At 59.4% G+C, this 57,671-nt stretch carries 51 protein-coding genes and 1 pseudogene (1 of these 52 running past the window's edge); 34 read left to right on the forward strand and 18 right to left on the reverse strand.

Translation table 11 applies throughout. The features are described 5' to 3' along the window. Positions 1-429 (reverse strand): annotated as a pseudogene (locus GA566_RS27530) (hypothetical protein); the annotation flags it as partial. Positions 430-1,464: 1,035 nt separating this feature from the next. On the opposite strand from GA566_RS27530, the gene GA566_RS27535 reads away from it, so the two are divergent. From GA566_RS27535 to GA566_RS27545, 3 genes are all read left to right on the forward strand, one after another. Further along, on the forward strand, positions 1,465-2,841 hold the full coding sequence (locus GA566_RS27535) for an MFS transporter (protein WP_063778466.1): 1,377 nt from the start codon (positions 1,465-1,467) through the stop codon (positions 2,839-2,841). Then, the gene (locus GA566_RS27540; protein ID WP_196765235.1) at positions 2,834-4,459 is read left to right on the forward strand and encodes a GMC family oxidoreductase; all 1,626 of its coding nucleotides are present in this window, start codon (positions 2,834-2,836) and stop codon (positions 4,457-4,459) included. Before GA566_RS27535 ends, GA566_RS27540 begins: the two co-directional genes overlap by 8 nt. Before the next feature lie 327 nt (positions 4,460-4,786). After that, complete coding sequence (locus GA566_RS27545) at positions 4,787-5,125, forward strand: DUF4286 family protein (RefSeq protein ID WP_052495067.1); 339 nt, start codon at positions 4,787-4,789, stop codon at positions 5,123-5,125. Positions 5,126-5,355: 230 nt separating this feature from the next. Here GA566_RS27545 and GA566_RS27550 read toward each other — a convergent pair whose 3' ends face one another. Continuing rightward, a complete protein-coding gene (locus GA566_RS27550; protein ID WP_043355323.1) occupies positions 5,356-6,354 on the reverse strand; it encodes an AraC family transcriptional regulator in 999 nt (332 codons plus the stop codon). 16 nt (positions 6,355-6,370) lie between these two features. Here GA566_RS27550 and GA566_RS27555 point away from each other — a divergent pair, with 16 nt between their 5' ends. The 3 genes from GA566_RS27555 (at position 6,371) to GA566_RS27565 (ending at position 8,650) form a co-directional block, all read left to right on the forward strand. Beyond that, the gene (locus GA566_RS27555) at positions 6,371-7,435 is read left to right on the forward strand and encodes a sterol desaturase family protein (protein ID WP_306418434.1); all 1,065 of its coding nucleotides are present in this window, start codon (positions 6,371-6,373) and stop codon (positions 7,433-7,435) included. Positions 7,436-7,445: 10 nt separating this feature from the next. Next, positions 7,446-7,853: a DUF4345 domain-containing protein gene (locus tag GA566_RS27560; RefSeq protein ID WP_043355321.1), complete on the forward strand. Its 408-nt coding sequence runs from the start codon at positions 7,446-7,448 to the stop codon at positions 7,851-7,853. 461 nt (positions 7,854-8,314) lie between these two features. Continuing rightward, positions 8,315-8,650 carry a helix-turn-helix domain-containing protein gene (locus GA566_RS27565; protein ID WP_043355318.1) on the forward strand — a complete coding sequence of 112 codons (336 nt, stop codon included), beginning with the start codon at positions 8,315-8,317 and terminating at the stop codon, positions 8,648-8,650. Positions 8,651-8,738: 88 nt separating this feature from the next. Here the strand turns inward: GA566_RS27565 and GA566_RS27570 are convergent, their stop codons facing one another. Continuing rightward, on the reverse strand, positions 8,739-9,965 hold the full coding sequence (locus tag GA566_RS27570; RefSeq protein ID WP_043355303.1) for a tyrosine-type recombinase/integrase: 1,227 nt from the start codon (positions 9,963-9,965) through the stop codon (positions 8,739-8,741). Positions 9,966-10,491: 526 nt separating this feature from the next. Between GA566_RS27570 and GA566_RS27575 the strand changes: the two genes are divergently transcribed. Both GA566_RS27575 and GA566_RS33745 read left to right on the forward strand, forming a co-directional pair. Continuing rightward, positions 10,492-11,523, forward strand: a complete 1,032-nt coding sequence (locus tag GA566_RS27575) for a DNA-binding protein (RefSeq protein ID WP_043358190.1) — start codon at positions 10,492-10,494, stop codon at positions 11,521-11,523. 120 nt (positions 11,524-11,643) lie between these two features. After that, the gene (locus tag GA566_RS33745; protein ID WP_370459387.1) at positions 11,644-11,784 is read left to right on the forward strand and encodes an H-NS family nucleoid-associated regulatory protein; all 141 of its coding nucleotides are present in this window, start codon (positions 11,644-11,646) and stop codon (positions 11,782-11,784) included. Between the two features lie 25 nt (positions 11,785-11,809). Here the strand turns inward: GA566_RS33745 and GA566_RS27585 are convergent, their stop codons facing one another. Further along, positions 11,810-12,073 (reverse strand): helix-turn-helix domain-containing protein, encoded by a 264-nt coding sequence (locus tag GA566_RS27585; protein ID WP_043355301.1) that lies wholly within the window; start codon positions 12,071-12,073, stop codon positions 11,810-11,812. Between the two features lie 330 nt (positions 12,074-12,403). Between GA566_RS27585 and GA566_RS27590 the strand changes: the two genes are divergently transcribed. The 4 genes from GA566_RS27590 to GA566_RS27605 are packed head-to-tail and all read left to right on the forward strand — an operon-like array spanning position 12,404 to position 14,707. Next, positions 12,404-12,934 (forward strand): HAD domain-containing protein, encoded by a 531-nt coding sequence (locus GA566_RS27590; protein ID WP_043355300.1) that lies wholly within the window; start codon positions 12,404-12,406, stop codon positions 12,932-12,934. Beyond that, positions 12,931-13,263 carry a hypothetical protein gene (locus GA566_RS27595; protein WP_043355298.1) on the forward strand — a complete coding sequence of 111 codons (333 nt, stop codon included), beginning with the start codon at positions 12,931-12,933 and terminating at the stop codon, positions 13,261-13,263. Before GA566_RS27590 ends, GA566_RS27595 begins: the two co-directional genes overlap by 4 nt. A 29-nt stretch (positions 13,264-13,292) precedes the next feature. Next, a complete protein-coding gene (locus GA566_RS27600) occupies positions 13,293-13,928 on the forward strand; it encodes a hypothetical protein (RefSeq protein ID WP_043355296.1) in 636 nt (211 codons plus the stop codon). Positions 13,929-13,975: 47 nt separating this feature from the next. Then, a complete protein-coding gene (locus tag GA566_RS27605) occupies positions 13,976-14,707 on the forward strand; it encodes a hypothetical protein (RefSeq protein WP_066735637.1) in 732 nt (243 codons plus the stop codon). Positions 14,708-14,965: 258 nt separating this feature from the next. On the opposite strand, the gene GA566_RS27610 is transcribed toward GA566_RS27605, so the two are convergent. The 3 genes from GA566_RS27610 to GA566_RS27620 all read right to left on the reverse strand — a co-directional run bounded on the left by GA566_RS27610 (position 14,966) and on the right by GA566_RS27620 (position 16,851). Beyond that, positions 14,966-15,604 carry an NAD(P)-dependent oxidoreductase gene (locus tag GA566_RS27610; protein WP_043355292.1) on the reverse strand — a complete coding sequence of 213 codons (639 nt, stop codon included), beginning with the start codon at positions 15,602-15,604 and terminating at the stop codon, positions 14,966-14,968. A 98-nt stretch (positions 15,605-15,702) separates the two neighbouring features. Then, positions 15,703-16,434, reverse strand: a complete 732-nt coding sequence (locus tag GA566_RS27615; RefSeq protein WP_043355291.1) for an SDR family NAD(P)-dependent oxidoreductase — start codon at positions 16,432-16,434, stop codon at positions 15,703-15,705. Positions 16,435-16,446: 12 nt separating this feature from the next. Continuing rightward, positions 16,447-16,851 carry a DoxX family protein gene (locus tag GA566_RS27620; RefSeq protein ID WP_043355290.1) on the reverse strand — a complete coding sequence of 135 codons (405 nt, stop codon included), beginning with the start codon at positions 16,849-16,851 and terminating at the stop codon, positions 16,447-16,449. Positions 16,852-16,944: 93 nt separating this feature from the next. Between GA566_RS27620 and GA566_RS27625 the strand changes: the two genes are divergently transcribed. After that, a complete protein-coding gene (locus GA566_RS27625; protein WP_043355288.1) occupies positions 16,945-17,325 on the forward strand; it encodes a helix-turn-helix domain-containing protein in 381 nt (126 codons plus the stop codon). Between the two features lie 261 nt (positions 17,326-17,586). Here GA566_RS27625 and GA566_RS27630 read toward each other — a convergent pair whose 3' ends face one another. Next, entirely contained in the window at positions 17,587-18,426 is an 840-nt protein-coding gene (locus tag GA566_RS27630; protein WP_052495066.1) for a D-alanyl-D-alanine carboxypeptidase family protein, read from the reverse strand. 63 nt (positions 18,427-18,489) lie between these two features. Beyond that, complete coding sequence (locus tag GA566_RS27635) at positions 18,490-19,104, reverse strand: aspartate/glutamate racemase family protein (RefSeq protein WP_081092605.1); 615 nt, start codon at positions 19,102-19,104, stop codon at positions 18,490-18,492. Between the two features lie 422 nt (positions 19,105-19,526). On the opposite strand from GA566_RS27635, the gene GA566_RS27640 reads away from it, so the two are divergent. The 8 genes from GA566_RS27640 to GA566_RS27675 all read left to right on the forward strand — a co-directional run bounded on the left by GA566_RS27640 (position 19,527) and on the right by GA566_RS27675 (position 34,563). Beyond that, positions 19,527-20,462 (forward strand): LysR substrate-binding domain-containing protein, encoded by a 936-nt coding sequence (locus tag GA566_RS27640; RefSeq protein WP_052495059.1) that lies wholly within the window; start codon positions 19,527-19,529, stop codon positions 20,460-20,462. Between the two features lie 116 nt (positions 20,463-20,578). Then, the gene (locus GA566_RS27645) at positions 20,579-24,577 is read left to right on the forward strand and encodes a hypothetical protein (protein ID WP_043355224.1); all 3,999 of its coding nucleotides are present in this window, start codon (positions 20,579-20,581) and stop codon (positions 24,575-24,577) included. 2,075 nt (positions 24,578-26,652) lie between these two features. Further along, positions 26,653-27,870, forward strand: coding sequence for a tyrosine-type recombinase/integrase (locus GA566_RS27650; protein ID WP_008648470.1), 1,218 nt, complete (start codon positions 26,653-26,655; stop codon positions 27,868-27,870). After that, entirely contained in the window at positions 27,810-29,405 is a 1,596-nt protein-coding gene (locus tag GA566_RS27655; RefSeq protein ID WP_237380096.1) for a site-specific integrase, read from the forward strand. The genes GA566_RS27650 and GA566_RS27655 overlap by 61 nt, the downstream gene beginning before the upstream one ends. 26 nt (positions 29,406-29,431) lie before the next feature. After that, positions 29,432-31,726 (forward strand): hypothetical protein, encoded by a 2,295-nt coding sequence (locus GA566_RS27660; protein WP_237380094.1) that lies wholly within the window; start codon positions 29,432-29,434, stop codon positions 31,724-31,726. Continuing rightward, positions 31,719-32,198 (forward strand): hypothetical protein, encoded by a 480-nt coding sequence (locus tag GA566_RS27665; protein WP_008648465.1) that lies wholly within the window; start codon positions 31,719-31,721, stop codon positions 32,196-32,198. Before GA566_RS27660 ends, GA566_RS27665 begins: the two co-directional genes overlap by 8 nt. A gap of 112 nt (positions 32,199-32,310) precedes the next feature. Continuing rightward, positions 32,311-32,808: a hypothetical protein gene (locus GA566_RS27670; protein ID WP_008648464.1), complete on the forward strand. Its 498-nt coding sequence runs from the start codon at positions 32,311-32,313 to the stop codon at positions 32,806-32,808. 327 nt (positions 32,809-33,135) lie between these two features. Further along, positions 33,136-34,563 carry an ISNCY family transposase gene (locus GA566_RS27675; RefSeq protein ID WP_237380874.1) on the forward strand — a complete coding sequence of 476 codons (1,428 nt, stop codon included), beginning with the start codon at positions 33,136-33,138 and terminating at the stop codon, positions 34,561-34,563. 397 nt (positions 34,564-34,960) lie between these two features. Here GA566_RS27675 and GA566_RS27680 read toward each other — a convergent pair whose 3' ends face one another. Next, positions 34,961-35,923, reverse strand: a complete 963-nt coding sequence (locus GA566_RS27680; protein ID WP_160474784.1) for a hypothetical protein — start codon at positions 35,921-35,923, stop codon at positions 34,961-34,963. Between the two features lie 533 nt (positions 35,924-36,456). On the opposite strand from GA566_RS27680, the gene GA566_RS27685 reads away from it, so the two are divergent. Beyond that, positions 36,457-37,344 carry a DUF4238 domain-containing protein gene (locus GA566_RS27685; protein WP_160474785.1) on the forward strand — a complete coding sequence of 296 codons (888 nt, stop codon included), beginning with the start codon at positions 36,457-36,459 and terminating at the stop codon, positions 37,342-37,344. Between the two features lie 303 nt (positions 37,345-37,647). Next, on the forward strand, positions 37,648-38,013 hold the full coding sequence (locus tag GA566_RS27690) for a VOC family protein (protein WP_160474786.1): 366 nt from the start codon (positions 37,648-37,650) through the stop codon (positions 38,011-38,013). Positions 38,014-38,635: 622 nt separating this feature from the next. Here GA566_RS27690 and GA566_RS27695 read toward each other — a convergent pair. Beyond that, positions 38,636-39,088: a MerR family transcriptional regulator gene (locus GA566_RS27695; RefSeq protein ID WP_160474787.1), complete on the reverse strand. Its 453-nt coding sequence runs from the start codon at positions 39,086-39,088 to the stop codon at positions 38,636-38,638. Positions 39,089-39,337: 249 nt separating this feature from the next. Here GA566_RS27695 and GA566_RS27700 point away from each other — a divergent pair, with 249 nt between their 5' ends. Then, entirely contained in the window at positions 39,338-40,579 is a 1,242-nt protein-coding gene (locus tag GA566_RS27700; RefSeq protein ID WP_160474788.1) for an NADH:flavin oxidoreductase/NADH oxidase family protein, read from the forward strand. Further along, positions 40,576-41,562, forward strand: coding sequence for an acetoacetate decarboxylase (ADC) (locus GA566_RS27705; RefSeq protein WP_160474789.1), 987 nt, complete (start codon positions 40,576-40,578; stop codon positions 41,560-41,562). The genes GA566_RS27700 and GA566_RS27705 overlap by 4 nt, the downstream gene beginning before the upstream one ends. A 147-nt stretch (positions 41,563-41,709) precedes the next feature. Here GA566_RS27705 and GA566_RS27710 read toward each other — a convergent pair whose 3' ends face one another. From GA566_RS27710 to GA566_RS27720, 3 genes are all read right to left on the reverse strand, one after another. After that, a complete protein-coding gene (locus GA566_RS27710) occupies positions 41,710-42,900 on the reverse strand; it encodes a M24 family metallopeptidase (protein ID WP_160474790.1) in 1,191 nt (396 codons plus the stop codon). Positions 42,901-42,908: 8 nt separating this feature from the next. Continuing rightward, positions 42,909-43,877, reverse strand: coding sequence for a tripartite tricarboxylate transporter substrate binding protein (locus GA566_RS27715; protein ID WP_160474791.1), 969 nt, complete (start codon positions 43,875-43,877; stop codon positions 42,909-42,911). A gap of 243 nt (positions 43,878-44,120) precedes the next feature. After that, the gene (locus GA566_RS27720; RefSeq protein WP_160474792.1) at positions 44,121-44,732 is read right to left on the reverse strand and encodes a TetR/AcrR family transcriptional regulator; all 612 of its coding nucleotides are present in this window, start codon (positions 44,730-44,732) and stop codon (positions 44,121-44,123) included. A gap of 466 nt (positions 44,733-45,198) precedes the next feature. Between GA566_RS27720 and GA566_RS33040 the strand changes: the two genes are divergently transcribed. Both GA566_RS33040 and GA566_RS27730 read left to right on the forward strand, forming a co-directional pair. Beyond that, a complete protein-coding gene (locus GA566_RS33040; RefSeq protein ID WP_202126970.1) occupies positions 45,199-45,354 on the forward strand; it encodes a hypothetical protein in 156 nt (51 codons plus the stop codon). Positions 45,355-45,541: 187 nt separating this feature from the next. Then, positions 45,542-45,817 (forward strand): hypothetical protein, encoded by a 276-nt coding sequence (locus GA566_RS27730; RefSeq protein WP_160474793.1) that lies wholly within the window; start codon positions 45,542-45,544, stop codon positions 45,815-45,817. Between the two features lie 350 nt (positions 45,818-46,167). Here the strand turns inward: GA566_RS27730 and GA566_RS27735 are convergent, their stop codons facing one another. Beyond that, positions 46,168-47,364 (reverse strand): beta-propeller fold lactonase family protein, encoded by a 1,197-nt coding sequence (locus tag GA566_RS27735; RefSeq protein ID WP_160474794.1) that lies wholly within the window; start codon positions 47,362-47,364, stop codon positions 46,168-46,170. A 785-nt stretch (positions 47,365-48,149) separates the two neighbouring features. Between GA566_RS27735 and GA566_RS27740 the strand changes: the two genes are divergently transcribed. Next, positions 48,150-50,999: an autotransporter outer membrane beta-barrel domain-containing protein gene (locus GA566_RS27740; RefSeq protein WP_202126971.1), complete on the forward strand. Its 2,850-nt coding sequence runs from the start codon at positions 48,150-48,152 to the stop codon at positions 50,997-50,999. Positions 51,000-51,114: 115 nt separating this feature from the next. On the opposite strand, the gene GA566_RS27745 is transcribed toward GA566_RS27740, so the two are convergent. Both GA566_RS27745 and GA566_RS27750 read right to left on the reverse strand, forming a co-directional pair. Further along, positions 51,115-51,417: an HNH endonuclease gene (locus GA566_RS27745; protein ID WP_160474795.1), complete on the reverse strand. Its 303-nt coding sequence runs from the start codon at positions 51,415-51,417 to the stop codon at positions 51,115-51,117. A 389-nt stretch (positions 51,418-51,806) separates the two neighbouring features. After that, entirely contained in the window at positions 51,807-52,715 is a 909-nt protein-coding gene (locus GA566_RS27750; RefSeq protein WP_160474796.1) for a LysR family transcriptional regulator, read from the reverse strand. 93 nt (positions 52,716-52,808) lie between these two features. Between GA566_RS27750 and GA566_RS27755 the strand changes: the two genes are divergently transcribed. Genes GA566_RS27755 through GA566_RS27765 form a run of 3 tightly spaced genes read left to right on the forward strand, consistent with a single transcriptional unit; the run spans position 52,809 to position 54,650 of the window. Then, positions 52,809-53,264, forward strand: coding sequence for a DoxX family protein (locus GA566_RS27755; RefSeq protein ID WP_160474797.1), 456 nt, complete (start codon positions 52,809-52,811; stop codon positions 53,262-53,264). 28 nt (positions 53,265-53,292) lie between these two features. After that, entirely contained in the window at positions 53,293-53,721 is a 429-nt protein-coding gene (locus GA566_RS27760) for a nuclear transport factor 2 family protein (RefSeq protein WP_160474798.1), read from the forward strand. After that, a complete protein-coding gene (locus GA566_RS27765; protein ID WP_160474799.1) occupies positions 53,721-54,650 on the forward strand; it encodes an NADP-dependent oxidoreductase in 930 nt (309 codons plus the stop codon). Before GA566_RS27760 ends, GA566_RS27765 begins: the two co-directional genes overlap by 1 nt. Positions 54,651-54,657: 7 nt before the next feature. Here GA566_RS27765 and GA566_RS27770 read toward each other — a convergent pair whose 3' ends face one another. After that, positions 54,658-55,551 carry an AraC family transcriptional regulator gene (locus tag GA566_RS27770; RefSeq protein WP_202126985.1) on the reverse strand — a complete coding sequence of 298 codons (894 nt, stop codon included), beginning with the start codon at positions 55,549-55,551 and terminating at the stop codon, positions 54,658-54,660. A 283-nt stretch (positions 55,552-55,834) separates the two neighbouring features. Between GA566_RS27770 and GA566_RS27775 the strand changes: the two genes are divergently transcribed. The 3 genes in view from GA566_RS27775 to GA566_RS27785 are tightly spaced (at most 41 nt apart) and all read left to right on the forward strand, a layout consistent with a single transcriptional unit that may run on beyond the window. Continuing rightward, positions 55,835-56,575 carry an SDR family oxidoreductase gene (locus GA566_RS27775; protein ID WP_160474801.1) on the forward strand — a complete coding sequence of 247 codons (741 nt, stop codon included), beginning with the start codon at positions 55,835-55,837 and terminating at the stop codon, positions 56,573-56,575. 41 nt (positions 56,576-56,616) lie between these two features. Further along, positions 56,617-57,378 carry an SDR family NAD(P)-dependent oxidoreductase gene (locus tag GA566_RS27780; protein ID WP_160474802.1) on the forward strand — a complete coding sequence of 254 codons (762 nt, stop codon included), beginning with the start codon at positions 56,617-56,619 and terminating at the stop codon, positions 57,376-57,378. 40 nt (positions 57,379-57,418) lie between these two features. Then, a protein-coding gene (locus GA566_RS27785) for an SDR family oxidoreductase (protein ID WP_160474803.1) crosses the window boundary here: on the forward strand, positions 57,419-57,671 show its beginning. The gene runs 596 nt beyond the window's last position; 253 of the gene's 849 nt are visible here — the first part of the coding sequence; it begins with the start codon at positions 57,419-57,421; the stop codon falls past the right edge of the window.

The following is a 57,671-nucleotide window of genomic DNA, read 5'->3' on the forward strand; positions in this document are numbered from 1 at the left end:
AAGGGCCTCGATTTTGCGGATCGAGAATTCACCTGTCAGCATGCGCCGATGCTCTGCATGCTTGGGTGCATCCATGGTGATGAAGGTCCGGTTACTACCCCGGGCAACTTTCATTGCAGCACTGACAGTGGGATAGCCGGGATTCGTAATGTCAGAACTAAAGCGAGGGTCAGACAGGACCGAGCGGACGTCGTCATAGCGCGTAATCAGCCAGGCGATCTTTCCGTCCCAGAGCCTAGCTTGCCCCAAGCCGCTTCCTTGCTGCATCTGGAAGTACACCGGCGGCGGCGACAAAGGATCGACCCGTTCGGGCGGAAAGTCGGGGATGCCGCTGTCCCCGCCAGCGTGCATCGGACACGTGGACTGCGCAGGTGAGGCCGCGTGAAACGGGCAGCCAGTCGACTGCGTGGGGGTTTGGGGGGCGGTCATGAATATGTCTCCGATGGGAAATTGTGAGTACATATTAGGTAGCCTACCTACTATATGCAAAAGGGGTTTACCCTAATCGGTGCAGAGGATTGACCTCGCGTCACAAATCTCGAGCGGGACCAGGGGTGGGAGAGGAGGGCGTGGCTAGACTGGGGGAGCCCAGTTGGCCTGAAGGCGGGCGACCGCCGATTTCAGTGGTCAAGATATGCCGCCGGTGACCCACTGGGTATGCGCGAGGACTGTTTGCCTTCTGGTTGTTATAGCTCGTCCCAGGGTAGATATGCGGTCCGGCCGGGCTGGCTGACGACAGAGGTCGGTACCGAGTGAGGCGCGGCCGGAGGCCCGCTTGGGACCTGCTGGAGGCCACCTTTGACGCCGGGACCTTCCGTAAGGTCGGGATCGCAGGGCTTCGGTTCTTACCTATGCATAGGCGTGAAAAAACACCCGCATGGACGTGGGGTTAGAAGTGCGCGATCGCCACCACTCGCTGACCAAGGGGGCAGCCTCACGACGCGTTGTTAAAGAGGCGCGGGGGGACAGTGAAGCCGGTGCAAGAAGGCAAGCGAGAAAGCCGAAGCGACCTCGCTTTGGCAGCCTACAAATCAAATAAATAGGCTCCAGCTCTCCCCTAACTCGGCACTGAGGTACTCGAACATCGACATGAATCGAAAGCGCTCCCATTGATTGAACGCCTCGCGTACCGCTGCCATCAGTGACATAGCTACCTCCGGGGTGATCGACTTTAGTTAGGGGGGCCACCGCAAGAAAAAAGCAGGTCTTTCAACACTCGTTCGCATCGGCGCATAGCCCATTCCACGATGCAATCGATTACATAGAGCGTAGGTCGCCACGATGGTCTGTCAAGATAAAGCGTAAAAGTGTCATTTGCGGCTCAAAATCAGCCACCTGACTTCGTTGATGGGAGGGTAAACGCCTATTTGATTGTAATAGGTAGGCTACCTAATATTTACCACAAATAAGAGTAAGCGCGCTTCGGTTTTTCAAACATTGCTTATAGAAGTGGAGACAAAATCAATGCAACATCATCCCCGAAGAGGTTCGACCCCCACCCCCCAGCGGGTCCGGGATGTTCTCAAGCCGATCTCCGGTGCCGCCGTGGGAAACATGCTGGAGTGGTTTGACTACTCGTTGTATGGCTATCTTTCCGCCACCCTGGCGAAGGTGTTCTTCCCAAGCAGCGACCCGATCGTTAGCCTGATAGCGGCTTTCGCGGCATTCTCCGTCGCATTCGTTACCCGACCACTCGGCGCTCTGTTTTTTGGATCGCTGGGAGACCGGCTTGGACGGCGCGATACGCTCGCGATTGTCGTTGGTTTGATCAGCGTTTCGACGGGGTTGGTCGGTGTCCTACCGGGATACGAGGCGATTGGCATCGCCGCTCCTTTGCTGCTGGTAGCCCTACGCATGATTCAGGGATTTTCCGCGGGAGGCGAAGCAGGTGGAGCACTCGCATTCCTTGCCGAGTACGCCCCGACACGCCGGCGTGGCGTTGTGATCGGGTTCTTCGGTATGTCGGCTGGAATTGGTGCGTTGAGCGGATCCGGTCTTGTTCTGGCGATCACCAGCATTTTTGGTCAGACGGCAGTTGAGGCATGGGCCTGGCGATTGCCCTTCCTGATCGCTGGTCCGATTGGGTTGGGTGCGTTCTGGCTGCGGCTGCGCATCGAGGAAACACCGGCATTCCGGTTGCACTTGGAACGCGAGGGCGCGGCACAAGCACCATTGCGCGAAGCCCTTCGTGACGACTGGCGAAGCATTGTCAAATGTCTTGGCGTAGCGATCTCACACGGCATCCCTTACTACTTGATCCTGGCGTATCTCCCGTCTTATCTCGTGTCAACTGGACGGTTGAGTAGCGGGCAAGCTCTAGCGGCGTCCGGCCTGGCCTTTCTGGGTTCAGTGATTGTGATCCCATTCGCTGCAGCGCTATCCGACCGCGTGGGTCGACGACCCGTCGCCTTTACGGCGGCATTGGCATACCTCGTCGTTGCGCTTCCTTTGTTCCGGATCGTCGTGGGCTCGACACCAGAGGTGGTAATTGCCACGATGGCTAGCGTCGGGGTATTGATGGGGATGTATGGCAGCGCGCCGTTCTGCATGATGACGGAGTTGTTTCCGACACGCACACGCTACAGCGCCATGTCGGTAGGCTACAACGTGGCCATGGTGCTATTTGGCGGCACCGCTCCTTTAATCAGCGCTTCTCTGACGAAGCTGACCGGAAACCCTTCATCACCCGCCTATTTCATGATGGGGGGCGCAGTGTTGTCTATTTTTGCCATCTTGGCGTCTCCTGAAACGTCACGAGTACCGATTGATGAGCTCGGACAGTCGGACGAGCACATTCGCCGCGTGCGCATGGCGCTCAAGGCATCGGCTCGCGTTGAGTGATCTCCTGATTATGAAAACCGCTACATACGACTACATTGTTATCGGCGCCGGCTCGGCAGGGTGTGTTCTCGCTTCTCGGCTGAGTGAAGATCCCAGCGTCAAGGTACTGCTGATAGAGGCGGGCGCTCCCGCGTCATCCATCTTTGTTCAGATGCCGGCAGGGATCCGGGTTCTCTATAAGAGCCAAAAATTCAACTGGCGCTATTGGACGGAGCCCCAGACACAACTGGACAATCGGAATATTTATATACCCCGGGGCAAGGTGGTGGGCGGTTCATCCTCGATCAATTCCATGATTGCTATCCGGGGGAACCGATCCGATTACGACAACTGGGCATCTCAGGGCCTGTCGGGCTGGGACTATGAATCCCTTCGTCCGTACTTTCGAAAGATTGAGGATGCATCACTGGTAACGAAGGCGAGGAATGACGATCGCGGGTACGCGGGTCCGATTCGCCTGTCATACGGCACGCAGCAAAACGCCATATCGACTGCGTTCATAGAGAGCGCAGTATCGGCCGGTATGCCGGAGAACAACGGATTCAATGGGGCGTCGCAGGTAGGCGCAGGATTCTACGAGCTTACGATTGCCGAGGGAAAGCGATCCGGTGCTTATCGTTACCTGGATCGAGCAGGTAACCGATCCAATCTGACATTGATGGCGAACTGTAAAGTCCGCAGGATTCTCCTTGCCGGAAAGCGAGCGCAAGGCGTAGTGATTGAGGATGGATGGGAGGAGGTGGAGCTTCGCGCGGACCGCGAAGTGATTCTGACAGCAGGGGCCATTGCCTCACCGCAACTCCTGATGCTTTCGGGGATCGGACCGGCCAAACATCTGCAGTCGATTGGTATCGCTCCCGTGGTCGATCTGCAAGGCGTCGGTGAGAACCTTCAGGACCATCTTGATTGCGCGATTCGCTTAGAAGCGTCGCAGCCCAATACGCTCACGCCCTATATCGGCCTGGTAAGAGGCGGAATGGCAGGAGCTCGCTATCTTCTTTCAGGAGGCGGGCCGGCTTCCTCTCAAGGCGTTGAGGCAGGAGCATTTTACAACTCCGACAGAAATCCGGATCTGCCTGAGTGGCAGGCCCATCTGATCATTGCGCTGCGCAATCCACCGCCTAACGAAAAAGTTCCCCACGGATTTGCAGTCCGCGTATGCCAGCTGCGTCCAAAAAGTAGAGGCGTGCTGCGACTGCGTTCTTCAGATCCGTCCGATTCTCCCCGAATCGACCCTCGCTTCCTCTCAGACGAGTCTGACCTGGAGAGTTTGGTGCGCGGCGTGGAACGCACGTGCGAGATTGTCGACCAGCCGGCGCTCCGGAAGTACATCAAACGAAGGCTCGACATCGATGCTTTCTCCACCGGTGCAGCCCGTAAGGCATGGATACGCTCGCATGCGGAAACCATCTATCACCCGGTTGGCACGTGTCGCATGGGAGTCGACGACAACGCTGTTGTTGACGAGGAGTTGAAAGTGCGCGGGGTTGAGAACTTGAGAGTAATTGATGGATCTGTGATGCCAACGATCATCAGTGGGAACACGAACCTTCCCATTATGGCCATGGCAGAGAAGGCCGCAGACTTGATACGAAATTCACGCACATCCGCTCGTTGAAGTTTTCGGAGAACTCTGTTCACTGGCGTTTCGAGCTTGCTCCGTCGCCTTCTTCCCGGTTGTCCCCTTACACGGGGACGAAAGGTTGCAGCATAGATTTCCCAGCATCGAATGGGAACGTCTACGGGCTTGCGTCGTTTGATGGAAGCGTTGGGCCACACCCTTTCTCTCAAGCGCCGAAACCGCCGGAATGCCAAAGCGCGGGTTCCAGCAAAGAGGACCACGTGAACAAGGGACTCGCCAGTCAACACATACCCATCACGGGCGCGTCACAGGGCATCGGCCGCTGGACATTCCCTGTACTTCAATAACCTTAAGGAGATAAGAATGGTCAAGTTCACCTATCTGGTACTCACGAACGCGGTTCCGGGGCGTGAAGAAGAGTTCAATCGCTGGTATACCGAGCAGCACCTTCCAGACGTGTTGCGCGTACCGGGCGTGGTGAGCGCACAGCGCTTCAGTCGCACGGAGCAGCAGCGAAAAGCGGGGCCTCATCCGTGGCAGTACCTGGCACTCTATAACTGCGAGGCCGCTGACCCGCAGGTCGTCACAGATGGGATCCAGGCTCGCGTCAACACAGCGGAGATGCAAATGAGTGACACGGTGGGCGATGTCAAATATGGTTGCTATTTCGAGCCAATCACCGAGGTGATTCGCAGTAAGTAGACGGCATGGAAGTACCTGCTTTCCCGTCGTCTCAAAGATGAGTCGGGTAGAAGCTCAACAGCTTCTCCGCCACGTGAGGCGACGGGCCAGGGCGGGTCGCTTACTCCGCCGTAGCGGCGATGGAAGGCCATGCAACCCGGTGCGAGAGCTTGGGACTTGGGCCGAGGAGGCCAGCCTAAAACCTTCAGCGCTGCAATCACATGGGCGACTGCGCTGTTGCCCGTAGCGGATCACGCATCCATTTCGCGGCGCCAGGCTTGCGGGCTCTGCGATGTCCATCTCCGGAATGCGCGAGTAAATGCACTGTGCTCCGAGTACCCAAGTATCCAGGCCACCTCAGCGAGCGAAAGCCGTGGATCTTTTAGGTAATTCTCTGCAATCCGGCGTCTCGTGTCGTCACGTAGCTCGCGAAATTTCAGACCCAGTTTGTCGAGTCGCCGCTGCAACGTGCGGGGGGTCATGTGCATGGAGGAAGCCACTGTTTCAAGGCTCACTTCGCCTTGACGCGCGAGCCCGGCTACCGCTTGCCTGATGGCATGTTCCATGTCATCCATCTTCGGCATGGCACCCAGCAGAGCCTGTACCTGAAGCTCCATGATTCGCAGTAGCGCTTCATCAGGTTGACGCAGAGGCGCCTGCAAAAGGTCGACGGGGAAGCGCAGACTCGTCTCCGGTTGGTCGAACTTCACCGGGCAGCCGAAGTATGCAAGATAAGGGGTGGTGTCTTGAGGTGTTGCGTTAACAAAGCACACCTCCTCCAGCCTCACATCACCATCTGTCATGGCTCGCGTGAAACGGGTCATCGCAGCCAAGGCCGTTTCGTCAACGAGCGGCCCCGTTGGTTCCGTCGAACGGGGCCACGTCATCACGACGGACTTACCTTCGGTTCTTAGCTCCGCCGGCGTAACGTTTGCAACCACACGGTCGTACTGTTGCCAGCGTTGCAAGACAGCCCCGACGTCAGGGCAAGCCCCAAGTGCGTATCCAAGCACGCCGAGATGCGCAGGCGCAATGCGCTGGCCAACGTGCAATCCGAGGAGCGGATCATTGCAAACCTCGGCGGCACGCTCAAGCAAACGCCGCCAGTGATCGAGCGCGTAGAGTCGCACTTCCTGGCAATTAGGGCTGGATTCCCCCAGCACATGCACGGCATCCAGCCCTTGGTCCTGCAAGTAGTCGAAAAGCAGGTTCACGTAGGTGCTGGCGTAGTAAGCGGTGGGCGCGGACATGGGATGACAATGAACAATGTCGCGAAGTGTCAAGAAAGTGTCGAGGACTGTCAATGCGGAGGGTCACCAGTTTGATCAAACTGTCGGCAAGCCAAGCGAACAGGAGTCTAAATTGCCGTCCGATATGATGAACTGGCTGCATTCCATATTTGGGAAGTCCGTGGATTGGAAGCAGGCGTTCATGCTCAGCATGGTTCCTCTCTTCATCATTGCATTCAGTCTCGAGACCCTGATCAATCGAAGGCGTAGAGCCGAATCGACACTGAACTGGAAAGAGGTGTGGGCGAACATCGCATTGGGCACCACTTACCAGATCATGGAGCCCCTGGGAGTGGCTCTTGTGACAGGATCCATCTATGCGTGGGTATATTCAAAACGTTTGTTTGATATCCCGGTGGACGGTTGGACCATTCTCCCAATCATTCTGTCGGTCGAGTTCTGCTACTACTGGTTTCATCGCGCCAGCCATCGAATCCGCTGGTTTTGGGCGGCGCACGTCGTTCATCATACCGGCGAGAACATGAACTTCACTACGGCGGCACGACAATCGATGCTCAATGTGGTCGCTGGGAGTTTCATCTTTTTCCTTCCTCCCGTGCTCCTCGGTGTGCCGCCGGCCGCAGTCGCACTCATCCTGGCCGTGAATCTGTCCTATCAGTATTTCATTCATACCGAACTGATCCGCCGCCTTCCTGGCTGGATTGAGTACATCTTCAATACACCGTCCCATCACCGTGCCCATCATGGCCGAAACGACCAATATATCGACAAGAACTACGGTGGCATGTTGATCATTTTCGATCGCATGTTTGGCACTTTCGAAGAAGAACGGGAGACGGTGCAATACGGCATCACCCAACAGATTAAGTCCTACAATATCCTGGTGCTGAATCTCCACGAGTTTGTCGACATGTGGCGTGACGTGATGTCACCGGGGCCCGTGTGGCAGCGACTGCAACACCTGTGGCGGCCGCCGGAATGGGTGCGCCGTGGTCATGAACCCATCCACACATGGACGGTGGACAGGAACGAGCCGACCGGCAGTGAGTCGACACCCACTCCGTCAACGTCCGCTACCTGAGAGCCAACTCATGCATCGCCTCTCTCAAATATACCTGGCCGTTTCGGCACTGGCTTTCCTGCTAATTGGCTTGCATACGTTTCACGACCCCGCTACGGCAATGGCGGGCCTCGATATGCAACCCCATTCGGTGAATGCCTTCAATGAGATCCGTGCCAACTACGGTGGCATGCATCTCGGTATCAGTCTGTTGCTGGCCCTGGGTCTACTCTCGAAGGCGTGGCGAAAGCCCTCGATGTGGATCAACGTCGTGTTCACCAGCGGCCTGGTGCTCGGGCGGCTGGTCAGCATTTCCGCTGACGGGTGGCCAAATGATCTCGTTCGAATGTTGCTTGGAATCGAAGCAGCAGCGGCATTCACCGGCCTAGCGCTGTTGTGCTTCCTCAACAAACATGATGCGCGCTCTTCCATGAGATGAGCGCTCACTTTGAGCGCCCGCGACGCGTGGACATGAGGTCATCGTTCACCCAGTCCTATCAAGTTAAACTCGCACCGATCAACCTCCACCTGTCCTGATACCGGTCTTGCGGACAACGCGCGAGATATCCGCGTTGACGGGCTTCACCGCTTTCTAAGCATCCTTTCATCGCGACGGGTCCGACGCAGCGAAGAGAACGCTAGCTCTCCCGAGAGCAGTCAAGGTGTTGGGGCCTGGCCCCAGTAGAGACTACGGAGGTTGCGTCCAGGACCGTAGTGTTCGGTCTCTTCTGGGGTCTTTCGATGCCGTGTCTGCAATTGCCACCCTCTGCGAAGTGCTTATTAGCAGGCGCAGATCTTTGCCGGCATCCGGCCGCCATTGTGAGAGTATAATTTCACGATAGTGAAACAACACAGAAAACCGCTCTCCACGCTGGTGTTCCTTTTGCAAGAACGACCTCCATGCCACGACCACTACCTGATCCGAAGCCACCGTCGCGTGCGACGATTCGCACCATTCACCAACTGGGCGACCGCATTCGAGCAACGCGGGCAGGGAAAAGGATGCCCATTGACCAGGCGGCAAGACATTGCGGGGTCTCGGTCGGCATGCTGTCCAAGCTCGAGAACGGCAAGGGCGTCAATCTCGAGCACGCCCTGCGTGCGTTGGACGGACTGGGTTTGGCGATGCTGGTCGTTCCCAGGGCGCATGCGCCTTGGCTTGAACAGGCAGCGGCCCATACGGCCAAGATCGGCGAGGACGCGGCCAGGCGACAGCACGCCTGGCTGGAAGAGTAGTAGAGGCCTGCGATCAGGCTGGGCATCAATCTCTGATGCGATCCCAGATCGGTGCGGAAATGCACTTCGCTTGGTGTGCTGACGCGCCTTATGCTTTCCTGATCCATCCGATGCGGTGCCGCTCCTGCGTGGCCTCGTGCCGCGCATCCTCTTCGCTGTGCAGATAGCCGCTCGTCGTCGACAGCGAGCTGTGCCCAAAGTTGTCGCGCACATAACGCAGGTCGACCTGCTGGTCGGTCATATGCGAGCCGGCGGTGTGGCGCAGCCAGTGGGCCGAGGCGCTGGCCAGCACCGCGGCCTGCGCCCCCCACTCGGGCCCGCGCGCCCGCAGGCGCTCCGCGGCCATGCCAAACACCTCTTTCAGGATCAGGTGCAGCGCGCCGCGTGACAGGGGTTTCTCGCCACCCTCTCTGCCAATCACCGGCAGCACCAGTGGCCGCGTCTCCCCGAACTGCGGGGTAGGCGGCAGGTCGTGGGCGCGACGGTAGCGCGCGAGTTCGGCAATCAGTTCGTCGGTCGCCGGCACCAGCCGGGTCTTGTTGCCTTTGCCGGTCACCTCGAGCCACCAGCGCTCGATGCCCTGGCCATCGCGCCGGCAGAAGAACGCGCCCATGGGGGTCGCCGTCAGCTCGGAGGCGCGCAGGCCGCCCAGATAGAGCACGGTCAGCACCCACCGGCAGCGCGCGGCGTGCCGGCGTTCCCGCGCGGTCTCGGTCGGCATGGCCGCGACGGTGTCTTTGACCGTTTCCCACAGGTCGTGGCTCAGATAGCGGGTGATGCGCGCTCGGGTGGGGGCGCGCCGGCGGCGGGCGAGGGCAAGCGGGTTGCCGGCCAGGTAGCCCGCCTCGGTCAGCCAGGCGAACAGCGCGTTCAGGATCACCATCGCGTGGCGCACGCTGGACGGCGACAGCGGCCCGGCAAACGGGCGCCAGTCGGGGTGGCCGCGTGCAAGCTTCTTGCTGCCGGCCAGCACCCAGCGCGCGGCGGGTTGCGGATCGGCGAGGAAGCGCTCGTAGGCGAGCAGGTCTTCGTGCGTCAGCGAGGACAAGGGCTTGCCCACCTGGAGCACGGTCCACAGGATCAGCCGCTCCACCTCGCGGCGATAAGTGGTGAGCGTCGCGGTGCTGTCGGCATAGCGCGCGAGCCAGGCGGTGACGGCGGCCAGGTCGTCGGCCGCGGCGATCCGCGTGGCGCTGGCGGGCGCGCGGTTGCTGCCGGCCGCGCCGGACAGCGCCGGGGTCAGGCGCAGGCGCTCCAGCGGGGTGGGAAGCGGGGCGGCCAGGCCATCCAAAGGTTTAATCGGGAGCAGTTCCATGGTGTATCGGCCTAAGCGTCGGTTTGCACAAATTTGTTCCCGCTGGTCGCACGCCAGCAAGCCGATTGCAGGGCGATGGTAACAATATTGCGTCGAGAAACGCTGCAAGAAATTGTTCCCCCAGCCGACACTTGAAGCAATTTTGTACCTTCCCCCAACGCATCGGTCCGTCGTCAGCCTTCACCCCGCCGACGGCGCGGGGCGATCCGATGGACGGGATTCAGCTGCGCAAAGCGATGACGTTCGCCGTCAGGCGTGCCACGCAAGCTAGCCGAGTCACGCCGCGCCTGCCGCCGGTGCGTGCGCTCCAGCGCGCCAGCCAGGCGTGCCCATGGGGGTCGGGAACAAAATTCTGCAAAAAGAGGGCACAAATTTATGCATACCGACAGGGGCAGCGTGGGGAGGCGATTCGAGCCAATATTATAGACATAAGCGTACTTATGTCTAAACTTTTACACGAATCTTGTTATCCACTACGTATTACGTAGTAATATTTAACTCTGAATGTCCAAAAAGGTGCTCGACCATGACGCCAGACGCTGTAGATCCCCTTCGCCTCGAAGCCGAGGTCGAGCAGTTGCGGCACCTTCACGCCGACACGCGCACGCTCTACCGCGAGGTGTGCGGGCTGCTGTTCTTTCGCTACGGCATCACGCCCACCACCAACAAGCTCTATCAACTGGTGCGCAAGGGCAGCATGGGCACGCCGGCCCAGGCGCTGCAGCAGTTCTGGCAAGACCTGCGCGCCCGTTCGCGGGTCACGATTGACCATCCCGATCTCCCCGACAGCCTGAAGCAGGTGGCTGCCGACGCCGTCCAGACCATCTGGCGCGCCGCCGGCGAAGCCGTCTTGGCCGAACTCGCCGCGACGCGCCAAGACATAGAGGCGCAGGAGCAAGTCGTCGCGGCCGAGCGGGATGCCGCGCAGATGGCTTTCGCCGACGCTCAAGCCGCGCTCACCGCGCTCGAGCGCGAGCGCGAGGCGTTGCGGGCTGAATGCCGCCAGTTGCAGGAGCAGGTGGCGCAGGCGCGCGGCGCCGAAGCAGCCGCATCGACGCACCGGGAGGCCTTGCAGAGCGAACTGCTGGCGGCGCGCGAGCAGGCGGGCGCCGCGCGCAGTGATTTCCTGGCGGAGCTGGAGCGCATGCGCGAGCAACTCGAAGCGATGGAGGCGCGCGGGGACGCTGCCGTGCGGCGTGCCCAACTGGAATTGGACCAGGAACGCACGGCGCGGCGCCAGAGTGACCGGGGACTCGATGCGGCGCGGGTGGAGGTGGATCGCTTGCGCGACATGCAGCGGCAGGAAGCGGTGGCCGCGGCCGAAGCGCTGGGTAGTTGGCAAGCCCAGGCGCAGGCGGCGCAGGTACGTTGCGCGGCGCTGCAGGACGCGCAGGAGAGCGGACAGCAACAACTGGGTGCCGCCCAGGAGGCCTTGGCAGAAATGACCCGGCGGGCCGAGCGTGCCGAGACTGAACGGGACCTGTCGCGCGAGTTGCTGGGCAATTGGCGCGACGGCGCCAAGGTGCGATCCGGGGCACGGCGCAAGGCCGCCGCCTAACCGCTTCGAGCCACCGCCCATGCACGCGCCCCATGAGATTGCCCGCGCCGACGCCATTCGCTGGGTGCGTATCAAGATGGCGCAATCGGGCCTGACACTGGCCGATTTATTGGCGGCCGGCTGTTTCGCGCCCACAGCGGCACGGCCACGCTACCGCAAAATGCCGAGGGGCAAACCTGGGATGGGCGAGGGGAGCGTCCCGACTGGTTTCAGCGGGCCATCAACGCCGGACAGCAGCCGGAATTCTTTCAGATCGACTGAGGAATCTGCGCCAAACGCCCCTGGCTCAATGACGCGGGGCGCGCTTGCGCGGGGGCGTCACGTCTGGCACGCGAAACAGTTCCGCGACCGGGACTTCCAGGGCGAGCGCCAGCCGTTCAATGACGTCGATCGACAAATTGCGGGCCGCCCTTTCGACGTGTGCCAGAAACGAACGGTCCATGTCCGCTTGCCAGGCCAGATCTTCCTGCGTCCATGCATAGGCCGCGCGCAGTCGCCGAATATTCAGGGCGAGCAATTCACGAGCGGAGGGCTGATGGACACGGGACATGCGTCCATATTGCGGACCGTTCCCTTATCTGTCAGTGGTCGTTGAGTCACAATATTTTCCTGCTATATAAGCTCGCCGTTTCCATGAAAGACAAGGCTTTCCGAACATATTCTTGCGTCAAGGTCTTCTCATTCTGTAGTCGTTGAGACACAATGCCGCCTTTGCAGCGGCCCTTAACCAAGGGCTTCGCGCGGCGTCACACTGCTGCGCACACCGATCGCCGCCCCGCGCGCATAGCACCGAGAGGGCCTGCCGCCGAACGGCGGATCTGGGGCGGCAGGCACGAGCGGCTACGCATTGCCCTGCGTCAGCGCAACGACACGATGCACGATGATTTTGTTTCTGGACTACGACGGTGTTCTGCACCCCGATGCGGCCTATCTGGTCAATGGCCGGCCTCAATTGCGTGCGGCAGGCTCGCTGTTCATGTGGGCGCCGATTCTCGTGGAAGCTCTCGCCCCCTATCCCCAGGTCCAGATTGTTCTCTCCACGTCGTGGGTGCGCGTGCTCAAGAGCTTCAGCCGAACCCAAGCCTATCTGCCCGCTGCGTTGCAGGCGCGCGTGATCGGCGCTACTTGGCATTCGGCCATGGCGCGACACCATGAGGGTGCGCACCGCATCGACGCGAGCTGGTTCAGCGAACTCACGCGGTATGCCCAGATCGCGCGATACGTTGCGCGATCTGGGCTGCGGGCCGAACATTGGCTGGCCATCGACGACGACAGCGAGGGCTGGCCCGTCGCGCTGCGCGACCACTTGGTCGAGACGGATGGGGCGCTGGGGCTTGCGAGCGCGTCGACACGGTGCGACCTGACCCAGCGACTGCAGGGGATGGCCGCAAGCACGCTCAGCGGGAAGTGAACACCATGCTACGCGTGACCGTGGAACTCATTCCAGACGGACAGGAAGACTGCCGCCGAACACTTGGGCAGCTTGAGATCGAGAACATCGCGGGCGATTCGCTGGTGACCGGTGCCTACCGAATCGTCATGGACGAGTTCGATGCGCGGGGCCCGGGGCCGCGCACAACGTTCCGGACCATCGCATCGCTAGACAATGTGGAACGGGACCTCGTTCGCCCAATGCAATTGGTCGGCATGGCGCTTAGCGTCGTGGCACCGGTTAAGCGCACGATGCATCGTTCGGAGGACGTGCCGCAGGGCACCGTGCTATCGCGCGAGTCGATCTAAGACGGTTTCGAGTTGCTGGGAGGGGTACCATGGCTGAAAAATTTGTATTCCGAGACCTGGCGTTTCGCGCGGGTGCACACCTATGGTCCAACCCCAAACTGCGCGGCACCCCGGCGGAAATCCCTATCATCCTCGCGCGTCCGACCCTGTTTGATGTGGTCCAACTCGCCCAACGCTACCCGCTGGAAACGTTGTACCGGGCGAATCGCCGGCTCCGGGCGACCCGGGAGATTTCCGAGCGCCAGTTTCTTCGCACGCAGGAGATTCTGCGCAACATCCAACGCGCAAAGAATGATGGTGCGCTCAGTTGCGAAGATTGCGTGACGGCGGTGACCGTAGGTTACGAAGATCCTCCGAGGGAGGAACGAACGTCGACACCAGCGCAACGACACTGCGCATTGGCGAATTGGTTGCCGGGCGGACTGCAAACCATCAAATCTGAACCCGAAGAATACATCCGCCTTGACGACGTGCCGTCGGAGTTCACGGTGCCTCTCCGTCGATGGCTACGGTGGCAACTCGATTGCGCGCCGGGCCAGTCGTCGGGGTGGCTGATCGATACGCCTGACGGCCAGGGTCTCTCACACGGCGGATGGTGCGCTTTCCTGTCCTGGCTAACCGACGCCTTGCTTTGTCGATTAGATCAAATCGAAGTTGGTATGTGACGAGCATCGCTCCGCCGCCGCTTCGACAACTTTCATGTAGCCGTCCGATGCAAAACTCTCTCGTTGTTCTTTCCCTTCCGGGCGCGTGGGTCTCCCGTGCCGAATTTCTATCCGCGCTAAGTTCTCAAGCGCCAAAGTATCGTCTTGTTGACGGCATGCTCACGGATTTGCACACGGGGGAGAGCGTCCTCATCGAGTTTCGGAAAGGACGTCGTAGGAATACCGTGCTGGATTTTTGGTGTTTTGGTCTGCACTGGCACGACACCAGCGAGATGCGTGCAGTGAGGCAGCACGCGTCGTGCGTCATTATCAAGGGCGCGGGGGGCAGTTTGCATCGGATGATGCATCTGATGGCTGCGGCAAGCGCTGTGGTTCAAGCTGGGGCGCTGGGTGTGCTCGTCGAGCACGTCGGCATTGCCCATACGCCGCAAAAATGGCTGGACTTCGCGAGCGAGGGCGTCGATGGGATTCTTCGGGCGTTTGTCGTGACGGTCGATGGGGCCGGCAGCGGTGCCTATAGTTGCGGTATGCATAATTTTGGGATGAAGGAAGTCAGTGCCCCGGCCGAAATCCCAAACTGTGCGAATGTTGTCGGAATCATTACCCGGCATTTGTTGGTGAAGGGCGCGAGCATTGCCCGCGGACAAACTATCGCCATCGGCGGGAAGGCAGACCGGTATCAATTTTGGGATGTGCGATCTGCGGTGGCTCCCGATGGGGCCGTATTCGACCACCAAATTGGCACGTGGAAGCTGCTGCGTGCCGAGGCCATCCATTAGAGTTCGAGGCAGCGCTGTGGACTGACGAGAACGGCCGTAGGAGGCGCCCTTCACCGACGTCAAATGCCGCCGTCCCGTACGACACTCTTGGTCGCTCATCATTCATGCGCCGAGAGTCCAGTTCGTGACTGAAAGGCGGTGCAACTCCCAACAGTCCCGGAAATCGATGTGTTTTACCGCTTTGTAAGCAGGACGGAAAATCAGCGTTCATGAACACTGGGCCGGGCAGTTAAGCGCTTAGCGGTCTCCTCCCCGAAGTCATTGTCGGGTGCTGATTCCGGGAGCCCGGCGAACGAAATCGTGGTTCGCAATTTGATCAAACATGAATTTGGCCAAGTCTTCACGGGCGACCGTCAGCGAATGCTTGGCGTGACCATACAAGCCGACGTTGAGTTGCTCCGCGGCGTGGCGATTCTTCAATACAGCCGCTCGAACCATTGTCCAATCAAGCGACGAGATACGGATCGCTCTTGCAAGTCCGATCATATCTTCGTAAGCACTTGGCATCGCGAACTTGATGATTGCGGCAGGCAGCCAGATCTTGAGGTCGAAATCATCGCCAGGATCAGCGGCTGTCCCGGTCGAGACCGCGATGAACCGCTTCACCTGCTCGCGTTCCATCGCTGAGATGATTGCCCGGGTCGCCGTAGTGATTGGCATACCTTTCGGGTGTGGCTGCCTGGCAGGGCCCAGCGCCGAAAGCACCGCATCTGATCCACGGATTGCGTCTCGCAACAAGTCAATATCGGTAAACTCGCCTCGGACAATCTGCACATTGGCGTTCTCAAACTTACTGCTGGAACGTGCAAAGACGGTGAGTTCGAAGCCGCGCTGCAGGCCCTCGTTTACAAGGGATGGCCCGGTTTTCCCGGTCGCTCCGAAAAGGGTAACTTTCATCTCTCTCTCAATTGCCGCTTCACAGCCTCAGGTGCTAGTGGCCCGATCAAATTTGATAGCATTGCATACGTGTTCGAACCACGGACAGTTGCTCCGAGCTATCGAGCGCTGTCGATGATCGAGCCGCCGTCGGGGGTAAGGCTGTATCCGGTCAAAAACTGGGCATCCTTACTCGCCAAGAACAGGACGACAGGCGCAATATCGTCTTCCGGCGAACCATAGCGGCCGAGCGGGTTGGTCGGCGGAGGGACGTTGGTTTCCGGACCCCATGTCTCGGCCACCGGCAGTACATTATTCACCGTGATCTTGTCGGGGCCCCACTCACGGGCAGCGGTGCGGGTGAGAGCGCGCACTGCCTCTTTGGCCATGTTGTACGGACCATATCCCACCAAGCCCAGGACACCAGCCATTGAGCCGAAGTTGATGACACGTCCTTCACCGCTCGCCTTGAGGTAGGGGTACGCCGCCTGCATCGTCCGCAGATACGCAATCGGTCCCATCTCGAAATTGCGCTGCAACTGTTCCGTCGACAGATCGGTAATGGAAGAGAACGGCGCGGATGAGTCGAAGGCATTGTTGACGAGGATGTCGATCCCGCCATAGGTAGCGACGACTTTATCCACCGCTGCCTTAATCTCGCCGGCATTGGCGATGTCGCAAAGCGCGCCGATTGCCGTTCCGCCATCAGCGCGAATGTCGGCAACGACCGCATCCACATTGGCCAGGGTGCGCGAAAGAACGGCCACTTTGGCGCCTTCTGCGGCAAACAGTTTTGCGATGCCGCGGCTGGCACCAGTGATGATCGCGACTTTTCCGTTGAGTCGAGCCATGGTTGATCTCCGTTAGTTGAGGGATGTTTGGCGCTCCGCAAATGGAGCGTAGGGGGACGGGGTCTCGCGAGCGATGTTCTGTGTTGCGAACGACGAAACGAGCAGCACAACGCCGACTACCGCAGGCAGCGCACCTCTCAGTTCACGGACGCCAAGGTGAGCCAAACCAGACAGCAGCAGGTGATAAAACATGCCGGCGTAGGCCAGGTCGCTTAGCGGCGCGCTGACGCGCGCCAAAATGGCGGCCACGCCCAGGAGCTTTACCGCAGTGAGAAACGGTACGAGATAGCCGGGATAGCCAAGGTCTGTAAGTGCCTGGACAACCCAAGCCCGTTTGGCTAAATACATCGTCGCGGAAGCGAGATAGAGCAAGGAGAGCAGCGCCGTGCTGATCCAGTACACGTAACTTTGAGTCATGAGGTTTCCTAAAGCTGGGGGATTGCATCGACACGCAACAGAATGTCGTCTAAGCTAAAAGTCAGCAAGTAGGATGAAAAACTGGTGGTTAGTATGGAAAAGAAGACTAATGGCGGCGATGAGATCAACATGCACGAGGAAATGCGCCGGGCATTTGCGCTACTGTCGGGAAAGTGGAAGCTGGAAATCATGTGGCTGCTCAACCAGCGGATCTATCGCTTTGGGGAACTGCGCAAGGCCATACCGGGGATCACTCAGCACATGTTGACGGCACAGCTTCGTGAATTGGAGGCGGATGGCCTAATATCGCGCACGGTGTTTGCTGAGGTGCCGCCGCGCGTCGAGTACGAGATCACGGCAAAGGCGCGCGGCTTGGGGGCCACGATGGAGGCGCTGACAGCGTGGTGGAATGAGTATGGGAGAAGTGTGCCGGCGAAGCCGACGTCGCGCGGGCGCAGGGCAAAGGGGAGTTAGCGCATCCGGCATGAGACTGCGTTTGCCCCGGCACCGGTTCGCATCACGCTCGCCAAGCGCAGGGGTGAGCATCGTCAACCCGCTAGTGAGGGAGAGTCTTAACGTGCCAGGAATTACACAAACTCCCGTCAACGGCGACCTGGAGTTCTCGTGCTTCGCATTGCGCGCCCCCATACGCCGGCACAACATGCAGTCAGAGGGCTATACCGCTGCTTGCCGTTGACCATCCCCAGCGACGAGCGGCTCAGAGCCGCAGCGGGCTCAATGAAAGCCGTAATCGATCAGTTGCCTGCCCGCGACGAAGCGCCCATCGTTGGAGGGTGCGCCGAGAACCACAGCGAAAACACGTCGCATCGCTTTGCCCTTGGCCACCGAGCGCTTTGCCGTGACCGCCAGGCAATAGCCTGCCTTGGCAGTATGGCCCGTCTTCAGGCCATCGATAGTTGGATCGTCCAGCAGCCGATTCTTGTTGTGTCTGGTGAAGCTGCCATAGCTGAAATCCCGCTGAGCGGAGAAGGCCAGGTAGACCGGAAAATCCTCCGTCAAGCGCACCGACAGGTGGGCAATGTCTCGGGCAGTCGAGTAGTGGTTTGGCGTGGTAATGCCGGAAGGGGTGGCGAAGTGACTGGCACTCAGCCCTAGACGATTGGCGTAATCGTTCATTTTCCCTAGAAATGCGTCCTCCGACCCGGCGACCGTACGGGCCAGGACCATTGCCGCATCGTTTGCTGAGACAACAATGAGACCCGTCAGTAGGTCCTGAATGCTGATGATCTGGCCGGCCTGGAGGCGCATGGTTGCCTCGTCGCCGCCCACATGAGCAAGGTCGCTGGCCTCCACACGCACCAACTGTTCCCACTTGATCGTGCTCGCCTTCAGGGCGTCAAGCACGACGTAGGCTGTCATCATTTTAGTTAGCGACGCGGGCTGTAGACGCTCGTCAGCATTCTTCTCGAGCATGACGCGATGCGAGCCGCTGTCGAGCAAAATGTAAGAGCGTGCTGCAATCTGTGGAGCCTGCGCGGCCGTTGCGGGGAGGGGGAGGGCGCCGAAAGCAAATGCCGAGGCGGCAAGAAAACGAGTGAAGCGCAAAAAAGGCATCAATGAACTGTCGTGCGTGGGCCGAGGCGTGAGGCCGCCTCGAGGAGAGCATTGTGTAGGTGACTACGCCTGGGCGGAGGACGCTAGCTGGACGCACCGTTTTGCAAGGACATCAGTTGGGTCCACTAGTGCGACGCTCGCGCTTCCGACCGGGAAGCTGTCGGTCTGCGAGAAAACGAGCGGGAGTTCGGTGCAGCCGAGGATCTGGACTTGCGCACCCTTATTTTGGAGGTGCTCGATGGCTGCCCGAAGCGACGCTGCACAGTGCCCCTGCGTGTAGCCAGCCTTCACGCCTGTCGGGCCATAGATTGCCTCCATCACCATCGCCTGGAAGTCGGGCGACGGTGTGATCAGTTCTAGCTGCCCTGCGGCAGCATCGTGATATACCCGACTCTCCACCGTGCCCGACGTCGCAAGAAGTCCAACTTTCGTTCCCTTTCCATACTTGCCGACGATGTGTCCGATGGTTTCCGTCAGCATGTTGACGATCGGAATCGAGAGATGCGGCTGAATCCGCTCAACATACGCATGGGCGGTATTGCAGGGGATCGCAATGGCGTTTGCCCCCTCAGATTCCAGACGTTTGCAGGTTGCGTAGAGTGCAACTGTCGGGTCCGCTTCGTGGCGCAGCAGATTTGCCGTGCGATCCGGGATTTGCGGATTCTGCTCCACGACCATCTTAATGTGATCCTGGTCCTTGGACGCGAGATTGGGTCGCCAGTGATCGGGAAGTTCTCCAGTGCCCTCAGCGTATGAATGCCGTAGTACGCGTCTGCCGGCACCTCGCGGTAGCCAAGCAAGTCATGCTCGCGCCGCGTTCCCTTGAAATCTTGTTGAATAGCCATCGCATTCCTCATCAGTGCGCCTTGTTTGCCAACCGGATTCTAGGAGCGCAATGGAATCCACTTTATGAGGATGTAAATTGAAACTATTCCATACCAGAATAGTTTTGCTTGGAGCGCCACATAGCGCACTTTATGCTGTACTTTGATGATCAGGATTCGCTTATTTCTTGCGTTTTCGGTCCATACATGGGGTTTACGTGGGCGTTCGGCTGCCCACTTGGGTACGTGTGACCCTCAGCGGCAAAGAGGTGCCAAATGCAACTGAAGTGGATCGAAGATCTTTTGGCGATCGAACAGACGCACAGCTTCTCCCGGGCCTCAGAGCTCCGATTTGTTACGCAATCAGCACTTTCTCGACGCGTAAAGTCGCTGGAAGATTGGGTTGGCGTCGAATTGGTAGACCGAGGCACCTACCCGGTCGAATTGACGCCTGCTGGCCGCAGGTTCTGCGAGCAAAGCAAAGAATCCGTCGGTGCCATTACGGAACTGCGTTCGGAACTGCGCCAGGAGGCAAAGATGCCAGGCCGTTCCATCCAGATCGCCGCCGGCCATACGCTCTCGTTGACGTTCTTGCCAAGGTGGTTGAAGCAGTTCCACCAACAAACCGGTGATTTCAATGCGCGAGTCGTCGCAGCGAACGTTCACGATGCCGTCGTCGCATTGGCTGAAGGCAGTTGCGACTTGATGATCGGCTATCACCATCCACTCGTGCCGATCCTGCTCGACCGCGACAAGTTCGCCGGCATCACGTTAGGCCATGAGGATTTCATCCCTGTATCTGCGCCAGACGACCGCGGCAAACCGATCTTTTCGCTGCCGGGCACGACCGACGCTCCGCTCCCGTACCTCGCGTACACGGCCACGACATTCATGGGACGCGTTGTCGATATGATCTTGAACAGCGCCGACGCACCGTACCATCTGCGTAGCTGCTACGAGGCGGACATGGCGATGTTGCTGATGAAGATGGTGGTCGAGCGATACGGCGTTGCGTGGTTACCGGTAAGCGCGGTTGCGGAGGAGATCGCAGCGGGACGCCTCGTCCAGGCGGGCCACGACACCTGGACTGCTCAATTGGAAATCAGGTGCTACCGGGCGATTGCCAACGCCAACCCTACGCTGCAAGACCTGTGGCAGTCATTGGACAATACTTCATCGTGTGAACACGTCGAAGATGATGCTCCAGTCTGAACAAGCGGCGAAGGGAAGGGGAGTCGCTGGGACCTGTTGGCAGAATGCGGGGAAGCAATGACCGCGGAATGGTTGCAAGGGTCATCCGTCGACACAGAACTAGAAAGGCCTACAGAATGCGCGCGTTCGAGATCGAGATCTCAAAGCCAACGAATGCTGACAGCTTCGAAAACATGTGCACGGATGTCTACGGTGTCGTGTTCGACGATCCGACTCCAAAGAGGAACGGCAGATCAGGGCAGAAGCAGGGCGGTGTAGACATTTTCGTTACATCAAGAGCCGGTCGAATTGGCATCCAGTGCAAGCGGTATGTCGATGGCGGGGTGACCACCAAGACAATTGATGATGAGGTTGCCGCGGCCGACGCGGCGGGTTGGAAGATTGTCCGCCTCATAATTGCCACGACAGCTGCAAGCGACACGGCGCTCGTCAAGCACGCACAGGAAGTCAGCGACCTTCGGCAGGCCAATGGCCAATTCTTGGTCGAAGTGGAATCGTGGACCGAGATATGCAACCACATCCAACGATACGACGCATTGCATCCGAAATACTCCCCAAACAGCGCGGGCGGTGCCATTGCGGTGCTACGTGAGCAGGGAGAAAGGACTGGGGCGCAGATCGCTGCCATGCCTGCGACGATGGAAGCAACATTCAAGGCGGCACTATTGCAGATGTTGCCTACAGGTCGGACAGATTCACCGAATGGGCTTGTGACGAGGCAGCTTGACAAGGTGAACGACCTGCTGCGCGGCCTGAAATTTCAGGCTGCGCAGGAGTTGCTTGCCACTCTCGAAACCGAGATCGCGAGCTTCGACAGACATCAGAAGGCGCGCTGGACTCTTCAGAATGGCATTGCACACTGGCAACAGAATCGTGAGGAGGTCGCTGCTGAGTGGTTTCTACGTGCCTATGACCTGTTTTGGGATGACGAGCGCATCGCCGCTAACAAAATCCGAGCGCATATCATCCAGGGAGACCTCAAGCTTGCCAACGCTGAAGGGGCACGCCTGCTAGGCCTATTCCCGCTTTCGCTCCATGTTTGGCTAGCGGCTACCAATGCTCGAATCTGCGAGAACGAGGACTTGACGGAAGCCGAATTGCCGGCGCGCTTCAGAGAAGAAGCAGATGCGCTGCAAATGATGGCCTACGCCTTTTATCGGCAACAGAGCGACTTGGCGGTAACCTACGCACGGCGAGCTTTACGCGCAAAGGATGCAGGCCTTTTCACCCGCAAAGGGGCCGCAGGCATCATCGTTAGCGTCGCAGGAAAGGACGGGATTTCCGCGGACTTCGACGCCTACGCCGAAGATTTGCGTGAGGGTCTCGATGAGGTAATCGCCGCGTTCGAGCCTGCGGCAACAGAACTATGGCGGATCGAAAATAGCCAGCACAGGGCCGAAGCTGCCTCGCACGTGGCGCTTGCCCACATGCTAACCGGCAAGCCTGGCGTGGCGCTCGCCATATGCGAGCGAATCGAAACGGAAATTCCTGAGTATGCCGATAACGTGGCCGCCCTACACATCGGATCCTTGCTCTTCCTCCGCCGGCACGAGGATCTTGTTAAATTTTCCATAGCCCACCTCAATGCGCTGGACGAAGACGGATTGCTCCTTGCGGCCGAAACGGCCGCAAACCGAGGCGAGTCCGAGGCATTTGCTCGCATCACTCACGCATTGCGCGAGCATGCGCCGGACGAGAAACCGGTTGTCAAGCTGCTTGAAATGGTGTGCGCGTGCAACTCCGGCCAATCCGAAAAGGTGGTCAAGGAAGTCAGTGAGACGCCCGCTGATGGCCTTGATCTGATTACACTCAGCGCCTTTGCGGGGCTGATGCTCAATGCCGGCCGTGACAGCGAAGCGCTCCGGTTTGTCGAGGTCATAAAGAAGCGAGTCTCCACCCATTCGAGTTCGCGCGAGCGTCTGATCGTCGCGGATATTTTGATTCGCGCCGATCAGTTCTCCGACGCCGTCGGCCTCTTGGAGTCGGTGGACCCCAGCGGCCGCAGCCTACCAATTCAGACGCGACGACTGCGTGCCCTATTGTTTGGTGGGTACCGGCGAAAGTCAAAAGACCTCCTGGAAAAAGTGCCACCCGAATGGCTTTCAGATGACGCCTTCCGCCGCCTAGCGATGGGCGTCGCACAAGAAGCCAATGACTGGAGCCAGCTCGAACTGCTTGCGAGACTGCATCGCGAGGCCCATCCAGAGCGGGCGGAAGCATGGGTCTTTTGGTACCAAGTTGTTCTTCATACCAGACCACCCGCACAAATCCGAAACGCCTTCAGCGAGGCGCCCGAGCGTCTTACGGGGACCCTGAAGCAGATCGCGCACTTGGCGGCGGCAGAGTTGCAGTATGGCAAGCCAGAGGTCGGGTACGCGCGGCTTTATCGCATGTTCCGCTCGAACATGGACGACGTCAGTGCCGCCTCCTCCTATCTAATGGGAGTTTTGATCGGTCACCGAGCCAGACACGGTAGAACACACTTTCCGGAGGTGAGGCCTGGCTCCATGGTGACGCTTGAGGGCGCGGACAGGAGCATCGTAAAAATCGTGATCGATCCTGCAGGCATGACGGATCTGCCGAAATCTGCGAGATTCCTTGCTGCGGACAGCCCGCTGGCGAAAACGATGCTAGGACTGGCATGCGGCGACACCGTTGACATCGAGGGAACGTTCGATGTTCGCAATTTCACGATTCGTGAGATCAGTGATGCTCATCAAGGACTGGGCGAGTACGCGCACGAACTCTTGTCGAAATCGCTAGAACCCGCGCCTGGTCTGCAGCTCTTCAGCCTGACCGAGAAAGAGGATGGGAACCTGGATGTCTCGCCCATCCATGACCGACTCAAGGCGCAAACGCAACGTAGCAAATCGGTAATGGAGCAATACGCCGAGAGCAAGCTTCCGCTTGGCTTGTGTGCGCAAATGCTCGGCGCCGACGGCATGCAAATGGTCTTCAGTTGGGACCAGCGCAACCCTCCGCTCGCAAGTGGTGTCACCACAGCGCCAGAGCTTGAGGCCGCAAGTGCATTGTTGCTCGACCAATCGTTCCCCGTTGTGATGGACGCGCTCACGCTGGCTGAACTTGTCCGCTTTGGACAGGGTGATCTTCTCTCAGTGTTGCCACGGGTGTATGTTTGCCGGGGGACCTACGATCGATTCAAACAAGCGGAAGTCGAGGCGTTGGATTCTCGCGCAGAGGGACATGCGGCCGATATAGATGGGCAGTTCGCATTCTTGCCTATCACGGAAGAGGCTCGCAAGTGGAAGGCAAGCCAATATACCGAAGCATTGAGGCTAATGGACGAACACTGCGAAGTTTGCCCGGTGTATGGGCCGGAGCAAATGCCTCACGAACTCATCCTTCTAAAGGATCTTCTCGATACAGATACCTATGACGCGCTCGCGTTGTGCCTCGAAAAGGGGGCAGCCTTGTTCTCGGTGGATGAACGCCTTAGGAACTGGGTCTATGGAGTGTTTGGTATCAAGGGTGTGTTCCCCTATCTCGTGGCGATGAAGGGCTTGCAGGACGGCAAGATCTCACGTGGTGATCACGCAGAGTTCGCCCTCAACTCGGCGCTGCACAATCGCACCGTTTTCGCCCTTCATGCAGATGACGTCTTTTGGGGACTCCAGCAGCCGCAGATGGCGGCGCGGACGCTTGAATTTGTTGCCACCCACCTCGCAACCGCGCTCAATCGCCGGTACGCGATCGGCCTAGCGCGCGACCTGATTCAAGGAATGCCAAACGTGTCCATGCAGTACGGCGCAGTTGTAGAGTTCGTGAAATTTATCGCCAATGGCTTGTTTCGCAGAAAGGATAACGTCACAGGAATGCGCGAGGGCTTTGCCCGATGGTTGCGGCAAGTAGCGGACATGTTGTTTGCTTATACCTCGCCGTATCCCGCTACACGAGAGATTCCCAGGGAAGACAAGGCTGAATTTCTCAACGTGCTGGAGCATGGCTTAGAAACGGGAATTGCATTGGCCGGGGAGGGCGGCGCGATAGAGCCGCCCGCGATCGGAGCGCTCTATTGCAGAACCGGCTTCGTCGTTCATCAGCCAAATGCGAAAGCGCTCACAAACGTCACGGTGTCACCGGCAACGGCAAGCTAATAGGACGGCGACGGGTCAACGCGTAGGGCAGGGCAGGCCAGCTTTCGTCGCATCACCTATACGTTGCGCATGAATGACGCACGTGCATTTGGCAATCCGCTGATATCGTGGCAGCAATGCGTGGCTAGTAGTCAATCATAAGCGTTCTGCTCGCGTCCACCGACGCTTTGCCGTGACCGCCAGGCAATTGGCTGCCTTGGCAGTGCGGCCCATCTTCAGGCTATCGGCGGCAGTTGGAATCTGCCCCCGTCTGCGAGATAGATGAAGCCCTGCTTCGCGATGGCATAATGGAAGCAGGCCTAGCCTACGAGGCCACCCCAATGTCTCATTGGTGGCCGCCAAAAGCCCGCGCAAGCGGGCTTTTGTTCGTCTCTATGGCTCAGAATTGCGCTGAAGGCGAACCTGAGCACTCGAGCGTGGCGCGATGTGTGAACGAGAAATAGCAGTTAGAGGATTTTCAGATTCAGCGCTAGTTGGCGGCGGCACAACACTCCACAGGCTCGTATAGCCGGTAACCCAGCCAGTGACAACGATGCCGAGACTATTCGCGTATCCATATGCCGAATGGTGGTGCCCTGGGCGGGTGCAGCGGTGCCGATATGCCGTAAGCTAAGCACTCATCCTTGGGATTGCGTAGACATTTTGCCGAGAATCTACGTTCATTCGACGATACGTGACCCTCAACCAATGGGGAGTTGCCTTCCTAAAACGGGCAGCTTCATCCGGATTTTTGTGTTCGATCCTGTCGGCAACGAGGTTCACGGCGTTTTTTACTATTCCATAGATTGAGTCCCGGCCTAAAGGAACAGCTTGCTCGTCTCCGTGGAGCCGGGATACCAAGGGCGTTGCTGACGGAGGAGGAGGAATGTGGATACCACGTGCCGCCAAGTATCTGTAAATGGCATACTTGGCCGAAGGATTCAGGACAATCTTCCTTGCCTGCTGCCCGCTCGCGTTCCTTAAAGAAAGCGACCACGTTTCATCTCCGGAGCTTGGTGACTTGTAGCAAAACAAATCGGACAGGCGGATACAGGCCAACTCCTCCCCGCGGATGCCAGTGTTTCCCATGAACCGAATTACGAAGAGCATCCGCTCGGCCTCGTCATGCGCTGGATGTCCGACTGGAAACTTCTCGCACTCTAACTCGAGCTCTCGGAGTAATCGAACAAACGACAAAAGGGGCAGGGATCTCGAGGGCTTTGTGGATCCCATGGCACTTTTCTTCCGACGGATTCGTCGCTCGCGGAAGAGGTTATATTGGATGTGCCGGAAATCGACCAGAAACGAAAATAAACTTTCCAAGACGCGAAATGCGAATGAGCAGCTCGCGTCCGACAAAGCTCCCTCGAACGGCCGCCAATCTCCGGCAGTACGACGCCGATTGCGCATTCCGCACCAGGAGTCTGGAGGATCCCGGAGAAATGCATCATAGAAGTCTAGGTCTGACGGGGTGATTTCGGCCAACAGCTTTCGATCGATGAAGAGCGCCCAGCAGTAAAACCTATGGACTTCCTTCTCATAGGCACGCTCCGTAGCATGGGTAGCAAATCCAGACAGCCACTGCAGTACAGTCCCCAGCTCCTGATACGCGCCATCATGTAAAGCGCGATCGACGGGATCGCAAGGATGCCCTGGTTGGCATAGAGTTCGGAGATCCCTCAGGGAAGAAGGAAACGGTGAGATGCTTAGCCCATCTTCTTGAGCGGCCATGTAAACTCCTGCGGCACGTATGCGTTGGACATCATCGCACGGGTCGAAGGCATTCGGCCGATAACAAAACTGTGGGCAGTAAGGGATGCAAATGAAAAAGTATGTTTGTTTTGGCGCGTATGAGCCGAAGAGCATTCGGACACGTATTTACGTCGCGATCAAACATAGTTTTGCGTCTTTCGACTGCTGTGTCGCCGAAGGCTAGTTAGGGGGAAATCGTGAATTTAACATAACGATTATTATTGCCACTGTTGGTATGTTCTGAAGTGTTGCGTGTGGGACGGCACGGAGACTTCAGATACCGCAACGGAAAAGTGCTTTTATGGTATCTTTCGCCGTTGCGTTTTGTTGTGGGTTTAGGTTTTATGTTCGTTCAGGTCAGCGCCGCCGCCGTGCCACGGGCGCTCCGGGGGGTTGCGCTGGTCGACAGCAACCACATGCCCAGGTACTGGGCCGCGGTCTGGCTGGTCATCGCGGGTGCGCAATGGGCAACGTCCACGCAGACCATGCGGCTGCGGTACATCGAGAACCTGTATGAGCATGCGGATCGGTCATTCAAAGCGAATGCGCTGGATGACGCGCTATCCGACCTTGACGATGCCCGGCTTGCGGACATTCTCGAGTCGTGGTTCGTGAGTCTGCGTAATCAGCCTGTTGCCACTCGCAGCAATGAGGACCGGTGGCAGACCGGACTGGCATTCGTGACATCGGTGGTCACATGGCTGTCGAAGTCGGCGGACGCGAAGATGCGACAGATCGAGGCGCGCATCCACCGACTATCAACGCTTTACCGTCAGCTTCACATTCGCCAAGGTGCCCGCAGCGAGACCGTTCGGTCGTTGCCCTCCAGCGTGGTCGAGAATCTCTATCAGATCCTGGATCCGGAATCGGATGCCAATCCCTTCCAGCGCGCGCACACCCGCTGGCGGGTCTTCATCGCCTTCGTGCTGATGCTGCATCAGGGTCTGCGCCGCGGCGAACTCTTGCTGCTGCCAGCAGACGCCATCAAGAGCAGCTATGACCGCGAACTTGGCCGGACAAGGTACTGGCTGAACGTCCGGCAAAACGAGTATGAAGAAGTTGGCAGCGACAGCCGTTACTCGAAACCCAGCATCAAAACGCTCCATTCGGTCAGGCAAATTCCCGTCAGCGACGCAACGGCGGGCCTGGTGCAGATCTATTGCGAAAATTACCGGGGCCGGCCTTCCCATTCGTTCATGTTAAGCGCCCAGACTGGCGGCCCTCTTTCCACAGAGTCGTTGACGAAGATCTTTACAACGATATCGAAAGCGTTGTCTACGGATGTGCTGCAGGAACTGCACGACCGCACCGGAAAGAAGTCGGTCACCTGCCACGACCTCCGGCACACCAGCGCCGTATTGCGGCTTCACCAGCTGCTGGAGCGAGGCGACTCGATGCCCGAAGCGCTGCAGAAACTGCGTACATTCTTCGGATGGTCGAAAGAGTCGGACATGCCGTCGCGCTATGCTAGGGCTGTCTTTGAAAGCCGACTCGCGAGCGTATGGAACGACGCATTCGACGATCGTGTGGCCTTGCTGCGCGCGCTGCCGCAGGGACGCTGATCATGCTGGAGGCCTTCCCATCCCGGCTTCGTGGGCAAGCCGAGCCATCGGTGCTCGAAAGCATGGTGGCGTCACTGCCGGAGCTACCGCCCGTTGTACGCTACTACGACGACTTCGACGACCAACTCCGCTCCATCCCGGCAGTCCGTCAGACAGATGTCTTCGGACTTCACATCAATGGTCGGATGTCCCGGCTCGACTTTGGCCGGTATCCTGCTGTCTACGGCGCTGTGCAGAAGCATCTACTGGTCTTCCTGTTGGGCGAAGACTTGCATATCTCGACCTGCTTCAATGTATTGATCGCAGCAATGCATCTCGATGTGCATGACGTCGACCGCGTTGTTGCAGCCGGCCCAACCCGCATATCAACGATATGGATGGCGCTGCGCGCCCGTCAGTTGCCGGTTCACGCCTATCGTTTCGTTAAGGCGGTTCTGCGGCTGCTATGCAGACATCGCCAGCACGGGTGGTCCGAGTCCTATCTGACCTATGTCAGCGCTGCCCTGCCCGGCCCCGCGTCGGACTCATATGCCGGTGTGCGGTCGGGCGATGTCTTCCTGAGTGCTGATGAAGAAGCCGTAATCGTTCGCTACCTGGACGAAACGTCGGACCTCGTGAGGGCCCGAGGCTGGTCAGGCATCGCGCACGACGAGCTTTGCGAGGCTGCGATGGTGCTCTGTTCCTATCAGTTCGCCATGCGCCCAATTCAGGTCGCGATGCTGACGATGCGTGATGTACGGGTCTGGCAGACAGAGCCCCGCGGCGAACCGGCCGTTCACCTCACGTTTCTCATGGTCAAGCAGCGGGGAAGGCTTCGAAAAAGGCCGATGGTCCGTCGTGTGAAACAGGAGTGGGCGGTGCTGTTCACGGCCCTGGTCGCCTATGCAGATTTGCAAGGTCGTGACGCGAGCGATCGCGTCTTCGACGTCAGTTCCAATCATGAGGCCGGCTCTCGCATCGCCCGCTGCATGGAACGCCTCATCGGGGACGGCGCTTGCGCGATGGACCTTCGTCATACGGCAGCCCAACGCCTCGTTGACGCTGGTGCAAGCCACGAAGAACTCGCCGAGTTCATGGGGCATTCCGATGTACGGACGGGGCTGGTGTACTTTGCGGCATCAGCCTCTCACGCGGAACGGGTCAACAGAGCACTCGGCGCGTCAGATATATACCGGCGGGTGGCAAAGATCGCGCACGATCGGTTCATCTCCCCGGAAGAACTCACCCAGCTCAAGGGAGAACAGCAGATCGCCGGCGTGCCTCACGGCATCCCGATCGCCGGCATCGGCGGCTGCACGTCGGGGCAACCAGCCTGCCCCTACAATCCGGTGACGTCGTGCTACGGGTGCAGGAAGTTTATGCCTTTGCACGACAAAACGATGCACGAGAGTGTGCTGGCCGCAATGCGTGAAGTGGTCTTGCTCTTCGAGCAGAGTTCTCGTGGTGATGCCCAATCGCCGGCCTACCTGCAACTGCAGCGCACGATCGCCGAAATACAGGCGGTCATCGACGAGTTGGAAGGCGAGCGCCGATGAACCCACACTACTCTGCCTTCATCGAGTTGGGCAAGGCACTCGTCCGTGAAAAGGGCCTGCACTGGGACATACCTCTGGACGAGGCAGGCACTGCTCGTGACGGTGTCGGCTGGAATCTGACGGCGGTTACCGGTGACGTGCCACCCCCAAACCACTACCTGCGAGATCTCGGCGCTGAGGCGAAGGCGCTGGCTATCGTCAATGCAGAGCGCGTCGAGCGTGGCCTGATGCCACTGCCCCGGCGAGCGCTGGCTGTCTCGTGGCAAGACCTGATTAAAGCAGCGGTGGCTGAACAGTTGCTGTTCAGGCGTAACACCACGCGGTATGTGGCACATAGCATCGCGCGTCCATTGCGGGTGCTCGCTACGTGCGTGGACAAGGCCCCGTGGCAGCTGACCGCCGACGATCTGCGTGCGGCTGTTCGTATTGCAACAGCATGTCAGGCGACCGGCAAACTGGGGGATCAGGTGGTCGGCATCGTCAAGACGGTGTTTGATGGTCAACACATTTGCGATGCGGGCCCATTGTACTCGTCGCTAGCTGTGCCGCGCATGCAAGTAAAAGGTACGAGCAAGGCAAAGCATACCTGGTCGCAGGATGAACTACGGGCCGACTTGGAGGCTCGCAAGCGCGGCGAACGCCTGCCTGAGCGCCGGGCGTTCTGGGAGCTGACCCGCATCGTGATGACCGAACGGCCACGCACGTTCATGGACGAGCTGCGATTCGCTGCAGTGCGCACTCTGATCGTGACCGGCATGCGTGCAGGGGAAGTTGCGTTGCTGCCGGCCGACTGGAAGCGTGAGCGGACGTATCTGGACTCGAAGGGTCGTCCAGCCGGTGAGTCCGGTGGCATCTCGACATCCTTGATGGTCCGCCACTTTGCGGAAAAGCAGCAGGACGCTGAAACGGACAGTCGCGTCCTGTTTGAAAGCGCTCAGCCGGTCCCGGAAATGTTCCGGGCGTTGCTGACAGAGACACTCGACCGTGTAGCCAAGCTCACAGAACCGCTCCGCGCGACGCTGAAACTGCAATGTGAGACGGAGCGACTATTGCCATGGTATCCGGTCGACAGTCTCGTACCTGTCATCGAGCTTTACACCCGTCTGGCAGGCAACCCGTTCTGGCTAGGCATTGAGCGAGATCCGTTCATAAAACGCTACCGCGATGGCCTCGATCCGTCAGTGTTTGATGAACTGTATGACCACCAGTGTGCGCTGTGGCGAAATGGCACACTGACCCTCGACATGTCTGTCTACGTGTTTGGGAATCGTCTGGTGAAGGCGATGCGTGAAGGCAAGACAAGCATGCGCTTCCGATACGCTAATGGCTCGCCGATCAGCCTTGTAAAGCGAATGGAGTGGCACGCTGCGTACTTGCACGTTGGCGAGCTCGAGGAGCATATGCGGTTCACGACGCCAACGAAGATATCCGACACCATGCGGCTTCCGCTGGCCACTGGGTTCGTTGGGCCCTGGGAGTTACTGTTCGTGCAGCCCAAACGGTCCGTGGCCGAGGAACGCGACGACGGGCTTTGCGATGTGACCCGCTACATGTCGGTCAACCGACCAGACCCTACGTTCATCGGACAGTCACTGGGTGACGCAAAGCAACTGCCGACGCTGTTTGAAAAGTACGGACAGACTGACGAAGACCGGGCCTTGAAGATCGAGGCACACATGCTGCGCCACATGCAGAACACCGAGCTGTTCCGGCTTGGCGTTGCCGACACGATCATCTCAAAGCGCTTCAACCGGCGCAGCGTTGCACAAAGCTATGAATACGACCATCGCAGCCTGGCGGAGGATCTTGACCAGATTGAAATTCCACAGGACGTCGAGATCCTCCTCGGCGAAAAAGCCGGCACGGTTGCCCGACTCATCAAGGGTGGCAAGGCAAGCGGTCCGATCGTCGATGCCTTCCGGCGCATCCAGAAAACGGAGGGCGACGCGGCCGCATACGAGTACCTGCGCGCCGAAGCGGACGGATTCCATGCCACCCCTTATGGGCACTGCCTGAACTCGTTCACGGTCGATCCGTGCGCCAAGCATCTGGAATGCTTTGCCGACTGTCGTCACCTCTCGGCCACTGACCTGCCGGAGCACAGGCGGAACCTGATCCGGCTCGAGGGTCAGCTCAAGCTCGCCGTGGAAACGATCAAGGCCCGCCCATCGATCAGCATTGGTTGGCAAAACCAGCTCGACCACGCGGAAAAACGGCTGACTGGCGTACAAGGGCTGCTCAAAACGCGGCCGGGCGACCGTCCCTTCCCCGACGGCATTGACCTCTCCTTGCCCCGACAACAGGGAATACTTGATGAATAAAGCCAATGAAGCGGCGTCGGCCGATGATGGGAAAATGCGCGAGATTCTTGAGCTGTTGCTGACCGACGACGAGGACATCTCGGCGCGCGCCGTCGCCCGGCTGCATCCGTCCATCAAGGCAGCGTCGTCGATCACCCGCAGCGAGTCACGCCGCAGGCTGCTTGCCGAGTATCAGCAGCGCCAAGCGGAATACCGGCGCTGGCGTGGCCGCGCTGCCAAGCGACCTGGCGCTGACATGGCCGCGACGCTTGCCGACAAGGACCTCAGGATTACGGAGCTTGAAGCCACCGTGCAATTGCTGACGGCTTCCCACCTCGCAATGCTACGTGCCGTTGGTGAGCTGGGCGGATTCAGCAAGTGGGCCAGATTCTACGAGCAGTATCGTGACGCCCGGGACAAGCTTGCAAAACTTGGCGCCCTACCCGAAGCGGCAATCGTCGCGATGCCTGAGAATCCTAAACGCCGGAACTAAGCGCGGCGACGCTGAATGCCATCCGGCGTGATACTGTCTGCATTGATGCTCGCAGCCACGAAATGGCTGCGGTTCCGCGGCGGAAGCCGTCTCTCTCCCGAAAGGAGCGTTCATGTCCTATTGCCCCTTCTTCCAGACCCTGCATGACGAAACCCGCCCTGTGGGCAACCTCGGCCGGGGAACACATTACTCCATCCTTCGGGCGCCGGTCTGGCATGACGAGCTTCTGAACCGGCTCGATCGCTGCGCATTCCTTGACCTCGCAGTCATCTGGGACGAGGACCATGACGATCGCGTGATCGACGCGCTCATGATGCTTTACGTCGGCGGCCTGCTCTCACCTGTGCGGTATATCGGGGAGCGCAAGGGTACGCTCTCTGTGTTGTTGGCTCCAAATGCAATGCGGACCTGGACCCCGAAGGCGCTGCAGCAGTATCGCGACGATATTGAGGATGTTTGCCAGTGCCTGGAAGATCCGTGGACGGCAAAAGTTGACTCCGTCGATGGGCGCGAGCACTCGATCATCCACAGTTCGGCCGAGAACGTCTCCATATATCTCCGCAACATCGACGTGCTGTGGGAACTGGGGGTCAAACCAAGGACGCGATAGTAGTCCCACGCCCAAGTGTGCAACGCGCAACACCGCAGCCGTCAGACTCCCGGCCTGGCGTGTCCTTCCGTTGCGCCTCCACACAAAGCTCAACGCAACGAAGACTGGTGCCACGGGCACGCAACACGTGCTAGCCAAAAAAGTGGGGGCCCTGTGGAAAATCCGTCCGTCTTCCGGCTGAAATACAACAAAATCTGAAAACCAAAACCAACGCAACACTAGGCCATAGGTGCCAAGAATGCTTTTGCCGGGTGTCACGGCCAAGTTGTAATGTCGTACCTGGGCTAGATTGAAATGTCGTATCTCACAGCCAAGCTGGAGCGCGACATGACACGACCGGACACTATCACCATGAGCCTGCGAGAACTGGACCGCTGCAAGATCATCGAGGCTGTCGTGCGGGACGGCCTGATGGTCTGGCGCGCCGCCGAGAAGCTCGGGCTCAGCCGGCGCCAGGTCGAGCGGCTGGCGCAGCGCTACCGGCTGGACGGCCCACAGGGTCTGGTATCCCGCCGCTGGGGCCACTCTGGTCACAACCAGCTCCCGCCGGGCGTCGAGGCGCGCGTGCGCGGCCTGATCCGTGACAGCTATGCCGACTTTGGCCCAACGCTCGCCGCCGAAAAGTTGCGCGAACGGCACGGCATCCACTTGGCCAAGGAGACGGTACGCAGGATCATGATCGACGCTGGCTTCTGGGTGCCACGCAGGCAACGGCCGCCCAGGATCTATCAACCGCGAAATCGCCGGTCCTGTCTGGGCGAGTTGGTGCAGATCGACGGCAGCGATCACGCCTGGTTCGAGGACCGGGCGCCGGCCTGCACGCTGCTGGTCTTCGTGGACGATGCCACGGGCCGCCTGCTGCAATTGCTGTTCGTGCCGACAGAGTCGACGCTGGCCTATTTCGCCGCCACGCGCGCTTACCTCGAGCGCCATGGCAAGCCCCAAGCGTTCTATTCCGACAAGGCTGGCGTCTTTCGGGTCAATGCGAAGGACAATGCCGAAGGCCGCGGCTATACACAGTTCGGCCGGGCGTTGTACGAGCTCAACATCGATATCCTCTGCGCCAACACAAGTCAGGCCAAGGGCCGTGTCGAACGGATGAACGGTACCCTGCAGGACCGTCTGGTCAAGGAACTGCGGCTGCACCGTATCAATTCGATGGAGGCGGCGAACAGGTTCGCGCCCATCTTCATGGCCGACTTCAACGCTCGCTTTGGCAAAACGCCGCGCAGTGAGTTCGATGCGCACCGGCCGTTGCGCGGCGATGAGAATCTGGCACGGATCTTCAGTTGGCGGGAGTGGCGCAAGGTATCACAGAGCCTGACGCTGCAGTACGCCAAGGTGTTGTACATGCTTGAGGATCTTCCCGAGCACCGGGGGTTGATCCACCACTATATCGAGGTCGCCGAGTATCCCGATGGGCATGTCGAGTTGTGGGCGAATGGCGGCCCCCTCCCCTACACCACTTACGATCGCTTTCCGGAGGTGGACCAGGGCGCGATCGTCGACAACAAGCGGCTGGGCCGGACACTGGCTATCGCCGCCGAGGTGCAGGCATTGCGTGACAATCGCCGCTTCGCAGCCCCCTCACGGACGCTGCACGGCGAGCCACCGCGGCCCGCCAAGGTGCCGCTGAACGTCAAGCGACAGCGATTGGTAAACCGGCTCGACCTCGAACAGGCGATGCGAAACCATCCTCTCTTTGCATCGAACGACGACTCAGTCGATGGCCCTCCCAGGCCGCCCACGACTTAGATGGCGCTTTCCGACCCTTTTCTGCCGTTCGAGCCATCGCGGCTCTACTGGCAGGTGCCGGAGCGGAACGGTCACCGCGTGTTACCACGCTAGACAAGCGATCGACCTAGCCCACATTTAGGTATCGTAGCTATTAGCCGGCCACGAGTCACTTTACTCGACACTTGTACCTCGATGGCGGGGAACGCGAGCATTCGCTGCTACCGGATGCTACTACGGCCGGTTACCCCCGTGTCGGCATCGAGACGAAGCGCGACGGTGTATGAATGACCTGCCTGACCTACACGAAGCTGTGGCCCGCGAGACCTGAAGGCATACGGCCATAGATCGTGCGCGGGATATGGGTCCTCATTCACGGTAAAGACGACCACGGATCGTGAACGTTGAATGCCTGCCTCTACGTCGGAAAGCTATCGGTATTGGGAAAATCTGTTCCTGACACCAGGAGTCGAACCTCATCGCCCTCCACGAAAACGGCGTCGGCGCCATTCGACATGAAGTCACGTACCGCGTCCCAGTCACCTTTGACTTCGCCCTTCGGAGTTGAAAAAGTCAACGTCTCGCCAATGCTGTAGACATAACGTGTGTAGCCTGAATCGTACAGCCCATCCTTGCCTTTCGGATAGGATTTGAACAGAACCTTGTTGTATTGCGGGTTAAGAAGACTCACAAACGCTTTCTCAGCATCCGCGACGATCTGTTTCTGCTGTTTTCCCGTCAACTGCTCCATCAACTCGACATCATCTTCCGGCTCGAAGGTCTGCACAAAGAGTGGTTCGACACGGAACAGGAACAGATAGATCTCGTCGGAAACTCTCGCGCCGGGCCCGCGCTGCTTCTCATTGCTCAGAATTCTCATACGGGCCTGATGCCCATTATCAATCAACCGCGAAAAGCTGTCGCCCTCCTTGGCAATGCCGACATAGAGCAGATCGTATTTTAGAAATTCGCGGAAGCGGTCGACGCCGGAGACGATGCTGTCGCCGTGAGCCCGGTGATAAAGCAATTGTTCGGTTGTTAGATGAAAGAGCATCTCGGCATCATCATCCGGTCCATCAGCAACGCCGACGCCTTTTTCATGCGGGTGAATAGTGAGAATGTGCTCGCCCTCAAGAGGGAGCTTGGCCAGATGCAGCGTCGCCGTGTCGACGAGATTTTCGCCGCATGAAACAGTGAAGGAAACGTCCGTTCCTGAGTTGGAAAAATTATCAAAAATGATCTCACGGCGTCCCGCGATCATGTAGAAATCACTTTGCCGAAGAAATTGTTCGATAGAAGGATCCTTCTCGGCCCAGATGGCTTCTTGAGAAGACAGCGGCGGATAGACCAGCTTGAGGTGTGACAGCTTAAACTTTTCCATGACTCCGAAACGCCAGACGAAAGCTTAGCCTTGTAGCACAGCCGCCGGGGGCCAACAAGCATCGCCGAGCGCAACGCTGTGACGGCGCCGATCGCGACCGGCTTCTGGAGTACAGAGTATTCGTAATCCCCGTGCAACTTTCTGGCGGTTGCGCTGTGACCGTTGCTGTGGGCTTCAAGAATAAAGACCCAGAGTTCCCGATGCGTAGCCTTTCTGAAACTTCCGCTACCATACATGTATAAGGGTATTTTTCAACTTGCATATCTGTTTGACCAGATTTGGTCGCCAGAAGAGGCTAGCCTTGTATCGTTTGGCATTGGCGATCTGTTCTTAAAGCGGCCACGCTCGGCACGATTTCAACACTTTTTCCTGATCCGACACCTGCTCAAAATTATCCACCATCGGTGAAGTGCGCTAGCAGTAGAATGCAGCCGTTCGACGCCATGACTTTGCGGGCGAGACTCCGAATGCCCGCCCTAACAAATAATCGAGCTTTTTCCTCCAGGAAAAAATGACAACAGAGAGATAATCGTATGGCCGCACATAACGAACATCACTATATTCCTAAGTTCTTACTCAAAGCCTGGCACAGCGGCGAAGACGAAAAGCTGTCACAGATGCGCTGGAGCCGCGGTCAAATTACCGAGAAACGCTACAAGGCAAAATCGGTGGCTAAAGAACGTCATCTATATTCGATGAAAAGACTCAGTGATCAGCCTAATCAAGAAATCGAGCCGAAGTTCATGAGTAGGCATATCGATGATCCTGCGGCATTGGTGCATAAGGCGATTCTTGCCAATGGGCTCCATGACATGTCTGAAGATCAGAAGATGACGTGGACGCTATTCTTAGTTTCCCTCGTGTATCGTGGTCCTGGTGCGATCGAACACGTGCGCGAGAGTGGCATTGATGCGCTTTATTCACAGTTCACAGACGAGGTGGAGGGTGCAGCTGGACCGACTGAATCGTCAAAGAGATTGTTCGACCTCTACCGGCAGCGCGATCCATCGTTGCAGGATTTTGGCACTTATGCTCTGCCCGAGTTAATCCAAACGTCCTCGTACAACAAGCTGTTTTTTGAGGCGGACTGGGGCATTCGCAGAATCGTCAAAACAAAGGAGATGCTTTTGGTTGGCGACCGGCCGCTAACATTGTTCGGCCCGGAGACGCGGCTCGACCTGATCTACCTGCCTCTTGCACCGGATGTCGCCTTCTTTGCGTCAAACTCTACACAAATGAAGCAGTGGGTCAATTCGCTGGGTGACTCCCAGTTTGTGAAGCAAATGAACAGAGGCATGGTCGAGCAAGCCAGCATGTACGTCTGGGGAAGCAATTTCGAGCACCGGAGACTGCTGGAACTGCGTCTGCATCGCACAAGGGCGGGTCGTGGCATCGGTATTGGACCTCGGCCGACACTATAGGATTTGTGCCCAGCGTTGGCCAGGGCCGATAAGCGCGTGGAGAATCGGGCGGGTTTCGGAGGTGACCGGCCCTTCGAGTGCCCACTGCGTGGCTCAAGCGAGTGGCAGAAAGTGGCCGGTAGCGGACTACGGCGGGAGTAAGATGCCAACATGCCCGCTGCAGCAATTCGATGTCTCAGTTCGGCCAGAAGCGGCCGGTCGATAGGAATGCGAAGAAACGCCTCGCTCGACAAAAAAAACGGATTGAACGACACTCGCGATGCACTTAACTAATCAGCTTACGTCTCCCATCGTCACAGACAAATGAATCTATCGCTCAATCGCATCATGCTCTACGTGAGAAACATCGATAACACCTGCCTTTTCTACGCGCGCTATTTTGGCTTCTCGGCTGAGTCGCACGACAGCGACCGAGTCGTGGAGTTGAAGTCTCCGCATGGAGGAGCGATTCTGATGGTTCATCAAGCTGCAAAGAGCGTCAAGACGGGACAAGCCTCTGTGAAGCTGGTTTTTGACGTGGAGGACGTCGAAGGCTTTAAGCAGCAGTGCTCCGCGCGCGGGCTTCAATTTGGTTCTACGCATAAGGCCGACGGCTATTGCTTCGCGAACGCAAAAGATCCAGACGGCAACTCCGTTTCGATTTCGAGCCGCGCGTTCGCCAACCGCTAAGCCTCGTCTGGCCCGTACGAGTGCAGATCTCGGGGTGCGAATGCGAAGATTTCCTGGGCTGGTACAAGGCCAATGTAGATATAGCACAGGACTTCGAGTGACTGCTTCCGGGATAGCCGTAAGACCGCTAAGGGTCGTTCTGCGACGGTCACGGCGTCGGACAACTTCGGCGGCCGGTCTCCCCGCCAGTAACTGGTAGCTACCAGCTATCCCTCGACGGCAGTTGCCGCGGCCAATCTGCATGCGCCCCACCCTGCATCCGGACTCGACCGCTACCGGCCAGCACCACCGCCTTACCGGAGACCCTTCAAAGACATGGCTCCGCCACAAACCGCACGCCCGTGCCGACATCTGAAAATAGCCAGCCCTACGACATTTGAGCAAAGCCTAGACACCGGGTTGTAAGGGCCAAAACAGAACGTCCGCTTCGGGGGTGCGGATGTTTCAGAAGGCCCTAGACAGTACGTGTCGCAGTTAAGACGGGGCGTCGCTCGGTATAGGACTGCCTGCGCTTCGTGCCTTTTGGAACCTAATGCCGATATGGATCGATAATAGCGCAGACGCTTCGACACATTGAGATCCGTGCTCTGGCAGTTGCTCGACTTCGCAACACGCATAGGGATCAGCCCGCTGCGGCACGACGGGTCTTACCCCTGGCTTGCAGGACAGCCCCTTCTTCGCGGAGGCGGTCCAGCACCCACTTCGTCCTGTCAGAGCAGGACATGTCTGCAGGCCGGTTTTCGATGTTCCGGATGGTTGCGAGCAAATGGGACTTGTTTTGCGTAAGGCGCTTTTGCATGTCCTCGATTTCGATGACTTTCCGCTTGAGAGCATCCAATAGCTCATCGTGCTGCCAGTTTCCCGAACCCAGCGGCAGCAGATGTCGAATCTGATCGAGCGAGAACCCGGCACTCTGCGCGCTGGCAATGATTTCCAGAGTCCATACCGCCTCCGGCGGGTAGTCGCGATAGCCATTCGCCTGGCGTTCGGCCGCCAGGATCAATCCGGCTGCCTCGTAAAAGCGAATGCGCGAGGCCGCCAGACCGCTGAGCTTCGCCAGTTCTCCAATTCTCATACTTCACCTGAGAAAGTATTGACATTAAGGTTCACTGCAATCGCTGCAGTGCGTGAAGTCTGGTCTTGCACGGCAGGTTAACCTGACTAGCGCCGTGTCCCCGGCCGCATTCCCTCCCCTCACCTCCCTGCCCGCAGAAGTTCCTCAAGGCCATGTCCGGAGGAACTCATACATCACGTCAGGAAAGGTGTTGACATTAAAGTTAACTTTAATCTTAAAGTTGGGCCACGATCAATATGAGGTGACCCTATGAACGTGTTCGACAAGTTGATCCTTCGTAATGGTTCAACCTTTCCGAACCGCATCGCCAAAGCCGCCATGGAAGAGAACATGGCGGACGCCGATCACGCGCCCTCGGATGCGCTGATGCGGCTGTACAAGGCTTGGGCGGATGGGGGTGCCGGCCTGCTGGTGACCGGCAATGTGATGGTGGACAGCCGAGCCATGACGGGGCCCGGCGGCGTCGTGCTGGAAGATGCCAGACACCTGGACCGGTTCAGGTGCTGGGCGCGGGTCGGCCGATCAAAAGGGGCGCAATTCTGGCTGCAGATCAATCATCCCGGACGCCAGATGCCTGCCAATCTGGGGCAGCTAACCTGGGCTCCCTCTGCCGTCTCAATGAACCTGGGCAACATGTCCAGGCACTTCAACACGCCGCAGGCGATGACGCAGGAGGTCATCGAGGACGTGATCCGACGCTTTGCCCGTACGGCGCAACTGGGCGAACAGGCAGGTTTCACAGGCGTCGAAATTCACGCGGCGCACGGCTATTTGCTGAGCCAATTCCTCTCGCCGTTGAGCAACCGAAGAACAGATGCGTGGGGTGGGCCGCTGGAGAACCGCGCTCGCCTGCTCCTTGAGATCGTCAAGGCCGTACGCGCCGTGGTTTCGCCCGGATTCGCAGTAGCCGTCAAGCTGAACTCTGCCGACTTCCAGCGCGGTGGCTTCACCGCGGATGATGCGCGCCAGGTTGTGAAAATGCTCAACGAGCTTGCCGTCGATTTGGTCGAGTTGTCGGGGGGAAGCTACGAGGCTCCCGCCATGCAGGGTGAAGCCCGCGACGGCAGCACGCTCGCTCACGAGGCCTACTTTATCGAGTTCGCCCACGACATCCGCGCAGTGGCGAGCATGCCGGTGATGGTCACAGGCGGTATCCGCCGTCGACCGGTGGCCGAGCAAGTGATCAGCAGCGGCGTGGACATGGTTGGCATCGGTACCGCCTTGGCCATCGACCCCAATCTGCCCTGCGACTGGCGTGCTGGCAAAAACAATGCGCCTGCGTTGCTGCCTATCAGTTGGAAGAACAAGCCGCTGGCCTCATTGGCCAACATGGCGGCAGTCAAGTTTCAACTGCGCAAGCTGAGCCGAGGCAAGGCCACGGATCCCAGGGTGTCACCGCTGCGTGCACTGATCCTGCAGCAGGTGTCCGACGCATGCCGAGTTCGCCAGTACCGGCGCTGGGTGGCTCAACCCAAAGCATCGTCCAAATGAAAATCAGCAATCTTGCAGTCACAGCAGGCGGAGTCATGAGTCTCCTCTTGAATCCTGCATGGGCCGATGACACATCGGAAACCAGGCAGACCGAAAGCACAACAATCGGCATCGCCGGCTATGACGTTCCTGTGGTGAAAGGCGGGCTGTATGACCGCTATCGTTCCAACCCTCCCTTATCTGTCATTGCGTCTGAAGCCCCGGACATTGATTTGAGCTGGTTCGAGGGGCTCAAGAAGGAAAAGGTGGATATTGGCTTCGAATCCTATTCGCCAAACTTCTACTACAAGAACAGCAGGGTAACGGTCATCTTCACAGCAGATTTGAACAGGCTTCGGGAATTGATGCCTGCGCAGGTCCTGGAGAGAGTTCAACCACTCCAGGTCTGGCCGGGCAGAGGACTTGTCGCACTCACTGCCTATGCCTATGACTATTGCGACAATGACAGCTACAACGAGATTGGTCTCTCCGTCATCACGAATCAGCCAGGCCGCTCCAGTTTTGGACCGTTCACCTTGATGAGTCAGGCGATGTTGAACGACTTTTGGGGCTACGTACTGAAACTGCCGGTCAATACCGAGCTCGCCAGGGTACGGGGGGTCGTTGGCTACAACCTGCCGAAATGGCTGACCGGCATCAACTACCGCGAGACCGACAAGTCAGTTGTCGTCGAGATCTTTGACAGTGAGACGGGCAAAGTGGATGTCACCCTGGAAACCAGGAAGCTGGCCAACCTTTCGAGCAAGATATCCATGGTGACCAATAGCTTTACCAATGTCGATCACCAAGGGCAATTGACCACGGGCCATGCAACTTCGCGTCAGCTCAGTCATGCCTCCAGCACGAGTGCGGAGGCGGTAAGCCTTGGTCTCACTCAAGGAAGTCTGTCAACGTTCATCAAGTCCCTGAACCTTGGCAAGATGGTCAAGTACGAATACGTACCCGGATTCCAAAGCGCGCTCTACTCCCCCAAGCCGCTGTGATCCTTTGTTGTCGTCGCGTCGACGCCGGTGGCCCCACACAGGCATGTGGAGGTGGCCACCGTCTTTTAACCTCCATCCGAGGCAGTCCCCCGCAGATGTTTCCGACTGTGCGTTGCACGTGCCGACGAACGGGCGAAACGCCGCCGGTTACCCGACTGTCGCGTACGGCAGCGTCTTTGGCGTTCGCACGATCACCTCGGGTTCGTCGCCCACAATGACCGTGTCGTCGAGCCTGAAACCGCCCAGGCCATACACGTACAGGCCCGGCTCGGAGGAATAGACCTCCCCTGCCAGCAGCGCGCGTGTATTGAAGGCCATGTCTTCCGGATACTCATGCAGCATCAGTCCCACCGCGTGGCCGGTCCGGTGGAAAACGAATTCGCCACACCCTGCAGCTTCGATCACGGCTTGCGCGGCCGCGTCCATATCGCAGACGCGCCTGCCCACGACCGCAGCAGCCACTGCCGCATCTGTCGCCTGCGCTGCCACGCGGTAGAACTTTGCCTGCTCGTCGGAAGGCTGCCCGCAGAACCACGTGCGCTCATTCTCGACATAGAGCCCGTTCAACCTGGGCAGCACCAGATTGACGATGGTGTCGCCCTTCGCAATACGCGCGCCGCAAGATGCGCCGTCGCCATGCGGGGAAGCCGACGCCGCGCCCGTCAGGGTCCAGCATTTCAGGATTTCGAAGTCCTCGCCCGGAAACCGCCTGGCCGCTTCTTCGACCATCAACGCCGCCATGGCGTGGTCCAACTCCTGGACCAGGCGACTAGGACGGATGTTCTCCCTGTACCTGTCCTGCACCCAATCGGTCAGGGCGGCCAGGGCCCGCATGTTCTGCAATTCCTCATCGTGCTTGACCCATCGCAGGCTGCGCATTTCGGCCGTGGCCGGGCGCAATGTCAACTCGGGAAGGTGGCGCTGCGCCCCAGCAAGAATCGGATGGATGACGTCCACAGCAATCCGCGACATGCCAAGCCCCTTCTGGCTCAGCAATCCCGCGACCACCTCTGGCAACTGAGATGGGAGCGCTAGCCGGTTCGTCACGCGGGGATGTTCGCTGTAGTAAGTCACATCGGAGAGCCAGACGGTGCCTTTCTCTGCAGCGAAGCGCATGTGGTTCGTGGAAAGCTCGTTCATCACGGCGAATGTCTCGCCATTGCGCGGCACGACAACAAAGACGGGCCGCTCCCACGGCCAGACGTCGAGCTGGAAGTTGGTGGCGTACTGAAAGAAATCTGGCGTACCGAAGACGAGGGCATCGACGCGCAGCCGGTCCATCAGGCGGCGCATCGCCGAAAGACGGTGTTCGTGTACAGCTTTCGAAAGATGAGGCATGGCGTGGCTCAGAGAGAGATGTTGAGGCGGCGAATGATGGGTCCCCAGGCGTCGGCGTCCCGCTTCATGTAACGTCTCACTTCAGAGGGCGGCCCCTTGATGGCATCCAGAAACTGGAATCCCAACTTCTCCTTGAATTGCGGATCGTCGAGGACGTGGTTGATGTCTGCGTTGATCTTCTGGATCAGTTCCGGCGGTGTTCCAGCCCGCGCCACAATCGCGTACCAGCCCGGTACCTCCACGTCGTAACCCAACTCCTTGAACGTCGGTACCGTCGGAAGCGCAGCCAGGCGCTTCTCACCGGTCACGGCCAGCGGCAGCAGCTTCTTGCCTGCGATGAACGGCTGTACGCCGGCCACCACATTCATCATCACGGGCGTTTGCCCGTTCATCAGGCTGGTCGATCCACCGGTCCCGTTGAACGGTACGTGCTGCATCTGGACGCCGGTGCGTTCGGCAACGAGTTCCATCGCCAGATGCGTGGAATTTCCGATGCCCCCCGATGCGAAGCTGATCTCTCCCGGGTGTGCCTTGGCCTGCCGTACGAAGTCCTGGAACGTCTGCACGTGCAGCGATGGAGAGGCGACGAAGACGAACGGCGAGTTGGCGAGCATCGCCACCCCGGTCAGATCTTTGGTCGGCGAGTACGGCAGTTTCGGATAGAGAAAGGGATTGAAACTGAGATTGGACACGCCGGCGAAGAACAGCGTGTAGCCGTCAGCCGGCTGTCCCAGCACGTACGAGATGGCCAACGTGCCATTGGCGCCCGGCTTGTTCTCGACCACTACGGGCTGCTTCCAGGCCTGCCCGAGCTTCTCGGCCAAGGCGCGAGCCAGTACGTCGTTGCCTGTCCCGCCAGCCTGCGGCACCACCAGCCGAATCGGCTTCGTTGGAAAACCCTGCGCGCAGGCCACTGCCGATAGCGCCAGTGAAGCCACTGCGGCCGCAGTCCATCTGAAAATTTGTTGCACGTTCATGTCCCACCTGAGTCGTCGTGTCGCCGCTACCCATAGCAACGATGGCGATAAATGTACCATGTGGTACACGATGCGACGAAATTGGGGTTTACGCGAAAGCGAGGAAGACGCGCGCGGGAAATGGGTGTGTAGCGGAGCCGATGTCGTAGCGCTACGCTCGATGGAGGCTCACTCCGAAGAATGCTGCCGGCAGGCAGCCTTCGCGTCGAAGATGAGCATCACGCCAGAGAGACTGGTGGCTTACTATTTTTTCTTCGTCGACCTGACGGGTGAAACCATCTTGCTCGCAAAATATTTAAGCGCGGCAGTGGTGCCCTGACGGTCGCCTGTTGTGATCAGATCGAGCAACAGACCTCGAATGGTTGCGACCTCGACACGCGCGAACAGCCGCGCCTCGTCCGCGTCGATCTTCATCACCTGCTGCAGTCGCTCGGCAATCACCGCCGTCCAACTGCCGATGACATCGTCAAGAAAGCCTTTGAAGCGCTCGCGATCCCGGATCGCTCTGCCATAGATCTCGAACAGCAACTGCATGATCGGCAGATAGTTCGACGCGGAATAGCGGTCCCATGCCGTCACCATGGCAGTCTCTGCGTCCAGCCCCTCGACCACCAATTTCTCGCGCGCTTGCTGCTCCGCATGGCGCACGCGGAACAGCAGCGCTTGCCAGAAGCCGTCCGCAGAGCCGAAGTAGTAGATCAGCATGCGATGGCTGGTATCGAGGGCATCTGCCACGCTTCGTAGCGAAAGGTCGCCGAGGCCGTTCTGGAGAACGTGGGCCGTTGCAGCGTCCAGCAATTGAAGGGCCTGCTCGCTGGTCGAGCGGTCAGTCGCCGAGCCCTTGGTTCTTGGCATGGCTGTCAGGAGAAGCGAGAAAGGCCAGAATGTACCACGCAGTACAACAACTAAGGCTCTCGGTTCAGCCCTTGCCGATGGCGTTCTCGAGCGTGGTCTCTTTCAACTGGGTCGGCACCGCTTTGTGCAACGTCTGGACAATTTCCGCTGTGGCCAAACCGCGTTTCGTGTTCTGCCCCCAGCTTTCTGCCTGCCGCTCCAGGTATCGCGGAGGGCTTTGGTCCGCTGGCGACGGTGCCAGACGGTGTCGCCCACTTAGCCGCGCTTGCTGGGATCACTTTCGTAGAGTTATCCTCTGTTACCCATGTCTTTAACTTGTCCACCTATGACGAGGACGTCTGAATACGTTGCCGAGTTAGCCACGCGAAGGCGCGGTCGTTGACAACAAGCGCCTCGGCCGGACGTTGGCTATTGCTGGGAAGGTGCAGGCTCTGCGCTACTACAGGCGCTGGCATGCCCCTCCCGAATGCTGGTTGGCAAGCCGCCCCGCCCTTCCAAGGTGCCGCTGAGCGTCAAGCGGCAGCGACTGGTGAATCGGCTCGACCTGGAGCGTGCGACGCAACACCATCCGCTTTTCGCCACGTCCAGCGAAGAGTCCGCAGAAGGCCCGCCGGGCGGCTGAACGGCGCACCACGGCGTTCTGCGACGGTCGCCCACCCCCTAGCACCCGGCATCCGGAGCTCATAACTGGTCGCTACCTATCCTCCGTGGTGCACAACCACCGCCCAACGTGTCCAATGCGGGACCACCTTCTCAGCCGTACGTATGCATGGTTGAATGCCGATAGGCCCGCCAACTGGAACTTCTCAATGACTGCCACCACGTTGATCAATAGCCCGCTGGAACTCGCGACCATCTTGATTCGTCACCATGGGATACATCGGGGTCTATGGGCACTGACGGTCAATTTTCACGTCCAGGGCACAAATTTCTGTGCAAGCGCCGGAGACGGCACTGCGTTCCCCGGGGCACTTCTAGCGGTGCAAGGCATTGGTATCCACGAGGTGGAAGTACCGGATGCCCTAACGGTCGATGCCGCTGCAGTCAATCCGACGCCCAGCAGCAAAGTGACCGTGGCTACGTAATCTAGGAGACGGTGGCGCTGCGCGCGGTGCGCGCACGAGCACCTTCAGATGACCAAGCAGACTAAATGATTGAACCTGGCACGCTCCTGGCCAGCGAGCGGTCGCTTGCCGGTCGAGAGCGGATGTTTGCGAGTCTCGCCCCATGCCAGGACCCTGTCCCGCTTCGGTTCGCAACGTGGCGCCGTCGCATCCCGTTGCGCACTTAGCAAAGGGAAAGCGGCCTGCAAAGTCGCGATTGATCCTTGGCATTGTGAAGCTAAAGCCGGCGCCCGCGAAAGGCGTGTTGCGAACGCGCTCGTTACGAATCGGAAGATCTGCCCGGTCTTTACGCCATGGGCGGAATTCACCTATTAGTGCGTCACGGCATATGTGGTTGTTACGAAACCGGGCAAAATTCCCGTGCTGACGGAAGCCGGTGACATCGGCGAAAGCGCGCCATTGGCGCCAATGGTGAATTGAGAAACTGTGTTGCTTCCATAGTTGGCCACATAGACATACTTGCCAGACGGATCCACAGTAACAGAATCAGGGACGTTGCCGACGCTGACGCGGGGCGTGGTCATTGGCACAAGTGAGCCGTCGGCGCCAATCGTATACTGAGAAACGGCATTGTCCGCTTCGTTTCCGACATAGGCGTACTTGCCAGTTGGGTCCACAGCGATGGACTTCGGGTTGATGCCGGTGCTGACACTGGCCGTTGCCATAGGCGAGAGCGCGCCGTCAGCGCCAATCGTGTACTGCGAAACGGTGTTCGCATTTTGGTTTGCCACATAGGCATATTTGCCCGTCGGATCGACGGTAACGAACCAAGGAAAAGTACTGGCATTGACGCTTGCCGTAGCCATCGGCGAGAGCGCGCCGTCCGCACCGATGGTGAACTGCGAAACGGTGTTATTCGAGTAGCAGGCCACGTAGGCATATTTGCCAGTTGGATCGATGGCCATTGTATTCGGGTTTCCACCGACGATGACGCTAGCTATTGCCATAGGCGAAAGCGCGCCGTCTGCACCAATCGTGTACTGCGAAACGCTGCGATTCACTTGGTTTGCCACATAGGCATACTTGCCAGACGGCTCCACGGTGACGGAAGCCGGCCTGTTGCCAGTACCAACAATGGCCGTAGCCATCGGCGAGAGCGCACCGTCGGCGCCGATCGTGAACTGCGAGATGGTGTTATCCAAGTAGTTCGCTACATAGGCATATTTGCCGGAAGTATCCACGGTGACCGAGGTCGGGTTGGCGCCAGCTCTGACGCTGCTCGTGGCCATGGGCGTCAGCGCGCCGTCGGCACCAATGGTGTACTGCGAGACAGTGCCATCGTTGTTTGTCACGTAGGCATAGGCGATGCGCGTGCACACCACGTTGATGTTGGTGATGTTGCTTGCGGCTACCGAGCCTGCCCCGTTGGATACGGCACAGGTCTGCCCCTTCGGCTGCGTACCCAAGCTGACGGCGTACCCGCTACCCGATGCTATGCTGGTCGAAAAGGCAAACGTATCGTTGGCGTTGACGGTCAGTGCGTCTCCGCCGTTGTTCAGCAGTGTCATCTGTGTACCACTGACCAGGCCAGAAATTGTGCCGCCCACAGAATAGATTGCAACGGGCTGCGCCGGGGTCGGCCCACTGGCCCCAGGTGGAGAGGGCAACGCCGGGGGAGCAGACACCTCGCCATCGCCATCTCCGCCGCAAGCGGCCAAGAGCACGCACAGCGACAAACCGAGCACTCCTGTAGGCCAACGGGCGGCGCATGTCCTGGTAAGACGATTTTTTGCTCGCATGACGCTTATTCCTTTTTCTTTTATTTGCCGTCAACTGCAAGCGCAAGCGCAGGCCGCATGGACCCGAACCGAATCTATTGAAAAGCTCCGCCCTTAGGCAATCACGCGATGTTACCAAGGCCGTGGAGATTTCCGCGTCCCCTGTTCGAGTGACAAATCCCGCCCCCAACTTGCCACGGCTTTCTCGGCAACAGTTCAGGGTTGTGTGAAACTGCCAGCCTATGACCGTAGGCCGGCCCACTTGAGTCGTCTATCCAGAACGCGCTGATTGCCGGAGGCAGCGGTCGGCGTCCACTGCTGGCTAATCGCCCCGTCAACCTGCACGGTGAACGCCATTATCCCGCTGTTAGAGCGGTGCCTCTAATATGTTTTTGTCCCTGCTCGCAATGGGGAAAAGCGGCGCCGTATCCACATCGCGACACCTATTTTGTAGCCCTTACATAACGTCAGAGCGTGATCTACCATCGCTGCCGCTACGTCATTGTAGTGAAAACAATACAAATAAAGGTAGATCTATGCTGTCCAAAATTAGTCGTGGAATCCGGCGCCCAAGGGTGTGCGCACCGCAAGCTTCTTCCATTACGCTGGCCGTCGCACTGCTGTTCCCGGTGAGCGCTTCGGCCGCCGAGTATTTCGCCGCGAGTCTTGCAGACATACAGGCGGCGGTCACGGCCGCCAATGCGGATGGCGACGCCAGCGCGATCATTCGTCTGACCGGGGACGTCACCATGCCCACTGGTGTCTGGAGCCTGGGCACACTTGCGAAACCGATCACCATCGATACCAATGGCTTTGTGCTGACAAAGACCGGGCCGCTTGGCAACTACAACACGTCAGCCACCAGTACGCTGACGCTCAATGGCACATATGCCGCTGCGGCCGGCACCACGTCCAACACCGCCATGCTGATCGGCGGGCTTGGCCTGGCAATCAACAACGGCACGGTGACGGGCGGCGATTCCACCGCCGCTGGAGTGTCTGGCGGGGCTGCCATTTCAGTGCTGCCTAACACGGACCTCATCAACAACGGCTCGATCAAAGGCGGCAATGCGACTGTTGCTGGCGCGAACGGTGCTGCCGGCGTCAATCTATCCGTCGGCGCGACACTGGCGAACTCGGCGACCGGGCTGATCGTGGGCGGCGACGGAATGGGCGGCTCAGCAGGCAACGGCGTGGCGTTCACCAACACTATTAATGGGAGTCTTGTCAATCAAGGCACCATTCGTGGCGGCACCGATCTTTCCGGTACTACACCTGGCGGCGCAGGCGTTCGGCTGACCCTCGGCACGGCAACCATACAAAACTCCGGGCTGATCGAAGGTGGTACGGGCAACGCCGCAATCATCTCCGGCTCCAGCACGGGAACGTTTACTGTCACGAACTCCGGCACCCTCCGTGCCGGTACCGGATACGCCAATGCCGTCGAGTTCGCCACGGGCACGGGCTCCCTCACGCTCGAACTACAAGCCGGTTCCAATATCGTTGGCAACGTCGTGGCCCATAGCGGCGCCGCCAACGACACCCTCCGCCTCGGCGGCGACACCAACAGCGTGTTCGATGTCTCCACCATCGGCGACACCGCGCAATACCGCTACTTCGACAACTTCACCAAGACCGGCGCCAGCACCTGGGCGCTGATCGGCGCGGGTACGGTCGCCGCACCGTGGACCGTCGATCAGGGCACGCTGCAGATCGGCAACGGTGGCACCAGCGGCAGCCTTGCTGGCGACGTGGTGGTCAACACCGGCGCCACCCTCGCCTTTAATCGTTCTGATGCCTATACGTATGGCGGCATCGTTTCGGGCGCGGGCGGTCTGGCACAGAACGGCACGGGCACCACGGTGCTGACGGCAGCCAGCACGTACACGGGTCCGACCACGATCAACCTCGGCACGCTGGCAGTCGATGGCTCGATCACCAGTCCTGTGACGGTCAACGCAGCCGGTACATTGTCGGGTGCTGGCACGATCTTTGGCGATGTCACGAACACGGGCACGGTCACGCCGGGCGGCGGCTCGGGCGTACTGACCATCGCTGGTAACTACATCGGCAATGGCGGTACGGTGCGCGTCAATACCGTGTTCGGTGGCGATACCTCGGCGACCGGACGATTGGTGGTGACGGGCGACACTTCGGGCACCAGCCAGATCCGCGCGGTCAACGTTGGCGGATCGGGCTCAACAACTAGCGATGGCATCAAGGTCATCGACGTGCAAGGCGCATCGAATGGCGCCTTCACGCTGGCGGGCGACTACACGTTCCAGGGCCAGCAAGCCGTGGTGGCCGGTGCCTACGCGTATCGCCTCTACAAGAACGGCGTGTCCACGCCGGCCGATGGCGACTGGTATCTGCGTTCGACGCTGGCCGATACGACGGTTGCCGGCAGCTCGGCTTCGACGTCAGCCGCTCCCCTGCTGGCACCGACCGTGCCGCTGTATGAAGCCTATTCGAGCGTGCTGCAACGCTTCAACGAACTGGGCACGCTGCAACAGCGCGTCGGCAACCGTTCGTGGTCGCCCAACGCTGCCGTTCAAGCCGAGCAGGACGCCGGCAAGCCGATCATCGGTCGCGGCGCCTGGGCGCGTGTGGAGGGTTCGAACACCCATATCGATCCGTCCACCAGCACGACCAGCGCGAGCTACAACGTCCGCATGTGGAAGTTCGAAGGCGGCGTGGATGCACCGGTCATCGAGAACGCGTCCGGCACGCTGGTCGTCGGCCCGACCTTCCACTACGGCATCGCCAACTCCAATGTCTCGTCGATGTTCGGCAATGGCGCGATCGATGCTACCGGCTACGGCTTCGGCGGTACGGCAACGTGGTACGGCAACAATGGTTCGTACGTCGATGCCCGCGCCACGCTGACGTGGTACGACACTGACATCCGCTCGTCCACGCTCTCGGCCAAGCTTGCCAACGGCAATCGCGGCAGCGGCGTCGCCACCAGCGTGGAAGCCGGTCACCAGCTCGCGCTGGGCGGCAACTGGTCTGTCACGCCGCAAGCGCAGCTCGCGTGGTCGCAGGTGCGCTTCGACGCGTTCACGGACCAGTACGGCGCCAATGTTTCGCGTGACAACGGCAACAGCCTTGTCTCGCGCCTGGGCGTTTCGCTGGATCACGAAACCAAGTGGACCGCCGCCAACGGCAAGACCAGCCGCTCGCATGTGTACGGCATCACCAACCTGTATTACGACTTCCTGCATGGTACGTCGGCACGCGTGGCCGACATCAGCGTGGTCAGCAAGGAACAGGCGCTGTGGGCCGGTCTGGGCGTGGGCGCGTCGCTGAACTGGGACGATGACCGCTACAGCGTCTACGGCGAGGTGCTGGCACGCACCAGCTTGCAAAACTTCGGCGACAGCAATGCGATTGGCGCCAAGCTGGGCGTGCGTCATCGCTGGTAAGGTCTAAGGTAACTATGGCCGGGCGGCCTTACGGAGGTATGCCCGGCCACATGGCCGCGAGGGGATCGCTTATGGCACACAGGGTACTGCACCTAGGCGCCGCCTGACCGCAAAGTCAACGGACATGCCCGTTGTGTGCCACCACCATATGGGCGGGGTTGCAACAAAGCCGATTGCCACATTCCAACCGGATTGTCCGACGGCCCGGAATCGGGCCGACAATATCCAGATAGGCGACTCGATGCGCCAACAAGGGGCGGCCAATCATGATTTGGCCATAGCCAGGACCGAAGCGAGCACCTTGCCATTCCCAACAGGAATCGACATTCTTTAACTCTACTTTGGTCCAAAAGCGTAATAGGTCAGAGCTCTTGGTAAGAAATTTGCCGCAGCCGAAGGGAAACGTCTCTTCGCCCATCACCCAATCCTGCGGTGGAAATGAAAACCTTGAGCGCAACGGCATGATCGTAAGCCTGTGCGCGCAACAGCCACAAACGACAGAAGAGGCATTTAAAAACTTTAAGGTGCGATGAAGAGCGTCACTTTACACGACCAGTCGGGCAATTCGTCCAGCCAATGCAAGCCTCCACGCAAACGGCGCGTAGACGGATGCAAGCGATTATTCGCTAAGGCCTCGTCACTGACCGTTCTGGTGGTACTCCACCGACTGCCGTTGGCAAACGCTTAATCGCCCCCACGATCGGCTAGATCTGCGCCGACCAGTTGAATCCACAACGCATCTTGCCATGTCGAGGCTGTATCCGGCCAACGGGATGGGAAGAAGGTACTCAGGAATAATCAAGACAGTCAGCGTTCGTCCGTGCCGCGCGCCCCCTTAAGTCGCTGGAGAAACCAGCGGCCCGCAGGGCCTGGCGGCGTGTCTTTCCGATATACCGCGAACATGGCAATTGGCGGGGTGTGGGGTTGAAAGGCTTCCATGCGTAACGTTACGAGAGTGCCAGCATCCAGGTCAGTCTGGACCATGGCCTTCGGCATATGGCCCCAGCCGAAGCCGGCACGCAAGAACGCGTGCTTTGCGCCCAGATCGGCAAGCCGCCAGATCTGCGGCGAGAAGACACCGAATGTCTTACCTTCTGTCAGTGTCGTGCGATCAGTAAGTACCAACTGCACATGATCCGTCAAATCGCGTGGCCGAATGAGTCCCTTGAGGGACGCTAACGGGTGTGACGGCGCCGCGACCGTGACCATGGGTACATCCAACAGCTTTTCCCCCTCCAACAATTCCGGCACCGCCGGCATCGAGCCGCTGATGCCGAGCCGGCACACTTGTCCCAGGACAGGTTGCATGACTGCCCCAAGGGCTTCAACGTAGAGTCGAAGCGGAGTGTGGGGAAATGCCTCCCGGAATGCACCGACGGTATCGGTCAGCGACGCCATGGGGTACATGACGTCCACGACGACCGACAGTTCGGGCTCCAGTCCGTCGGCAATGGCTCGCGCTTTCGATTTGAATCCATCCATGCCGCTCACAACCAGGCGCGCCTGCGCCAGCAGCGCTGTCCCTTCTTCGGTCAGCCGCGGGTAGCGGCCGTCGCGATCGAAGAGCTGGACACCGATCTGCCCTTCCAGGTTGGCCAGAGTATGGCTGACCACGGATTGAGCACGCCTGAGCTTGCGGCCGGCAGCGGAAAAGCTGCCTTCGTCAGCAGCGGCGATGAAAGTGCGGAGCTGGTCCAACGAGAGTGCGTCGAGCATATATCTAACAGATAGATGGATATCATCTAGAAATATAGGCTTCATGGATAGGTGTCAAGCCCCTAATCTTCGGACATCCACTCTTTGAAAAGGATGAACACCATGAACTCAAACCTCAACGCCAACCTCGACCTCGACCTCGTCAACGCACGCTCGATCGTCCCGGCCATCGGCCGCATCCTCATCGCAGCCATCTTTCTTATCAGCGGCCTCGGCAAGCTGATGGCCCCCGGGGCAACGATGGCCTATATCGGATCGCTGGGGCTTCCGGCACCGGCGCTCGGCCTGATCGGCGCATTGGTATTGGAATTGGCAGGTGCCGCGCTTCTGGTACTCGGCTACAAGACGCGGCTGGTTGCGCTGCTGTTGGCGGCCTATGCAGTGGTGACCGCGCTGATCTTCCACCACGCGCTGGCAGACCAGAACCAGATGTTCCATTTCCTCAAGAACCTCGCCATGGCTGGCGGCCTGTTGCAAGTCGTCGCCTTCGGCGCTGGCGCATTCAGCCTGGACAACCGTCGTGCGCCGACCGAGCCCGTCATCGCCTAACCGCTGGCACCAAAAGGGGCAACGAATCATGACCATTGCAACAGAACTTTTGCAGCAGCACCTCCAGTGGCTGGTTGACGACAACCAGCAATGGCAGGGGTTGATCGCTGACGACATCGTGTGGGACCTGCCCTATGCACCGAGCCTTGGCCATCCGCTTCAGCTTGACGGCCGCGACGCCGTGCTGCGGCATGCGAGCTGGTTCGCGGGTGCGGTCAAGGACTTCCGCTTCTTCGATACGGTGGTCACCGCCACCAACGACCCCCAGCACGCGATTGCGCGGGTGCGGGCCGAAGGGCTGATCTCCGCAACCGGGCGGACCTACCGCCAAGAGTACGTCGTATTCCTGACGGCGCGTGACGGACGAATCGCCCGTTTGCGGGAGTATTTCGATCCGGTACAGGCCGCGCTGGCCCTTGACGCCCCGATCGTGGGCGTCCCTTCGAGGAGCATCTGATGAAAGCCATGCAAGTTGCTGCCTATGGCAGCCCGGACGCCTTGACCATCGCCGAACTGGACGATCCCGTTCCGGGCGATAACGAAGTCCTGGTCGATGTCGCCGCTGCTGGCGTGAATCCAATCGACTGGAAAATCGTCAGTGGCGCCATGAAGACGTTCATCCCGCTGCCCTTGCCTTTCACGCCCGGGGTGGATGCCGCCGGTACAGTCATCGCAGTGGGGCGCAACGTGGCCACGCTGACCCCCGGGGACGAGGTCATGGGATTCATCGGCATCGTAGGCGCCTATGCCACGCGGGTGGTGGTGGATGCCAGCCGGCTAGCGCTCAAGCCAGCGCGGCTGAGCTTCGCCGAGGCGGCCGCGATGCCCGCCGCGACGCTAACGGCTTGGCAGGCGCTGCACGAGCACGGTGCGTTGCAGGCCGGTCAAAAGGTCCTGATCCATGCCGCGGCGGGCGGCGTGGGCAGCGCGGCAGTGCAACTGGCGAAGCTAGCCGGCGCGCATGTCATCGGCACCGCGTCGTCTGGCAATCGCGAGTACGTGCAAAGCCTCGGTGCGGCTGTGTTTATCGACTACCGCGCGCAGGATTTTGCGGAACAAGTCTCCCAAGTCGACCTGGTGCTCGACCTTGTCGGCGGCACAACGCAAGCGAGGTCGTGGTCAGTGCTCAAGCGCGGCGGCGTGCTGGTCTCCACCGTCAGCAGGCCGGATGCCGGACATGCCGGCAACGCGGCACAAGCTACCGGCAGACACTTCGCGACCCGTGCCGACGGGCCGCAACTCGCCGCGCTGGCCGGACTCCATGCATCCGACGAACTGCGTACCCACGTCGATACGGTCTTTCCCCTGTCAGAGGCCGGCAATGCCCTTGCACGGAGCATGGGCGGCCACCTACGGGGGAAGGTCGTGTTGGATGTGACCGGCTAGCGGTGGCCTAGGTACCGAAGCGGACCGCCGGCGAGAGCGTGAAGGATTCGTGCATGTCACGCACTTCCTCGACTGGCGTCCGGCCGAACAGGCGCTTGAACTCCCGGCTGAACTGGGACGCGCTTTCGTAGCCCACCCGTCCCGCTGCGGCGGCCGCGGTCACTCCGTCGCGGATCATCATCAAGCGCGCCTGATGCAGGCGGGTGGACTTGATGTACTGGATCGGCGATGTCTGCGTCACGGTGCGAAAGTTGGCATGAAACGCCGGCACGCTCATGCCGGCTTCCTCGGCCAGACGCGCGACGTTGAGCGGCGTTGCGTATTCAGTGTGAATTCGCTTGAGTGCCCGTGCCACGCGTCCGAACCGGCCGTGATGGGCCAGCGCGGCACGCATGGCCCCGCCCTGCTCGCCGGTAAGCACCCGATAGCAGATCTCCCGCACGATACCGGGCCCCAGCACCTGTGCGTCGAGCGGCGCTGTCAGTGCTTCCAGCAGTCGTATCGTGGCGCCTGCAAGATTTCCGTCAAGCCGCGTGGACACGATGCCGGTCGGCGGCGCATCGGGATGATTCCCGGCGGCACCGATCTGCGTGATCAGGTCGCTCAGCTCGATCAGGTCCAGACGGATGGACACCGCAAGCATTGGCTCCTCTGCCGAAGCCTGGGTTTCCGTCGAAAACGGTAGCGGGACAGACAGCACAAGGTAGTGCTGCGCGTCGTACACGTGGACATCATTGCCCAGGAATCCGAGCTTGCGTCCCTGGCAGACGATCACGATGCTCGGTTCGTACAGCACCGGCGTGCGCCCAAGCGGGCGGTCCGAACGCATCAGCCGCACGCTGTCGAGGGCCGACTGGGTGTAGCCCTCGTTGGGCGCCAGCCTCTCCAGCAGGCGGACCATCCGGGTGGCAGCGGGATTGCGGACATTCGACACCGCACTCTCCTGTTGTCGCAACAGACGCCATTGTAATCACCCTCCTACGCCTGCGCCAGCCGAATCGATAGGAATAGGCAATAACGGCATCGGTCCGTGTATTCGCCTTCGGGCCCCTCTTCCCTACCATTCATTCATCGGCCGACGAACCCTTATCGCTTCATTGCAGGCCGCAACCGGCACGGCGCCTTTCCCCAAACAAAAGCGGACAGGCACCGCCAAAAACGAACCGACAATAGGAGTAAGCAAGATGGCAACCACAACCACCCAATCGAAAATCATCCTGATCACCGGCGCCAGCAGCGGCATTGGCGAGGGCGCCGCCCGCCTGCTCGCCGCGCAGGGCCATCGGCTGGTGATTGGTGCCCGCCGCACCGACAGGCTCGTCGAACTGACGGAATCGCTGCAGGAGGCCGGCGGCATCGTCCGCTTCCGTGAGCTCGACGTCACCTCGGCGAAGGATGTCGCGGCATTCGCACAATTTGCGCTCGATACCTTCGGTCGCATTGACGTGCTCATCAACAATGCAGGCGTGATGCCGCTTTCGCCGCTGAACGCGCTGAAGGTCGACGAGTGGAACCGCATGATCGACGTGAACATCCGTGGCGTGCTGCACGGCATCGCTGCCGTCCTGCCGACGATGGAACAGCAAGGCCAGGGCCAGGTCATCAATATTTCCTCGATCGGCGGGCTGTCTGTGTCGCCGACCGCCGCCGTCTACTGCGCCACCAAGTTTGCCGTGCGCGCGATTTCCGACGGGCTGCGCCAGGAGACCGACAAGATCCGCGTGACCGTGATCTGCCCGGGCGTGGTCGAGTCCGAACTGGCCGACTCGATCTCCGACGACACCGCACGCTCGGCGATGCAGGAATTCCGCCGCATTGCCATCACGCCCGACGCCATCGCCCGCGCCATCGCCTACGCCGTGGAGCAGCCGGCCGATGTCGATGTCAGCGAAATCATCGTACGGCCCACCGCCAGCCCGTTCTGAGCGTCCGCCAACCCTCACGCCAACCGAAATAGGAAACCATCATGACTTCAAGCCATCGAGAAACCGGCGCCTTCTCAGGCAAGGTCGCCATCGTGACCGGCGCGGCCAGCGGCATTGGCCTGGCTACCACCGAACTGCTCCATGCACAAGGGGCTAACGTGATCGCGGTGGGGCGCGGCGCCAATGTGGAAGCACTGGCGCGGCCCGGCATCGTGCCACTGGTCGCCGATGTGGCGCGCGAAGAGAGCGCCGTGCGCGCGGTCGCCACTGCGATCGAGCACTTCGGCAAGCTCGACATTCTCGTGAACAACGCCGCGATCATCATCAACAAGCCTGTCGTCGACATGACGCTAGACGACTGGAACGGCATCCAGGCCGTCAACGCTACCGGGGCGTTCCTGTTCTCGCGCGAAGCCATGCGCGCGATGGTGCCGGCAAAATCCGGCGCGATCGTCAACGTGGGGTCCTACGCGTGCTATCAGGCATTTCCGACCATCGCCGCCTACGCAGCGTCCAAGGGCGCCCTGGCGCAACTAACGCGCGCGTTGTCGCTCGAAGCGATCGAGCACGGCATCCGCGTGAATGCGGTGGGCTCGGGCGATGTCATCACCAACATCACCAACCACATCCACGTCGACGGCCAGGCATTCCTGGCCGAGCACGGCAAGAAGGCGCCGATCCGCCGCGCGGCCAAGCCGAAGGAAATTGCCGAAGTGATTGCCTTCCTGGCATCGGAAAAGGCCAGTTTCATCGTCGGTGCTGTCGTGATGGCCGACGGCGGCATGAGCGTCGCGCTGCCCTGAATACGTTGCACCTCCAACTTCCAACTCGATAATTTTCACCATGAAAACATCATCCCGTACCTGGTTCATCACCGGCGCATCTAAAGGCGTCGGCCAGAAACTCGTCAAGCATCTGCTTGAGCAAGGTCACCGTGTGGCCGCAACGTCCCGCACCGCAGCGTCGCTCACAAAGGTGTTCGGTCAGGCATCCGACGACTTCCTTCCGCTGGAAGTGGACCTGACCGATGACCAAAGCGTCCGGCAGGCCATCGAGAAAGCCATGCAGGCGTTTGGCGCCCTCGACGTGGTGGTGA

It is taken from the genome of Cupriavidus sp. SW-Y-13, from assembly GCF_009793345.1.
Lineage (GTDB): Bacteria > Pseudomonadota > Gammaproteobacteria > Burkholderiales > Burkholderiaceae > Cupriavidus.

Bases quoted from the DNA above. Each gene is read 5' to 3' on its own strand.
- GA566_RS27535 (WP_063778466.1), top strand. From the start codon at position 1,465: ATGCAACATCATCCCCGAAGAGGTTCGACCCCCACCCCCCAGCGGGTC.
- GA566_RS27545 (WP_052495067.1), top strand. From the start codon at position 4,787: ATGGTCAAGTTCACCTATCTGGTACTCACGAACGCGGTTCCGGGGCGT.
- GA566_RS27550 (WP_043355323.1), bottom strand. From the start codon at position 6,354: ATGTCCGCGCCCACCGCTTACTACGCCAGCACCTACGTGAACCTGCTT.
- GA566_RS27555 (WP_306418434.1), top strand. From the start codon at position 6,371: ATGTCGCGAAGTGTCAAGAAAGTGTCGAGGACTGTCAATGCGGAGGGT.
- GA566_RS27560 (WP_043355321.1), top strand. From the start codon at position 7,446: ATGCATCGCCTCTCTCAAATATACCTGGCCGTTTCGGCACTGGCTTTC.
- GA566_RS27565 (WP_043355318.1), top strand. From the start codon at position 8,315: ATGCCACGACCACTACCTGATCCGAAGCCACCGTCGCGTGCGACGATT.
- GA566_RS27570 (WP_043355303.1), bottom strand. From the start codon at position 9,965: ATGGAACTGCTCCCGATTAAACCTTTGGATGGCCTGGCCGCCCCGCTT.
- GA566_RS27575 (WP_043358190.1), top strand. From the start codon at position 10,492: ATGACGCCAGACGCTGTAGATCCCCTTCGCCTCGAAGCCGAGGTCGAG.
- GA566_RS27585 (WP_043355301.1), bottom strand. From the start codon at position 12,073: ATGTCCCGTGTCCATCAGCCCTCCGCTCGTGAATTGCTCGCCCTGAAT.
- GA566_RS27590 (WP_043355300.1), top strand. From the start codon at position 12,404: ATGATTTTGTTTCTGGACTACGACGGTGTTCTGCACCCCGATGCGGCC.
- GA566_RS27600 (WP_043355296.1), top strand. From the start codon at position 13,293: ATGGCTGAAAAATTTGTATTCCGAGACCTGGCGTTTCGCGCGGGTGCA.
- GA566_RS27605 (WP_066735637.1), top strand. From the start codon at position 13,976: ATGCAAAACTCTCTCGTTGTTCTTTCCCTTCCGGGCGCGTGGGTCTCC.
- GA566_RS27610 (WP_043355292.1), bottom strand. From the start codon at position 15,604: ATGAAAGTTACCCTTTTCGGAGCGACCGGGAAAACCGGGCCATCCCTT.
- GA566_RS27615 (WP_043355291.1), bottom strand. From the start codon at position 16,434: ATGGCTCGACTCAACGGAAAAGTCGCGATCATCACTGGTGCCAGCCGC.
- GA566_RS27620 (WP_043355290.1), bottom strand. From the start codon at position 16,851: ATGACTCAAAGTTACGTGTACTGGATCAGCACGGCGCTGCTCTCCTTG.
- GA566_RS27625 (WP_043355288.1), top strand. From the start codon at position 16,945: ATGGAAAAGAAGACTAATGGCGGCGATGAGATCAACATGCACGAGGAA.
- GA566_RS27630 (WP_052495066.1), bottom strand. From the start codon at position 18,426: ATGCCTTTTTTGCGCTTCACTCGTTTTCTTGCCGCCTCGGCATTTGCT.
- GA566_RS27635 (WP_081092605.1), bottom strand. From the start codon at position 19,104: ATGGTCGTGGAGCAGAATCCGCAAATCCCGGATCGCACGGCAAATCTG.
- GA566_RS27640 (WP_052495059.1), top strand. From the start codon at position 19,527: ATGCAACTGAAGTGGATCGAAGATCTTTTGGCGATCGAACAGACGCAC.
- GA566_RS27645 (WP_043355224.1), top strand. From the start codon at position 20,579: ATGCGCGCGTTCGAGATCGAGATCTCAAAGCCAACGAATGCTGACAGC.
- GA566_RS27650 (WP_008648470.1), top strand. From the start codon at position 26,653: ATGTTCGTTCAGGTCAGCGCCGCCGCCGTGCCACGGGCGCTCCGGGGG.
- GA566_RS27655 (WP_237380096.1), top strand. From the start codon at position 27,810: ATGGAACGACGCATTCGACGATCGTGTGGCCTTGCTGCGCGCGCTGCC.
- GA566_RS27665 (WP_008648465.1), top strand. From the start codon at position 31,719: ATGAATAAAGCCAATGAAGCGGCGTCGGCCGATGATGGGAAAATGCGC.
- GA566_RS27670 (WP_008648464.1), top strand. From the start codon at position 32,311: ATGTCCTATTGCCCCTTCTTCCAGACCCTGCATGACGAAACCCGCCCT.
- GA566_RS27675 (WP_237380874.1), top strand. From the start codon at position 33,136: ATGACACGACCGGACACTATCACCATGAGCCTGCGAGAACTGGACCGC.
- GA566_RS27680 (WP_160474784.1), bottom strand. From the start codon at position 35,923: ATGGAAAAGTTTAAGCTGTCACACCTCAAGCTGGTCTATCCGCCGCTG.
- GA566_RS27685 (WP_160474785.1), top strand. From the start codon at position 36,457: ATGGCCGCACATAACGAACATCACTATATTCCTAAGTTCTTACTCAAA.
- GA566_RS27690 (WP_160474786.1), top strand. From the start codon at position 37,648: ATGAATCTATCGCTCAATCGCATCATGCTCTACGTGAGAAACATCGAT.
- GA566_RS27695 (WP_160474787.1), bottom strand. From the start codon at position 39,088: ATGAGAATTGGAGAACTGGCGAAGCTCAGCGGTCTGGCGGCCTCGCGC.
- GA566_RS27700 (WP_160474788.1), top strand. From the start codon at position 39,338: ATGAACGTGTTCGACAAGTTGATCCTTCGTAATGGTTCAACCTTTCCG.
- GA566_RS27705 (WP_160474789.1), top strand. From the start codon at position 40,576: ATGAAAATCAGCAATCTTGCAGTCACAGCAGGCGGAGTCATGAGTCTC.
- GA566_RS27710 (WP_160474790.1), bottom strand. From the start codon at position 42,900: ATGCCTCATCTTTCGAAAGCTGTACACGAACACCGTCTTTCGGCGATG.
- GA566_RS27715 (WP_160474791.1), bottom strand. From the start codon at position 43,877: ATGAACGTGCAACAAATTTTCAGATGGACTGCGGCCGCAGTGGCTTCA.
- GA566_RS27720 (WP_160474792.1), bottom strand. From the start codon at position 44,732: ATGCCAAGAACCAAGGGCTCGGCGACTGACCGCTCGACCAGCGAGCAG.
- GA566_RS33040 (WP_202126970.1), top strand. From the start codon at position 45,199: ATGCTGGTTGGCAAGCCGCCCCGCCCTTCCAAGGTGCCGCTGAGCGTC.
- GA566_RS27730 (WP_160474793.1), top strand. From the start codon at position 45,542: ATGACTGCCACCACGTTGATCAATAGCCCGCTGGAACTCGCGACCATC.
- GA566_RS27735 (WP_160474794.1), bottom strand. From the start codon at position 47,364: ATGACACTGCTGAACAACGGCGGAGACGCACTGACCGTCAACGCCAAC.
- GA566_RS27745 (WP_160474795.1), bottom strand. From the start codon at position 51,417: ATGGGCGAAGAGACGTTTCCCTTCGGCTGCGGCAAATTTCTTACCAAG.
- GA566_RS27750 (WP_160474796.1), bottom strand. From the start codon at position 52,715: ATGCTCGACGCACTCTCGTTGGACCAGCTCCGCACTTTCATCGCCGCT.
- GA566_RS27755 (WP_160474797.1), top strand. From the start codon at position 52,809: ATGAACACCATGAACTCAAACCTCAACGCCAACCTCGACCTCGACCTC.
- GA566_RS27760 (WP_160474798.1), top strand. From the start codon at position 53,293: ATGACCATTGCAACAGAACTTTTGCAGCAGCACCTCCAGTGGCTGGTT.
- GA566_RS27765 (WP_160474799.1), top strand. From the start codon at position 53,721: ATGAAAGCCATGCAAGTTGCTGCCTATGGCAGCCCGGACGCCTTGACC.
- GA566_RS27770 (WP_202126985.1), bottom strand. From the start codon at position 55,551: ATGGTCCGCCTGCTGGAGAGGCTGGCGCCCAACGAGGGCTACACCCAG.
- GA566_RS27775 (WP_160474801.1), top strand. From the start codon at position 55,835: ATGGCAACCACAACCACCCAATCGAAAATCATCCTGATCACCGGCGCC.
- GA566_RS27780 (WP_160474802.1), top strand. From the start codon at position 56,617: ATGACTTCAAGCCATCGAGAAACCGGCGCCTTCTCAGGCAAGGTCGCC.